We start from the raw sequence: 57671 nt of genomic DNA, 5'->3' as shown, positions 1-57671 counted from the left end.
AACAAGTACCACAAGGTTTACTCCTTTCACTTTAGATAGAGCCACTGAGGGCAATTCTCATAGACCCGATGAGTCCAATATATATTTGACCGAGCCTCGCAGCCGTTCGTTATCCGGAACAATAACCCCCAACCCGTTATTTGATGATAATTCGTAAAAAGACAAAGCGTGCTCCGTCTCCATCAAAAAATCCTCGATCGCCGTTAAGATGCCGTTTTTAGGACCATGCTCCTGAACCGCATTATGAACCGTACTGTTGAAACCTCCAGCTTCCAAAAGCCCTGTGTAGCCGCGCTGTAACCCCTTCTTTTCACATGGCTGCCGGTAAGCTTCAGGGACGGTTTCCGGAGAGTAGTACATATCCCTTCTTCCATAGGGCCAGCCCGTATCGTGAAGCACCGTGACCGGAAAAGGAAGCCCTTCTCTTTGGGCCATCTGCTCTGCAAGCTTTAGCTCATGATAAACGGTGTACCAATTATGATCCCCGTCGATTAATACCATGTCATATGCCCCGATTTGGGGAAGTGCCTCCAGACTCAGGGTTTCGTACAGGCTGACTGTATCACCGTAATAACGCTGCATTAATTGGACGTCATACAAAGGAGCGGGATCAATCACCACGCACTTGGCTCCGGTATAACTGCAATAATCCAGCAGTTTGAACGTATTCATTCCTGTGAAAGAACCTATTTCTACGATCACTTTCGGCTGTACCGATAAAATCAAAGGCTTAATCACCTTTTCCCAAAATCGATGCATCCGCCACCTCCATATCTCCCTTGCGAGCAACACAAAACTCTTCCCCTAGCCCTCGTAAATTAATCGGGAAATATCATATCGTATGTATTCCAAACGACGTCCTATTCCCTTTGAACACAAAAAAGAACCGCAGCAATGCCGCGGTCCTTCTTGTCGGTCCCTTATAAATAAACTCTATTCGCTCGAGTAATTCAATTATTTAGTCTCATTCCGAAACTCTTCAAGCCATTTTATTTCCTGCGGGGATAAATCCAATGTTTCCAATAGATCGGGACGGCGCTGCCAGGTGCGGCGCAGTGCTTCTTTGCGCCTCCAGTCGGCAACATTGGCATGATGGCCGCTCAGCAGGATGTCCGGCACCTTCCAGCCGCGAAATTCGGCCGGACGGGTATAATGCGGGTATTCCAATAATCCTGTGCTGAACGAATCGGTTACCGCGCTCATTTCATTCCCCAGCACACCAGGCAAGAGACGGGTAATGCTGTCGATCATGACCATGGCCGGAAGTTCTCCTCCGGTCAGAACATAGTCACCGATCGATAGCTCATCCGTCACTAAATGCTCCCGAATCCTCTCATCGTAGCCTTCATAGTGCCCGCAAACAAAAATCAGATGATCCTCGCCGGCCAATTCCTCAGCCTTCCGCTGAGAGAACGGCTCCCCTTGGGGACACATCAGAATGACCCGTGGAGGACGCTGGGATTCAGTCGTGGCTACGGCCGAGATTGAGTCATCAGCAGTAGTTTCGAACTGCTCACCCGTTCTTTCGTTGCTCTTGGACAGCAAGTCCTCGACAGCCCGGAATATCGGTTCCGGCTTAAGTACCATACCGCCTCCGCCCCCGTAGGGCGTATCGTCGACGGTTCCATGCTTATTTCCGGAATAATCCCGAAAATTGACCGCATTTAAAGAAACGATCCCCTTTTCCTGGGCTTTTCCAAGAATGCTGCTGTGAAATACCCCGTCAAACATTTCCGGGAACAGGGTTAATACATCCATCCGCATGATTACAGCAGTCCTTCCATCAGGTGGATCTTGACCAGTTTAGCCTTTACATCCACATCCAGCACAACGTCATCGATGACAGGCAGCAGCAGTTCTTTGCGCGACGGGAGTTTAACCACCCATACATCATTGGCGCCGGGACGCAAAATTTCCTCGATAACCCCGATTTCTTCACCTGCTTCATTCACAACGCGGCAACCGATGATTTCATGAAAATAGTATTCATTTTCCGGCAGTTCAACGGAATTGTCCTTGGATACCTTTAACTCGAACCCTTTAAATTTTTCTACTTCATTGATATTGTCGAACTCGTTAAATTTTACGATGTACATCTGCTTATACGGACGGGCAGCAGCCACCGTAACCGAGATTTGCTCGCCCCGTTCCGGGTGTGTCATCATCAGCTTTGCCTTCGGTGCAAAGCGCACCTCAGGAAAATCCGTTTGAAGCAGCACTTTCAGTTCGCCGCGAATTCCATGCGTGTTCACTATTTTTCCAACTGACAATAATGATTCCGACATAATTACCTCCAAAGCATTGATCTGGCTTCCTCACGAAGCGTTATCATTCGCATCGAAGCCGTATTTAATCTTCAGCCGTTCATATAAATCGAGCTGATCTTTACGCAATACGATGTTGCGGACCGTCTCCCGCCATTCCGCTTCCATTCGGGCAGGTCTCCACATGATGACCTCATCCTCAGGAAACTGGCGATGAAGCTCGGTAAGATCCTCTCTCATCATTTCCATAGCCCTCATAATCTTATTACGCCCTTCATCCTTATCCAACGTATGATTATTGATTTCTTCGGCCACATCCTGTTGGACAAAGTTATAATAATCCGTCATTACATTGTACATTAAATAGGTGGAAGAGCCCTGTGCTGCAAAAGCAGGATCCATGGATATAAAAGCGGTCTCCACCGTTTTTAGATTTGCCGACAAAATGCCCAGACGTTGCATAACCGAGGCATCCGATGCACGATCTCTTAAACTTTCAATGACCAGATCGGTTTCCGTCAACGCATTTTTCAATCCATTACCGAACGACTGATTTATCATCGCTGAATAACTTTGGTCCTGTGCCTTTTTGTAGGGCAACCCTTTAAAATTATAATAAAGACTGGCCAGCAAGCATACCAGCAGAATGCAGCTGGTCCACGCCCACAATCCAAATCTCTTTTTCATTCCGTTCCTCCCCAGCTTCAGCATGTACGAAAAAGGGTTAGGACAAACATCCTAACCCTCTTTCGTATAGCTTTAAGACAGAATGTCCACGGTAACCCGCTTATCCATCTTAACGGCTGCCGATGCTACAACCGTGCGGAGTGCCTTGGCGATTCTTCCCTGCTTGCCGATCACTTTACCTACATCATCGGGATGTACGGAAAGTTCATACACAATCAGATGTTCCTTCTCCACGACCTCCACACGGACATCGTCCGGATGATCAACAAGAGCCTTCGCAATAACGCCGACTAATTGTTCCATATGAGACCCTCCGAATCAGCAATTATTTCTGCTGCTTAAGCTCATGAAATTTCTTCATTACGCCCGCTTTGCTGAGCAGGTTGCGAACGGTATCAGATGCTTGTGCACCGTCTTGCAGCCATTTCAAAGCTTTCTCTTCGTCGATGTTAACTACTGCCGGTTCAGCAACCGGGTTGTAGAAACCAATCTCCTCGATAAAACGGCCGTCACGCGGGGAACGGGAATTCGACACCACGATACGATAGAAAGGAGCTTTATGAGCACCCATGCGTTTCAAACGAATACGAACTGCCACGAAATTCACCTCCTTTAAAAAATCAATCCATGCTTATATTTCATCCGGCCAGGTAAGATCCTGTTACCGGAATGGAAATCTCATGCCTTTGCCCGCTTTGCCGAGCTGCTTCATCATCTTCGAACCTTTGCCTTTAGGTCCCATCATATCGGAGAACTGCTTCATCATTCTCCGCATTTCGTCGAACTGCTTGATCAAGCGGTTTACATCCGCGAGCGTAGTCCCGCTGCCTGCGGCAATCCGCTTGCGGCGGCTGTGATTGATCATGTCAGGATTTTGCTTCTCCTGATTGGTCATGGAATGAACGATGGCTTCCACCCGGCCCATTTGCTTCTCATCGACCTTGATGTCTTTCATCTGTTTCATTTTGCCCATGCCCGGAATCATGTCCATGATCTGGTCAAGCGGTCCAAGCTTCTTCACCTGGTCCATCTGCTCCAGGAAATCGTCGAACGTAAATTCCGCATTGCGCATTTTCCGTTCCATTTCCTTAGCTTTCTCGGCATCGATATTGGACTGCGCCTTCTCGATCAGGGACAGCATATCGCCCATGCCCAGAATCCGGGAAGCCATCCGTTCCGGATGGAACGGTTCGAGCGCATCAATCTTCTCGCCGAGGGCGGCAAATTTGATCGGACAACCCGTCACGGCTTTAACCGATAAGGCTGCGCCGCCTCGGGTGTCGCCATCCAGCTTCGTGAGTACGACACCGGTCAGTGTCAGTTGCTGATTGAAGCTCTCGGCTACGTTTACCGCATCCTGACCTGTCATGGCATCCACGACCAGGAGTACTTCATCCGGCTTGGTCACTTCATGGATTTGACGGAGTTCCTCCATCAAAGCCTCGTCGACATGCAGCCGGCCCGCCGTATCGATCAGCAGGTAGTCATTGCCGTTATCCTTTGCATGCTGCAAAGCCTGACGTGCAATTTCAACCGGGCTGTTGCCTTCCGGAAGCGTAAATACAGGTACCTTGATCTGTTCACCCAGCACCTGCAGCTGTTTAATCGCAGCCGGCCGGTAAATATCCCCGGCTACCAGGAGTGGACGATGGTTGCCCTTCAGAAGCAGCTTGGCCAATTTGGCCGAAGTCGTCGTCTTACCGGCACCTTGCAGACCCGCCATCATGACTACGGTCGGCGGACGGTTGCTCTTGGCCAGCTTGGCTTGGCTGCCGCCCATGAGATCGGTCAATTCCTTGTTTACGATGTCGATGATTACCATGCCTGGCGTAAAGCTCTCCATGACCTCGCTGCCAACGGCTTTCTCTTTCACCTTGGCGATAAATTCCTTGACCACTTTAAAGTTGACATCCGCTTCCAGCAAGGCCAGACGCACTTCGCGCATCGCTTCGTTTACATCATCCTCTGAAACTTTACCTTTGCCGCGAAGCTTGCTAAACACGCTTTGCAATCGATTTGTCAATCCTTCAAAAGCCATTCCCCGGTCACCTCCGTTCCATTGTCTAAAATCCAGCCGCCAATGCTACAGCTGTTCAGCTTGCCGCAGGAGCTGTTTGGCCGTTTCTTTATGTAAAGCGGACATCTCGCTGTCCTCTAGCACTTTCCCCAGTCTTGCAAGCAACTCGCTGCGCTCTTCGTCCTTACGGACTAAGCCGAGCTTGTCTTCATAAACTTCCAGCATCTCTTCCGCCCGCTTGATATGCTCATAAACCGCCTGGCGGCTGATTTCAAATTCCGAGGCGATTTCACCCAAGGAAAAATCATCGAGAAAATAATATTTGAGAAATGTCTGCTGCTTCTCAGTCAGCAAAGTTTCGTAAAAATCAAACAACAGGTTGATCCGGTTTGTCTTCTCAAGCCTATTCTCTTGACTCATCTGGGCACCCCCTCCGTCAAGGAAAAACACTTTACAGCGCATCAACGTTTCCTATCATACCCGAATGGAGAACCCGTTGTCAAGTAATTCCCCTTAACATCTGCAATCACTTGAAAAGGTTGCTGTGATGGCATGCTTTCGTTGGAGATTATCCAACTATATTGCTTGTTTTTGTATTTCCATGCCTTTTGATTGTAAATAATCCAACGAGTTAAGCATAAATCCGCCCCCAAGCATTGATTCATGTAATTTCGTTGGAATTTCTCCAATCCTTCCATGAAATCGGCTGTTCTGACGTGTGCTCGTTGGAATTTCTCCAATCAAGTTACAACAGTGCTACAAAAAAGCAACAACCACCGGAGCATAAGCTCCAGTGGTTGTTCACTTCTCTCATCGATGCGGGAGAAGATACAGCAGGATCGCGAAGAAATGCGTCACGCTGCCTGCAAGGACGAACAGATGCCAGATGGCGTGATGATAAGGAAACGCCCGCCACACATAAAACACGGTGCCAAGCGTATATAAAAGCCCCCCGGTAACCAGCAGCACAATGCCCGGATTAGGCACGGCAGCCACTAACGGACCCCAGGCAATCACGATCAGCCATCCCATGATGAGATAGAAGATCGTAGACATGAATAGGAATCTTTTGACGAAGAAGGCTTTAAACACGACACCGAGCAAGGCAATGCCCCAGACGATCCCGAACAAGCTCCAGCCAAGCGGGCCGCGGACCGCTACCAATAAGAACGGAGTGTACGTTCCGGCGATATAAATATAGATCGAGGAATGATCGAAAAATTCGAACAGATCCTTAATCTTGCCCTCTTTGAAGCTGTGTACCAATGTCGAACACGAATACAACAGCAGCATGCTCACCCCGTAAATCGTAAAGCTGACGACATGCCAGGCCGTACCCTTCATACTGGAGAAGACGATCAGCAGCACCAGTCCCGCCAAGCTGAGCAGCGCTCCGATCCCATGAGTTATCGCATTCGCGATCTCCTCCCGGCGTGGATAAGTATGCGTATTGGCCATCATTTCGCCTCCTTTTATTGATCTCATTATTCTATAAACATATGGACATTAGCCCAAAACGGTTACACTTGCTCTTCCTCGGATTCTTCCTCTTCCTTGATCAAACCGGCGAACAAGCCGTGTACGAATTGCTCGGAATCGAACTTCTGCAGATCTTCCATCTTTTCGCCGAGGCCGACAAGCTTCACCGGCAAACTCAGTTCCTGGCGGATTGCAATAACGATCCCGCCCTTGGCCGTACCGTCCAGCTTGGTCAATACAAGGCCCGTGACGCCGCTCTTCTCGCCGAACAGCTTCGCCTGGCTAAGCGCGTTTTGGCCGGTAGTAGCATCAAGCACCATGAGAACCTCATGCGGAGCGCCCGGAATCTCCCGCTGAATGACGCGGAAGATCTTGTTCAGCTCCTCCATAAGGTTGGACTTGTTCTGCAAGCGGCCCGCCGTATCGCATAGCAGAATGTCCGCTCCGCGCTGCTTGGCTGCCTGCACTGCGTCGAACATCACCGCGGCCGGATCGGAACCGGCCTGCTGCTTGATCACATCTACGCCGACCCGATTGCCCCATACTTCCAATTGCTCGATCGCACCGGCACGGAACGTGTCTCCTGCCGCCATAATCACTTTTTTCCCCTGTTGCTTGTAATGGTGCGCAAGCTTCCCGATCGTCGTCGTCTTACCGACTCCATTGACACCTACAAACAGAATGACGGTGATTCCATCGGGATTCAGCTTCAAGTCATTGTTCTCGTCTCCGCGCAGCAGCCCCACGAGCTTTTCGGACAGGATCGGCTGAAGCTCTGCCGCATCTTCGATCCGGCGTTTTTTCACTTCGGAACGCAGCTCATCGATCAGGTCCATTACCGTATTCACGCCGACATCGGCACCGATTAGAATTTCTTCAAGCTCCTCAAAAAATTCCTCGTCTATTTTTTTGCGCCGCGTCACCAGCTCGGTTACTTTTTCCACAAACCCTTTGCGGCTTTTCTCCAGTCCGTCCTTGAACTGTTTCGTTACCGACTCGGTTTTGGAGGCGATGCTCTCTTTTAGTTTTTTAAAGAAACTCATAGGTTCCCTCCTAGTATATTCTCATCAAGCGATTTCCATCGTTTCCTCGTCTTCGAGCTTCACGGATACGAGCTTCGACACGCCGCCCTCTTCCATAGTTACCCCGTAGAGGACGTCCGCTTCTTCCATCGTTCCTTTGCGGTGCGTTACGACGATAAACTGGGTTTGCTCGGAAAACTCACGCAAATATTGGGCAAACCGCACCACGTTCGCTTCATCCAGCGCGGCCTCCACTTCGTCGAGCACGCAGAACGGCACAGGCTTAACCTGCAGAATGGCAAACAGCAGGGCCATGGCGGTCAAGGCACGTTCTCCGCCCGAAAGCAACTGAAGGTTTTGCAGCTTTTTGCCCGGCGGTTGAGCCACGACATCGATCCCGGTTTCGAGCAGATTGTCCGGATCGATCAGGATGAGATCGGCACGTCCTCCTCCGAAAAGCTTCGAGAATACGATGACGAATTCCCGGCGGATCGCGTCAAACGTCGTTTTGAATCGTTTGGACATTTCGTCGTCCATTTCCTTGATGACCTGGTACAGCGTCGTTTTCGCTTCCACCAGATCATTCTTCTGCTCGCTCAGGAACTGGTACCTTTCGCCGACCCGCTGATATTCCTCGATGGCGCCCAAATTCACTTCACCCAGCACAGTAATCTGCCGTTTCAGTTCCTTCACGTCCGCCTGAGTCTGCGGTACATCCTCGGGCACTGTATAAAGCAGCTTGGCCCGCTCATAGCTGAGTTCGTAATCGTCGCCGAGCTTGCGCAAAATATTATCCAGCTCCACATCGAGACGATTGGCTTGGATTTCGGTTTGACGCAGTTGTTCTTCGACCGTTTTCAGCCCAAGGCGCTGCTCTTTTGTTTCGCTCTCGCCTTCCTCCAGCTTCTTCACGAGCACGGAGCGGGAGGCCCGTTCCAATTCCAATTGCTCGCCGGCGCGTTCCTTCTTCAATTTAAAATCGTTCAGATCTTGTCGCTGGGTTACGCTTTGCCGCTCATTCTGTTTTAAATCAGACTCGATCGACTGCAAAATGCTGCGGTTCTGTTCAAGCTCCTGTTTCAGGATGCCGCAATCTTCTTCGGCGCGCCGCAGCTGCTCGCGGAGCGAATAGCCTTCCTGATCCAGTTTGCCTTCGCGAACTTTAAGACCAGTGAGAAGATCCTGCAGTTCTTCTTTGGCCGATTCATTGGCTTTACGCGCAAACTCGGCGGCTTGAATAGACTGCTGAACAGTCTGCTCTTCTTTCTCCAGTTCCGCCAGCTTCGCTTCAGCGTCCGCCTTATTCTTGTCCAGATCCTCCAATTCCTTGAGGTAATGACCCTTTTCCTGGCCATATAGCTGGAATTGTTCCGAAACATGTCTCCATTCATGATCGACCTGCTTCAAGTCGCCGGCTATGGATTGCTCCTCCGTACGCTTGTTGTCGCCAGCTTCACGAAGGCGATCCAATTCAAGTTCCGCCGCCTCCATCTGTTCGCGGACATCTTTAAGGCCTTTGCGGAGTTTATCCAGCATATCTTCGCTCTCTTTGATGTCCCCTGCCAGCTGATCCAGCTGGCGCTTCCGGCCCAGCAGGTTGCTGTTCTTTCTGTGCTGGCTGCCCCCGGTCATCGAGCCGCCGGCGTTGACAACATCACCCTCCAGCGTCACGATGCGGAACCGGTACTGGCAGCGCGCCGCCATCTTGTTCGCCCGCTCCAGATCGCTGGCGAAAACCACATTGCCGAGCAGGCTGCCAATGATATCGGCGTATCTCGGCTCAAAGCCAACAAGCTCCGCACCGATGCCGACAAAGCCGTCGGCATCCTCCATTTGGCGCTTATCAGCGGCCGAAATTTGCCGCGGCCGGATCACGTCGAGCGGCAGGAACGTCGCTCGGCCCAGCTGGCGCTGCTTCAAGAAAGCGATCGCTTGCCGGGACACGGCTTCGTTCTCCATCACGATGTGCTGCATCGCAGCGCCGAGCGCCGTCTCCACGGCGATTTCCAGCTTCTCCGGTACCCGGATCAGCTCGGCAACCGCGCCGTGCACCCCGCTCAAGGCTGATTTACGGGAAGCCTTCAGGACTTCCTTTACCCCCAGAGCAAAGCCGTCGAAATCCTCTTCCATTTCCTTCATCGTATCGCGGCGGGACACTAGTCCTTCCCGCTTCTGTTCCCATTTCCGGATGCCGTTCTGGCTCTCTTCCGCCAGTCTTTGCATCGACTGGTAGCGTTCGCTCTCGGAAATGTACTTGCCTCGCAAGTCGGCGATTTCTTTGCCGAGCTGCTCCAGCACACGCTCAAGCTCGCTCTTCTTGCCCTTCAGCCGGTCAAGCTCATCGCGCCATTTGGCTCCCTCCTCTTCGGAACGGGTCATCCGGCGCTGTACGCTTTCCTTTTGCTGATCGGCGGAACGTATCTCGCCCCTTGCTTGAGCCATCAGGTTCATGATTTCGAGCAGTTGGCCTTTAAGGCCCTCCTCCTGCGCCTGGCTGATACCCCCGGTAACGCCTATAAGCTTTGCTTCCTCGGCCGACAGCTCCGTTCGCAGCTCCGTAAGTTGCTGCTCCGCAGCAGCGAATTTAGTCGCCAGACCGTCCAGTTCCGCAGCCCGCTGAGCATAACGCTCTTCACTGACGGCGAGCGATTGCCGAAGCTGGTCCCTGTTCTGCGTCAGGTTCTTGGCACGCTCTTTAAGCACTTCGCCAAATCCTTCGCTCTTCTCGAAGCTTTCACTGTATTCCAGCAACTGCCCCTGAAGAACCTCGATCTGATCTTCCACCTGCCGAAGCGCTAGCCGGTCGCTTTCCAGCTTTGCATCATGGGCCGACACGATCGTGGACAAGGCGGTCTGCTCTTCCTGCAGCTTGGTCAGCCTGCTGTTAGCCTCGCTCCAGGTCTCATGAATTTGCTCGATTTGATGGACATATAACGAAATTTCTTTATTTTTCAGCTGCTCGCGCAGTTCCTTGTATTTGTGAGCCTTATCCGACTGCTCCTTAAGCGGGCCGATTTGATCCTCAAGTTCACTGACCAGATCGTGAATGCGCAGCAGATTTTGTTCGGTGTCATCGAGCTTGCGCCGGGCATCGCGCTTCCGGCTCTTATATTTGACTATGCCCGAGGCTTCTTCAAAAATACCTCTGCGATCCTCGGAACGGGTGCTCAGAATTTCTTCAATCCGCCCTTGTCCGATAATCGAATAGGCTTCTTTTCCGATTCCCGTGTCCATAAACAGCTCGGTAATATCCTTCAACCGGCAAGACTGCTTGTTAATCAGATACTCGCTGTCTCCGCTGCGGTGAACCCGGCGGGTAACGGTTACCTCGCTGAAGTCGAGCGGCAGAGCATGGTCGGTATTGTCCAGCGTCAGGGAGACTTCCCCGTAATTTACCGCTTTCCTCGCATCGCTCCCGGCGAAAATAATATCCTCCATCTTCCCGCCGCGCAGCGATTTGGCGCTCTGTTCGCCGAGCACCCAGCGAATCCCGTCGGAGATGTTGCTTTTTCCGCTGCCGTTAGGTCCTACTACAGCGGTAATGCCCCGGACGAATTCCATTTCCGTCTTGTCGGCAAAAGATTTAAAACCTGCTAACTCGATCCGTTTCAAAAACATACGTTCACGATCACCTCTAACGACTATTGTATCATACCCGCGGCCCCGTAGGACAGGCGAAGAAATCAGATTCCGCAGCAGGATTTAGCCTGAATTTTAGTTAAACGATTCCCCCGGACTGCCGGATAAATTAACTTGTAATCGGAACTCGTGCTAAATGTAACAAAAAACAGCCTTACCCGGCCAAAAAGACCGACTAAGGCTGCATTTCCTAATCTATGCCTGGCATCATGCGAAGCGCCACCCGTCCGGTTAGGAAGGATTCTGCTCGCTTTGCTTAAGCCGTTCCAATGCAACGGCCGCCGCCTGCTGCTCGGCCTCTTTCTTCGATCTGCCGGTTCCCCGGCCCAGGCCGCGTCCTTCCATAAATACCTCGGACACGAATTCCCGTTCATGCGCAGGTCCGCGTTCCTCGACGATCCGATACTCAAGTACGCCCATATTATGATGTTGGGTCAGCTCCTGCAGCTCCGTCTTGTAGTCCGTCGTCTGCAATTTGCCGTCCAGCATAATTTGGGAGAATACGTGACTATGAAGGAATGTCGTTACCGCCTCCAGGCCTTGGTCAAGATAGAGCGCACCGACAAAGGATTCAAACACATCCGCCAGCAGAGCCGGACGAGTTCTTCCTCCAGTCAACTCTTCTCCTTTGCCAAGAAGAACGTATTTGCCGAATTCCAGACTCTCCGCAAATTTGACCAGGGAAGGCTCGCAAACGATCGCTGCACGCAGCTTGGTGAGCTCGCCTTCAGGCCGATCCGGGAAAATCCGGTATAAATGTTCCGATACCGTCAGTTCAAGAACCGCATCTCCAAGAAACTCCAGCCGTTCATTGTCCTCATGCTGGCTAAACCGATGCTCGTTCACATAGGACGCATGCGTAAAGGCCTGTTTCAGAAGCTGCTTATTTTGGAATGCCAGTTGAAGTTTTTGTTGTAACTGCTTAAGATCTCCACTCAACAGACTGTCCCCTTATGCTTCGAATTTCTTCAGAATAATCGTGGCATTATGCCCGCCAAATCCGAAGGAGTTAGACATGGTCACCCGTACATCCGCTTTTCTGGCTACGTTCGGAACATAGTCCAAATCACATTCCGGGTCCGGATTCTCCAGGTTGATCGTCGGAGCGATGACACCGTTTTGCAGTGTCAGACCGCAGATGACGGCTTCTACGCCGCCGGCTGCACCGAGCAAGTGACCTGTCATCGATTTGGTTGAACTGATCGCGACCTTGGATGCATGTTCGCCAAAAGCACGCTTGATGGCGATCGTTTCCGATTTGTCGCCGACCGGGGTGGATGTTCCATGCGCATTGATGTAATCCACCTCGCTAGGATCGATGCCCGCATCGCGAATCGCCATCTTCATGCAGCGCTCAGGTCCGTTAGGATCCGGCTCTGTCATATGATGTGCGTCGCCGCTGAGACCGTAACCGATGACCTCGGCATAGATCTTTGCTCCGCGTTTTTGCGCATGCTCCAGCGATTCGAGGATAAGAATCCCCGATCCCTCGCCCATGACGAATCCGTCCCGTTCTGTATCAAAAGGACGGCTTGCCTTCTCAGGCTCGTCATTGCGGGTGGACATCGCCCGCATCGCACAAAAGCCCGCGAGCCCCGTAGGACGGATCGTTGCTTCCGCGCCGCCGCAAATCATCACATCGGCATCGCCGCGCTGAATCAGCTTATACGAATCACCAATGGAATGAGTTCCGGTCGCGCACGCAGTCACCGCCGTGCTGTTCGGACCTTTGGCTCCGAACAGGATCGATACATGCCCTGAGGCCATGTTTGCGATCATCATAGGGATAAAGAACGGACTTACACGCTTCGGACCTTTTTGCAGCAAAATATTATGCTGATCCTCCCACGTGCCCAGGCCGCCGATGCCCGAGCCGATCATTACGCCAACCCGTTCAGGATCAGCCTGTTCGGCAATATTCAAACCGCTGTCCTTCAGTGCGCTTGTTGCAGCGGCCACCGCAAACTGGACAAACCGGTCCATCTTTCTTGCTTCTTTGCGTTCAATATAATCTTCGGGATTAAAGTCTTTCACCGAAGCGGCAATTTGCGTCGGATATTCGCTGACATCGAAGGACTCGATCAAAGATACGCCGGATTTACCAGACGTAAGATTGCTCCAGAACGTCTCCAGATCATGTCCGAGGGCCGTTACTGCACCCATGCCGGTTACTACCACTCTATGTTTCAAACACACTCACCTCGTATAGACTTCATGTGTAATATCAAATTCCATATACCATCCAAAAACAACCGGCGGTCAAAGAAATTTCCCTCTTAAGATGAGGAGAAGTCCCGCCTGCTTGATAAGGAGGTACGGGACTTTTAAAGATGACTTTAGGTATGAGATTGTATGTAGTTTACAACTTCACCTACGGTCGTGATCTTCTCTGCATCTTCGTCTGAAATTTCCAGGTCGAATTCATCTTCGAGTTCCATAACTAGTTCTACAACATCGAGCGAATCAGCACCCAAATCATCTTTGAAAGACGCTTCAAGCGTCACTTCGGCTTCATCTGCACCAAGGCGATCCACCACAATGCGTTTTACGCGATCCAATACATCGGACATCCGGTTCACCTCCTCCATGGTATTATACGAGAATTGAGAATAAAATGCCAGAAGCGAGATTGCAAATTACATATACATCCCGCCGTCTACGTGAAGCGTCTGCCCCGTCATATATGACGCGCCGTCCGAGGCCAGGAAAACAGTGACCTTGGCGATCTCTTCAGGCTGGCCGAGCCGGGCAAGCGGGATGCTTCCCAGCATTCCCTGACGCAGCTCCTCGGAGAGCTGCTCCGTCATATCCGTCTCAATAAAGCCCGGAGCAATGCAGTTCACGGTAATTCCCCGCGAAGCAAGCTCGCGCGCCGACGATTTCGTCAAGCCGATTACTCCGGCTTTGGCAGCGACATAATTGGCTTGACCGGCATTGCCCAAGACACCCACGACGGAGGAAATGTTGATAATCCGCCCCGAGCGCTGTTTCATCATCGGACGAGTCACGGCTTTGATACCGTTAAACACACCTTTCAGATTCGTTTCGATCACAGCGTCAAACTCTTCTTCTTTCATTCGCATAATCAAATTATCTCTTGTAATGCCGGCGTTGTTTACCAAAATATCAAGCCGCCCCCACGCTTCGAGAACGCCTTTGACCATACCTTCAAACTCCTCGCTGTTGCCTACATGGGCTTTGACGGCGTAGGCCTTCACGCCAAGCGCCTCGATCTCGGAAACAACGGAGTCAGCCGCCGCTGCATTCCCGGCATAGTTCACAACTACATTCGCTCCTGCCTCGGCAAGCGCCAGAGCGATGCTTCTGCCGATGCCGCGCGATGCGCCGGTGACCAGGGCATTCTGCCCTTCCAGGATTTTTGCCATCATTCATTCATCTCCTTTCCAAGAGCTTACGGAGGTACCTTAAACTATAAAATACCAGAAAAGGATCGGCTTGTCAGTGGGTTTCAAACCGTATCTCGCAAAGCTTCCGCTGTTTGCTCCACACTTTCCAAGCTGCTCACATTAAAGGTACGGACGCTTTTGTCGATTTTCCGGATCAAACCGGTCAGCACGCTTCCCGGCCCGAATTCAATGAACGTATCGACACCCTGGGCGATTAACCAGGAAACACTGTCCTCCCACAATACGGGGCTGTATACCTGCCGGATGAGAAGCTCCGGGATTTCTCCAGCACTCTGGGCGGGCCGTGCCGTCACATTCGCAACGACAGGGACAGAAGCATCGCGAATCGTAACATCCGCCAGCTTCTCACTTAAGCGTTCGGCCGCCGAAGTCATCAAGGAAGAATGAAACGGTCCGCTGACTTCCAGCGGGATTGCCCGCTTAGCTCCGATCTCTTTCACTCGCTCCACAACTTGGGACACGCCCTCTTTGCTTCCGGAGACCACGATTTGCCCGGGGCAATTGATGTTTGCCAGTTCCACGACGTTACCGCCGCTCGTAATGTCCGCGCATAATCCGGCCAGAGCTTCCCGCTCGCCGCCCAGCACGGCCGCCATAGCTCCCTGCCCGCCGGGCACGGCCTGCTCCATGAACTCGCCGCGGGCGCGCACCGTCGCTACGGCATCCTCAAACGACAAAGCTCCCGCAGCCGTCAGGGCGCTGTATTCGCCCAGGCTGTGGCCCGCCATATAGTCGGGTTTGAAGCCTTTGCTCGCAAATGCCTCGTATAAAGCGACACTCGTAGTCAGCAGCGCAGGCTGCGTATTTGCCGTTTGCTTCAAATCCCCTTCCGGGCCTTCGAAGATCAATCGTGTCAGCGGGAATCCGAGCACGGAATCGGCCTGATCAAACATACGCCGAGTCTCCGGCGCGCTGTCATACATATCTTTGCCCATTCCTACGCTTTGGGAACCCTGACCCGGAAAAACATAAGCTATTTTCCCCATACTAGTCTATACACTCCTTGTCACGCTATTATCAAAACCAGATTTGATTACCAGACAAGCACGGATGCTCCCCAGGTTAATCCGCCGCCGAAGCCTACCAGAAGAACGGTATCGCCTTCCTTGATCCGGCCTTCCTCAGCCGCTTCGACGAGCGCTAACGGGATAGAAGCCGCTGACGTATTCGCGTATTTATCCACATTGATTACGCACTTCTCCTCGGGCAAATCAAGCCGCTGCATCGCGGATTGGATAATCCGGATATTGGCCTGATGCGGTACGAAAAGGTCGATATCTTCCTTGGTCTTCCCTGCTTTGCGCAGCACTTCCTCGGTAGCCGTGCCCATTACGCGGACCGCGAATTTAAACACTTCCCGGCCGTTCATATAAATGAAATGCTTGCCGCCTTGCACAGTCTCTTGAGAAGCCGGCAACCGCGAACCGCCGCCTTCCAACTTCAAGAGCGGGCCGCCTGCACCTTCCGCGCCAAGGTCAAATGAGAGGAAACCCCGGCCTTGCGGTACTTCGCCAAGAACGACTGCTCCGGCTCCGTCACCAAACAGGACGCAGGTGTTGCGGTCGGTATAATCCGTAATGCGGGACAAAGTATCGGCCCCGATAATGAGTGCGTTATTGTACATCCCGGTTTGTAAAAAACCGTTAGCCGTCGCCATGCTGTAAACGAAGCCCGAGCAAGCGGCCGACAAATCGAATGCAGCTGCCTTCTTGGCGCCGAGTTTATCCTGCAGAATGCAGGCTGTCGAAGGAAACGTCATGTCAGGCGTTACCGTCGCGACGATAATCAACTCCAGATCTTCCGCCGCCATACCCGCAGATTCAAGCGCCCGTACGGCCGCCTCATACGCCAGATCGGAGGTTGCTTGTTCCGGCGCCGCGATATGACGCTCACGGATACCTGTCCGCGAGACGATCCATTCGTCGTTCGTCTCCACCATTTTTTCCAAATCCGCGTTGGTCAACACCTTTTCAGGTACATATTTCCCGAATCCGACTATACCTATCGAACGTAAACTCATGATTCCGCCCCCTGTTTCCCGCTGATTTCCTCTGATATGCTCTCCGTCAACCGGCTTTGAACCGCGGTTCGCGCTTGGCGGATCGCGTTCTTGATCGCTTCTCCGTCCGACGAGCCGTGTCCTTTGACAACCAAACCGCTAAGTCCAAGCAACGGTGCGCCGCCATGCTCCTTGTAATCAAGCGTCTGCTTGAGGCTCCGCATCGATGGCATGAGCACGGCCGCGGCCAATTTGTTCTTGAGCGATTTCGTGAATTCCGTCTTAAGCAGCGAGAACATGGCCCCAGCAGTGCCCTCCAGCGTCTTCAGCAGAATGTTGCCGGCAAAACCGTCGCATACCAGAACATCACAGGCTCCGGTCAACACATCACGGGCTTCAACATTGCCTACAAACTCGATCGGCAGCTCTTCCAGCAGCGGATAAGCCGCTTTGGTCAGTTCGTTACCCTTCTTGGCCTCGGTACCGACATTAAGCAGTCCGATCCGGGGTTTGGCAATACCGTGCACCTTTTGCCGGTAAACACTTCCCATCAGAGCGTACTGGGCCAAATGTTCGGGCTTCGCGTCCATGTTCGCTCCCAAATCCAGTGCGAGAACGCCGCGCCCGTCGAGCGTCGGAATCATCGGCGCCAATGCAGGCCGTTCAATACCTTCCATCCGGCCTACGACGAGCAAGCCCGTCGTCATCAGGGCGCCCGTATTACCGGCCGAAATCATCGCATCCGCTTGGCCCTCGCGCACCATGCGGCCGGCGACGACCATCGAGGCGTCCTTCTTACGGCGAACCGCTTTTACCGGCTCATCCTCCGCGTCGATCACCTCTTCGGCAGAGTGGATCGTAAGATTGGACGGTGCATTTATCAACAACGGCTCGAGGTCGCTCTTGCGGCCGACAAGAACGATGTCGATATCGCTCCATTCCTTGGCTGCCGCCAAAGCGCCCTCAACCGTACTCTTCGGCGCATGGTCTCCCCCCATCGCGTCAATCGCGATTCGCATGCCTAATTTCCTCCTTCATGAATGGGATTGTCATCGCCTGTTGAACGGTAGATGACGAAGTTCCCCTGGAATACCATTTCTTCACCGACATAGGTGAAGACTTCGACCTTAGCTTTGCCCTTATTCCCGGACATCGGGCGGACATAAGCTTTGGCGATGCATTTTTCCCCTAAATGGACCGACCTGATAAAACGGATATCCGCAGAAAAGGTCAATGCGATCTCATCGTTGATGACCGCGACGGCCAGGGAATTGGCCTGGGCAAATACATGGTGCCCCCGGGCGATGCCTGTCCGCGAAAATACATGCTCCTCACGGATTTCAAAAATAGAGATCCCGCTCTTATCCAACTGCAGATCGACGATATCCCCGATCACCTCGTGCAACGGCAGGGAACGAACCTGATCATAGGAACGTTCAGCCATCAGCTTCATTCGTTCGCGCAGCTCCGGGATACCTAGCTCCAACCGGTCCAGGCGAATCGTCTGGATGCTGACTTTAAGCTGCCGGGTCAGCTCCTGGTCCGTAACAAACGGATTTTCTTCTATAAGCTTCATAAGCTGTTGCTGCCTGGCCCTTTTCGGCAAGCGTTCGATGGATATCCCCCCCTTTTAAAGAACAGGATGAAACATTTATATATTTATATGTTTATTTTAAGAGGTAATTCAAATAGTCATCTTTCCATGACGAAGCATATCATGAAGCTGGTTCGACGTCGAATCTTGAACTCAGCTGGGCCTTCCGTTGCTCACGTACCCCATGTACGCTCCGCTACTCAGTCCCTAGCTTCGTTCAACCTTCTTGGTCCTGATAACCTGACTTTTTGAACACGCACTTTAAACCTTGATTTTAGAACCTGGTACTAAGGAAAAGTATAAAACATCTCCCTAAAAAAAGAAAGGGGCAATGCCTATCTCCCTATTTTGAGAGTCTCGTAAGGCCGTTTCGGCAAAAAAAATAGCATCTCACCGAAATGAGATACTATTTGGTCTCTTGAGGATTATCAACTATTATTGATTGATAATTTCTCTCGATTTGTATGTTCCGCATACTTTGCATACGTGGTGAGCAAGCTTCATTTCTCCGCATTGTTCACATTTTACCATGCCCGGCACAGCCAATTTGAAATGCGTGCGGCGTTTGTCGCGGCGCGTTTTGGACGTTCTCCGTTGAGGTACTGCCATGGTTCCCACCTCCTTATTCAAGTCAACCCGGGTTCCGGTTTGTTTTTGAGGTAATTCAAAAAATCATCTTTTGATCACGAAGTCAACAAGTTAGTTAATTCGGCATCGAATCTTGGATTCATCCGGACCTTCCGCTGCTCACGTAGGCTCACCTACGCTCCGCTGCTCAGTTCCTGGATTTATCCAACCTTCTCGGTGCTGAAAACCTGATTTTTTGAATTTGCATCAATAACGCATTAATTTACTCTTTGAAAAAATCGCTGAGCGAGGCCAGACGTGGATCAATCCGTTCCGTATTGCAGCCGCAATCCCGCTCGTTCCGATCGGTTCCGCAGTTGGGACAAAGTCCCTTGCAGTCTTCCTTGCATAAAGCTGCAAACGGCAGATTCAGAAGAAAAGATTCCTCGATGTATGGCACCAGATCGACTTGATCTTCGGCCACCACGTGAATATCTTCATCTTCACCCTGCGATTCTGCCTCGGGATGATCGCTTTGCTTGAAGCTTTCTTCAAATTTGATATCGACTTTGTGAGTCAAGGGCTTCAGGCAACGGGAACAGGACATGTCCAACTCCCCGGTTAGCTTCCCGGATACGTTCACTATACCGCCCATAGCAGACACCGCCTGCAAATCGGCCTTAAGTGGTCCGGCTCCGGTAATATCCTTGCGTCCCTTGATAACACGGCTCACATCAAGCTCCTGATGGATCTCCAACGGTTTCTCGGATGAAGCCAACTGACGAAAATGAAAAATCATGAATATCACTCCAAACAAACAAAAATTATTATACCGATTTTAAGTAAGTTTTGTCAACCGTCCAGCGGCATTTCCTGTTATATCGCGGTCATTTCGGCCAATTCGTCTTCTTATGGTATATTACTATTTAAACAGAAAAGTAAATTCAATTAAAATACGTGTTCAAAAAGTCGGTTAAAGATCCTGAAATGCTTCGTGATCAAAAGATGACTTTTTGAACAACCTCCAAAAGTAAAAGGTGTGGAACCATGAATACCGTCGGACTAATCGTTGAATATAACCCGCTTCACAACGGACATGCCTTCCATTTTGCGGAGGCCAAGCGGCTGGCCGGAGCCGATGCGGTCGTCGCCGTCATGAGCGGCGACTTCCTGCAACGCGGCGAGCCCGCTATCGTGAACAAGTGGGCGAGAACCGAGATGGCGCTGCATTTGGGCGCCGATCTCGTTCTTGAGTTGCCGGTGGCTTACGCGGTGCAGCCGGCCGAATGGTTTGCGTACGGCGCTGTCGCCCTGCTTGAGGCGACGGGCGTCGTGACGCATCTTTGCTTCGGCAGCGAAGCCGGGGCGCTCGAGGCGCTGCTGCCGCTCAGCCGGCAGCTGGCGGACGAGAGCGCCGCCCTTAAGGCGGCGGTGGCCGAGGAGCTCGCCACGGGGGCGAGCTACCCCGCCGCCTACGCCGCAGCCGCCGCGCGCACCTGCGCCGGCGACGGCGGCGATGCCGCCGCAGCGCGAGCGCTTCTGATGCAGCCCAACAACAGTTTGGGGCTGCACTACCTGATCGCGCTGCGGCGGCTGCAGAGCGGCATCGCGCCGCTCACGGTGCGGCGGCGGGCCGCAGGCTACCACGACGCGGCGCCGACGGACGCCGCGATCGCGAGCGCTACCGCCGTGCGGGCGCTGCTGGCCGAGGGAGGGCTGGAAGCCGCCGCCCCCTACCTGCCGCTATTCACGGCGGATATCCTGGCCCGCGAATTTGCCGCTGGCCGCGGGCCCGTCACATGGAACAGCTTCGAACGACAGCTGTTCCACCGACTGCTCCTCTGCACGCCCGAGGAGCTCGCCGATCACCACGAAATGAACGAAGGGCTACAATTCCGGATCAAAAAACTGCTCCCGGGACTGGAAAGCCCATCGGTAACCGAGCTGCTGAAGCAGCTCAAAACCAAACGATACACCCATACCAAGCTGCAGCGCACCCTGCTGCATGTCCTGCTCCAGCACCACCGGTCAGCCTTAACTCCGGAAGCTTTGAGCGGTGGTCCCGGTTACTTGCGTGTGCTCGGGTTTAGCGACAAAGGACAGGAGCTGCTGAAGCGGATGAAGACCACTTCCTCCCTTCCTGTCGTCACCCGGGCCGCCGGGCTGGACGATCCTCAGCTGGAGCTTGACCTGCGGGCTTCCGCGGCTTACGCTTCCGCCATGCCGAAACGCGAGATGTCCGATCTATTTCGGGATTACCGACAACCGCCAATCCGCCTTTAAGAAGTCTAAGAATCAGCCTTTGGCAGGAAGCTCCTCCAGGTACTTAAGCGCATCGTCGACCTGCTTGACCGGAACGAGCTTCATTCCGCTCTTGATCTCATCTGCTTTTGCCTTGGCCTCTTTATAATTGTCCTCCGGCACAAAAAATATATCCGCATGCTGCCGCTCCGAGGCGACAATTTTAAATTGTACGCCTCCGATCGGTCCGACGCTACCATCTTCCGACATCGTGCCGGTTCCGGCAACCCGGTAGCCCTTACTGAGATCTCCCGGGGTAAGCTGGTTATAGATTTCAAGAGTAAACATCAGGCCCGCCGACGGTCCGCCAATCCGGGTATCTTCAAAATGAACCTCCTTGTCCGGATCGCTCGGCTGTACCTTCCGCACTTCGCCCACGCTGACCCCAAGGCCAGCTTTAGGCTCTCCATTTTCCTCTCCGATTTTCACAAGTTCAACCTGCTGATCGATCTTTTTGCCACCGCGTTCCAGTTCCAAAGGTACCTTATCTCCGCTGGTTTTCCCTTTCAAAGCCGCAGCCAAACCTTCAAAGTTCCCGATTTGCTCTCCGTTTAGCTTCTTAATAATATCTCCCGGATGAAAATCACCTTTGGGCGTAACCGTTTTGGAAAAGCCGACAACGAATACATACTCGGGCACCACTGCATAATCGATCTTGGCCTGCTTATATGCCGCCATGATGGAATTGGACTGCGAGCTGCTCATATAGTACCGCTGCTGAGTCTCATACTCCTCGTCATTCCGGTCGGGCTCCTTGCGAATAATTTCCGCATGCCGCTTAAATTGAGTCGTAATGAGCATTGCGAGGTTCGCATAACTCACCGAAACAGTCGTCAGCATGAACGCACCCTTTTCCTCTTGATCTCCGCCCGCCACGCTGACCATGGGCTTGATCTCATCCGCCGATCCCGGCTGATGAATCATATAGGGCGTCGGCATATACACAACGACATAGACCAATATAGCCAGCGAGATGAAATACAGCCCCGCCTTGATGACTGCAGATCTGGATTTACGCATCCTTAATTCCCCCCTTATGTCAAGAAGCCCATACTCCGAAGTGCCGCAAAACGCACTGGAAGTCTGATATCTTCATTAAGGCATGTACTCCTTGCCCTTCGCATATCTTGTACTATTCATTATTTTCGAAGAAGGTGAAGCCTTTGCATAGCGAGCGCCATGCCGGCGGCAGTCTCCCGTCGACACTCCTGTTCGGACTATCCGCCATCCTGCTCGTGATTTGTATAGTCTACGCACCGGGCGAAGCCTTTCATGCTTCCGGTCAAGGTTTATCGATCTGGTGGAGAGTCGTTTTCCCGGCCCTGCTGCCCTTTCTGGTACTAACCGAAATATTGCTGGCGAGCGGTTTCGCCCACGGCCTTGGCGTACTGCTGGAGCCGTTGACGCGAAAAGGGCTCGGTCTTCCCGGTTCCTATGCCTGGGTGCTGCCGCTTGGGCTGACTGCCGGATTTCCGGCCGCCGCCTCCGCGTCGGCAAGCTTGTATAAACAAGGCAAAATAACCGCCCTTGAGGCGGAAAGAATGGCCAGCACCGCGCACTTTGGCAGTCCGATGCTGCTCGTCGTGGTCATCGGGACCGGGTATATGAGCCGGCCCGAATTAGGCCTTTTTTTGCTGGCCGTTCATTGGTTGTCCGGAATTGCAGCCGGAGTTACGCTCCATTTATTATCCTCGGGGACTCGTTCTCTGCGGAAAACGGGGTCAGTTGCACCTAAAGCCAGCCCCAAACCAACGGTCTCCCGCTTCCGGCTTGCGGCCGTTCAAATGGAGGACGCCCGCAGAGCCGATGGCCGGAGCTTCGGGAAATTGCTGGGCGATGCCGTCAGTGCAGGGGTGCAGACACTAATGACCGTCGGCGGTTATATGATTATTTTTGCCGTCGTGATCCATGTGCTTCTTTCCGCTCTTCCCGACATTATACCGGCCTATTCCGTAGCGGGAGCGCTGGAGATCCACCTTGGCACCCATGCGGTTGCTGAAACGGCGATGCCTCCTGCAATCGTCAGCGCCTTGCTCGGCGCCTTTCTGGGCTGGAGCGGTATTTGTGCGTATCTTCAGGTTAGAGCCGTGCTTAAGCCAGTAGGACTAGGAAGCGCCCTTTTTCTGGTCAACCGCTTGATTCACGGAGCTTATGCCTATGTATTAACGCTTTTGCTGTGGCGCCCACTTACACGGTTGCTGCCGGGGACTCTTCCCGCTAACGCGGAAACCGGTTATGCCGTCATTAGGTCAGGCGAGGGAATGGGCTTTCCTATACCGGAATGGAAACAGATCGCCGGACTCATACAAATGCAATTCTCATTATTTTTTCTGCTGATTACCGGAATTCTGATTCTCTCCCTGATCACCAGAAAACGGTCAAGTTAAAGGTTCAAGAACCCTACTTAACGAACTTGGCTTTCAGCGCTTTTTCCACTTCTGCCGGAACAAGATCCCCGACATCCCCGTGAAAGCTGGCAATCTCTTTGACCACGCTGGAGCTAAGGTAAGAATATTTCGGGTTGGTCATCATAAATATGGTTTCGACTTCGCTGTTCAGCTTATGATTGGTCGAGGCGAGCTGAAGCTCATACTCAAAATCCGTCACGGACCGGATCCCTCTCACGATGACATGCGCCTGCTTGTAATCCATGTAATTCACTAACAAATCGCGAAAGCTGTCAATTTCTACGTTAGGTAAATGCCCCGTCACGGTCGCAAGCAATTCTTTTCTCTCCTCTACGGTAAACAGAGGATTTTTGCTAAGGTTGTTCAGCACCGCCACAATCAGTTTGTCAAACTGGCGGGAAGCGCGCTGAATGATATCCATATGACCTTTGGTCACCGGATCGAAGCTGCCGGGATATACCGCAATGCGCGGCGTTTTGAGCTGGTGTTCCATGTTACTCCTCCTTGCCCGGTTCCTGGACCGGGCTTGATTCTTGTTGTTCATAGTTGTAGACGGAGACGGCCGCTTCACCGTATTTCGCTTTACGGACTTCCTTGAAGGGACCGAAGCTGTCCGGGTATTCAAAGGAAGAATCGTATTCGACCACGATCGTTGCTTCCGGCTTCAGCAACTTCAGGCTATCCATCGTTTCCATCAGCTTGTCCACGTGTTTCAACCGGTACGGCGGGTCGAGAAAGACCAGATCAAACGCCGCTTCCCGCTTAGCCAGTGCTTTCAAAGCTCTTTCGGCGTCATTCTTGTATACCTCGGCTTTATCTTCAAGTCCGGCCGCTTTTAAATTGGAACGGACAACCTCAATACTCTTATATTCCAAGTCGACGAACACAGCCTTGTCCATGCCGCGGCTTAGCGCTTCGATTCCTAAACCGCCTGTGCCCGCAAACAAATCAAGCACAGCTCCTCCGTCAAAATACGGACCGATCATACTGAACAAAGCTTCCTTCACTTTATCCGTCGTCGGCCTAGTTCCCATGCCGGGGACCGCTTTCAGCGTTCGCCCCCGGGCGCTGCCCGATATCACTCTCATGCAAGTTACCATCCTTTATGTCTAAATACCTGTCGATATCGTACCATAATCGCGTAAAGATTGAAAAATCGAATCCGAGAAGATTTTGGTTCGCGGATGTATAAACACGCAAGGAACGGACAACACTTGAATTATCGACATCACAAATGTCGTAGACAACCGCGGAGAAGACTTACGTTTCCCCATAAGCTCTTCGTCCGGTTTCTCCTCTCCCATGATGGGCGCCCCGCGAGGGGTGCCCGGACAAAAGCTCTTGTAGCGTGGTATTCTACGAGGGCTTTTGTCCTTTTTTTGTGCATTGATGACTAAATCCACCAATACTACCTCAAACATATGCGATGATTCTTCACTGAACAATAAAAAAGCCACTCTCGAATGAGTGACTTTGGATCATCTTATTTTTCGATAATTCATAAATAAAACCAGGAATACCATGACTATAATAAACAAAACAATCAATCCTACTATCCAAAGGAAACATCCTAAAACCGGGTGCATTTTTAACCTTGCTCCACAATGTGGACATCTTCTAGCACTTGTAGCAACTATTCCACTACAAACTTTGCACTTAACCAAATTCTTGTTGATCTCGTTCGCCATACGCTAGTCCTTCCATATGTTTTTGTAGTCCCATAGTATCACCCTTTCTGTGTTCTAACTAGCATTGTGTCAGAACTGATTATTAGTGTTGCATTTTACACTACTGGAAAACCCGATTATGGACGTAATGATGGCTTTCGTATAAATAAATCTCCCTTGACATGATCTTACCGCGCTCATTTTTGACCGGGTAACGATGAATTTATCCCAACTGCTCGAGCTCCTTCAATTTGGCCCCGAATGCTGTGCTTAGGCGTTTTTAAAACGAATTCCTACATCTAATCCAATTATTTTCCGCCTCTATTAAAAATAAAACAATAAAATTTTATTTAAAATTTTAAAAAAAACTGCTTAAAAGCAATTGCATTGGGTAATTATTATTTGGAATAAAGGATACGTCGATAAAACGCAAAAAAACCGCCGGGGTAAGATCGGCGATTTTACGATAAAAGAAGCATTATTCAGTTTTCGTGGAGATGTCCACTTACAGTGCTGATACGTGGTTATTGCTTTGCGATGACTTGCCGCCTAGATTAAAATGGGCTGAGCGATCAGTCCCCGCTGGAGGTCCAATTCTTTCTTTACAGTGTTAAATACGTCCTGCAAAGAAGGGCCCCAAACTAAGTTTTCTTGTTTTACGTAGGTTTTGACCTCGGCACAGCTGCGGTCGTAAGTTTCCAGGTAGCCGCTGCCGACCCTTATGAGATGCTGTCTGGATTGCTTGATCAATGATATATATTCGTGATAAAGTTCCGATTGGATATATTTCGATTCAGCGGAAAGCTCGGACCATGCGAAAGCCCCGCCCTCGACGCATTCTGATGACCCATGGACGTATTCAATGTCGGAATGAACGAGAATAAACAGGCGAAGTCGCTCTTCCAGCGATTTGTAGCGTTCTTTCAAATGCTCCATCGACTCCATTAAACACACTCCTTTCTAAAGCAATCATTGAGCAGAAAGAGAGGGTTTTATTTAACCATCACGATACTCTTTCAACCTTGCAATGATGTTTCTCATAGCTTAAGTATAAGCCTTTTCCAAAATAAAGTATACAAACAATTTACAAAAACGTAACTTTTACATTAAAATATCGTCATTTAGCGTCAAAGACCCTGCTGTTTTTCCAGCAGGGTCTTATTGCGTATTCTATGCTTCGCGGCGCTTCCAGCATCAGCCCGCATTCTTTTTGTCGAACAGTCCGCGGCGGTGCATGATCGTGATTAAACGATAAAAATCAAAGCCCCCCGTCTCCGGATTGTTGATCAACGGTTCCTTTTTGTCGTAATTAACAGCGGCTTGAACAGCCTCCCTGGCCCAGTCCGGCAGCTTTGTGTTTGCCTTTTTTTCCAACTCCTCGATCCGATCAGCCTGCTTGCGTACGATATCCTGCAAAGCTTCAAACTGCTTCTTCTCCTCCGCAGTCATCGGTTCATCTCCTTCCCGGGTATCGTATTGATAAAGATTGTACTTATCCATCAAAGAGATCAGCTTGGCTACATAGTCAGGATCCGTTGCATACCCTGCCGCCGATACGGCATATGCCGCTTGCCTGCCTGTCCGGTGCAACACCGCGGCGTACCGCTTGTTTTGCAACAGGCGGGTATGATCCTCAACGGATTCCGCCCAGGAATGATATTTCCGGAACGAGGCATTAATTTTGATATATGATCCGTTTCGATACTCCGTCGTCGGCATAACTATGCTGCCGGCAGGACCGTTTCCTTTTATTCCGAATAAATTGTTTGCTTTCTGGGTAAGTCCGCTGGATCCCCAATTCGACTCCAATGCGGCCTGGGCGATGGTCAAGGAAGCCGGCACGCCGCTCCGAAGCCAGTCTCTTATTGCATCGGGAGCTATTCTAGCAATAAATTCTGTGCTGTTCATCTCATCACCTCCCTTTTAATTTATGAAAAAAGAGCAGGATGCGCTTGGACATCCCGCCCTTTAATCCCGCTACTCCATAATTTTGTCGGGATCAGCTGCTTTTTCGATTTTGTGCTCGACTCTTCTTTCGCTGCCAAGATAATATTTTTCCAGAGGCTTCAATTGATCATCCAGCGTATAAACGAGCGGAGTACCTGTCGGTATGTTAAGGTCGATAATTTCCTCAGCGCTTAAATTGTCCAAATATTTGATCAAGGCCCTTAAACTATTCCCATGCGCCGAAATAATCACCTTTTTGCCGGCAAGAATTTGCGGCTTGATTTCCCGCTCCCAGTAATCCTCCACCCGGACAATCGTTTCTTTCAGGCTTTCCGACAAAGGAATAAACTGATCGGGCACATCCTTGTATTTAACATCATTGCGAGGATACCGCTCATCTTCCTTGGTCAGCGCAGGAGGAAGAACATCATAGCTCCTGCGCCATAACAGCACCTGTTCTTCTCCGTATTTCTGCGCCGTCGTCAACTTACTCAAACCTTGCAGGGCCCCGTAATGCCGCTCATTCAGCTGCCAAGTTTTGTGGGTAGGAATCCACAGCAGGTTCATCGCATCAAGGACGAAATAGAGCGTCTTAATCGCCCGCTTCAAATAGGAAGTAAACGCAACGTCGAAGACAAACTTCTCTTCTTTCAGCAGAATACCCGCTTCTTTAGCCTCTTGAACTCCCTTTTCCGACAAATCGACGTCCGTCCAGCCCGTAAACAGGTTGGATTTGTTCCACTCGCTCTCTCCATGTCTGACAAGCACCAGTTTATACATTCTTTGCTCACCTATCCCTTCCAGTGACTTCTTCCCCGGCATTAGACCTGGCGGAGCTGGTAATGTTAATGCTCTCACGCGCTCAAATCATGCATATCCTCGGTTGGGCCGGGCAACCTAATTTGTGGTTTCGCAACTACAAAACAACTTAATCAGGAGGGTTTCATTTCATGTACAATCAAGCTTCTTCGCAACTTCGGGAAATTGAACAGCACATCAAACAACTGGAGCAGCAAACCCGCCAAGCGACCGCAATGTATCAGCAACTTTTGGAACAGGAACAACAAAATGCTGCACAGCTTGAACAGATTGCGGACAAAGAAAGAAGAGCCGCCCACACGATTCAAATGGCTCTGCAAGGCCATCAAACAGCAATGCAGCAATATCAGCATATCGTTCAACTGGCCGGACAAATCGAACAAAATATAAACTCCGTATCGAATAACTATGGCAACCCGGAGTACAGAACTTCCGCAGGCATCGGCCTCCGTCCCCTGGGCGGACAAAGCTTCGGCCAAGGAAACTCCGGTCAAATTGGCGGGTTTTCAACGGGCTCCATGAACTCCGGTACTCAATTTATGCAGAATCAACCCGGCGTTCATCTGCGGGGCTACCAATAACCCCTAAAATCCAATACAGTATACGCAGCCGCCTTATCTTTAGGGCGGCTTTCCTGTACTCGGTAAATCATCCTTATAATTAATACCCAAAAAGACCATCAGCTATTATAAACTGCCCAAGTTCTCCATCTGTGGTATAATGGGAAATCATTATGACGGGTGGAGGAACCTATGAGCAAGGTAATGCTTTTTATTTTTTTGTCGTGGCTGACCGGAAATCCTTTGATCGCCATTCTTGTTCTGCTTGTCATCATTTACTTCCTGGACCGGCGCTTTGTAGGAGTATTCCCCAGTATTTCCAAACCTTTCAAACGATATCGCAACATCTCGAAGCTCCGGCAGCAGCTCTCTTTGAATAATTTCGATGTATCTTCCAAACGTGAACTTGCCAGATTGTTGCTGGACACAAAGAAATTCAAAGAAGCCTATGACCTGCTGGAAGAAGTGAAGCCTTATTCTGAGACTTCCGCTGAATATTGGGACGATCTTGGCACCGCTTTAATCGGTCTCGGCCGTCTTGAAGAAGGAGAAGCCCAAATTCTGCACGCATTAAGTCTGAACGAGCGAGTAAAATACGGTCAGCCTTATTTGCACCTGGCAGCTGCATTCCGCGAGAAAGAGCCCCAGAAAGCACTGGGCTATGCCGCCAAGTACGGGGAGATCCAATCCTCCTCCAGCGAAGCCTACTACCTGCTCGGAAGTCTTTACCTCTCGCTTGGCCAAAAGGAAGAGGCTAAGAGTGCCCTGAATGAATCGCTTGCCGTTTACCGCAGCTTGCCGAAATACAAAAAACGGCACGAGCGGAAATGGGCCGTTCGCAGTTATTTTAAGTCACTGACATTATAATGACCCCCGGATCACAAACAAAGAACCGCGAGCTCCAATTGCTTTGGCTGGAGCCCGCGGTTCTTTTACTTATTTATTATCCATTTTCGCTTTGCCCGGTGTTCCGGCGGAATGGCCACCAATTGAACTGTCCGAACAGTTTTACCATCACCGGAATCAGGAACGGAAGCACGATCACCGCATACAACGCCAGTCCCGTTAATACGACCGTTGCGATTTGCAGCATGGAGAGCACGCCCGAAGGATACATGGACGCCATCGTTCCTCCCAAAATAACGGCGGCGGATAAAATGACCGTCCCCATATTACGCATCGAATGCAGAATGGCGTCGCTCACGTTCCAATCTTTATTTTCATTAAACCGGTCCATAAGGAAGATGCTATAATCCACACCGAGCGCGACCAGAATAACAAAACCGAAGAATGGCGTAGCCCAGCTGATTCCCGAATAATTGAAAATATCGACGAACACCCATTCCGTAAAACCCATGGATGCGTAGAAGGTCAGTACCAGCGAAGCGATCAGATAGATCGGCATCACGAGCGAACGCAGCAGCAGAACGAGAATAATGAAAATCCCGGCCAACATCAATACTACAGTCCGCGTATAGTCTTCACCGGAAATGGTTTTCAGGTCGTTAAAAGTACTGGATACGCCCCCGACAGCGATTTCCGCCTTCTCCAAGTCCGTTCCTTTGACCGCCTTTTCAACCGCTAAGCGAATCGGTTCTACCTCATTGATCGCTTCGTTCCCGTAAGGATTGCTGGAGAATACGACGTCCAGCTTCATGACTTTGCGATCCGGAGAGAGATACATATCGAACACTTGGGTCATTTGTTCGTTCTCCATTGCCTCTTCCGGTACATACCAGCCGGCAAGATCTCCTTCCGCAGCGCCAACCTCGTTTAAGTATGCTTTGGCTGAATCCAACCCGCCCGATACTTGTGCCAGGCCATCCACACTTTGATCCAATCCATCCGTCAGTTGGGAGATCTGTCCCGAGAACTGACTGAAGCCATTCTGGATTTGCTCCTGCCCGCTTTGGATTTGCGACAGTCCGGTTATCACTTCCGGAATTTTATTGACGATTTGACCCTGTCCTGCAGCCGCTTGATCCAACCCGGTTTCTAATTGGGTCAACCCGCTAATTAACTGATCAAAACCTCCGGCCAGTTGTTTGCTTCCTGCTGCGGCAGCCTCATATCCTTGATTGGCTTGATTCAGACCGGCGGTTACGCGTCCGAATTCAGCTTCCATTTGCCCCAGACCTGCCGACATCTGCGGCAAACCTTTGCCCATCTCCGTTACGGTGCCAACGATCGTCAAGTAGTCCGGATCGGAGGCGAGCTCAAGAAATTTATTTTCCAAACTTGCAAAACGGGCGGATAGACCGGAAAGGCTTTGGGCGGCTGCATCCAACTGTTTACTGATTTGTCCGATGCCTTCGCCAAATTGCCCTAACCCGCTTCCGATCTGCTTATAGGACTGCAACAGTTGATCATGAGCAGCCGCCAAATCCTGGGCGCTCTTTTTCACCTGTCCCAAGCCCTGTTTCAAGCCCCCGGCCCCCGTAGAACCTTCTTTAATCCCTTTTTCTATGGCGGACAGACCGGTTTGCAGCTCAGCGATTCCGTCCTTCAACTTGCCTGTACCTTCAGCCAGCTTGCCCGTGCTTGCCGCCGCTTCCTTCAGCTTCGGCTCATTTTCGGTCAATGAAGCGCTGGCCTCCGCAAGACCACTCTTAATTTTGGACAAGCCCTCATTTCCTTGGCCAAGCCCTTCGCCAACCGTTTTCACCTGACTGTTCAGCGCAAAATCCTTAACCTCGTCACCCGTCGGACGGCTCATGCTGCGTACACTGGCGACGCCGTTTACCCCGGTAACTTCACGGCTGATTTTCTCCGCAAGGGTCATGTAGTCCGCATTGTCCATGGGCTTGTCGTGTTTAATAACGATTTGCGTCGGCAAAGATTCTCCCGGCTCAAAACTGTTCGAAATCAGATTGTACGCCTTAACCGATTCGTACTCATCCCCGATTTCTTCCATGCTGTTAAACGATACATTCCCGCTGTAGCTGATCAGAAACGGTACGGTAACCGCCGCAACGATCAACAGAGCGGCCCATGGCCGCTTCAGAGAGAAGGAACCGATAGCGCCCCAGAAGCGGTTTTCTTTATGCTCCAGAGAACCGCTGAGCGGCCAGAACAGCTTCGTTCCCAGCACGGCCATAAAGAACGGAACGATCGTTACTAGCGCGATCAGCATCACTGCGATTCCGACGGCGACCGCTACCGCAGAGCGATAAAGAACAAATTGCGAAAATCCGATGGCCGAAAAACCGACCAATACCGCAAGACCCGAAAAGAACACCGTTTTCCCGGCTTTCCGGTACGTCTGGATAATCGCTTCCCATTTGTCGTTCCCATGCTGGAGCTCTTCTTTGAACCGGCTGATCAGGAGTATACAGTAATCGGTCCCGATCCCGAACATGACGGCGACCATAAAGATTTGCGTATACGTCGATATCGGAAAATCGAATCCGTCAACCAGAAACGAGACGATCGATTGCGATACCAAATAACTGATCCCTACCGTCAATAACGGTATAAACGGGGCGATTACCGAACGGAACACGACGAAGAGAATTAATAAAATAAAAATAACCGTAAAATATTCCGATTTTTTCAGTCCTTGTTCAGAACTGACGACCATATCCTCGTTGATCTGCTCTTGTCCCGTTAAGTAATGCTCGGCTTTGACCTGATCCAGCGCATTGTGGATATCCTGCTCCACCTCGGTCAGCGGGCGGTCCGAGTGTTTAACGGACAACGAGGTCAAAATCGTTGTTCCGTCTTTCGAAATCATTTTGTCCGCCGCTTCCGGAGTAGTGAACGGATCGGTGATCGACACGATGCCGATTTGATCCATTTGGTTCCGGAGCGTACCCAGAGCTTGCTCAATCTCGTCTTTATCGCCTCCGGTCAACCCTTCATCCGCATGAAACACAAGTGCGATTTGCGTTGACTTCTCTCCTCCGTTCGCATCCGAAATATCACTCAGAATCGCTGATGCGGTGGAAGAGGAATAGCCTTCCGGAACAGCAATATCCCCTTTTTCGCGAACCAGATCCGACATGGACGGGGCCGAGATGAACAGCAAAACCGCGGCGGCGATCCATACCAGTACAATGACCCATCTGGCCTTCAAAATAAACTTCATGATTCCCCACTCCCTTCCTCCAATAAATTAGCCAGCTTTTCAAATACACTGATGAATCCTTCGACTTCATCATGGCCGAAATGAACGAGGTATGTAGACACCGTCTCCATGATTTTGGCTTGCGCTTTTTTATAGTTGTCTAATCCTCGGTCCGTCAGAGACAGATAAACGACTCTCCGGTCGTCTTCGTCCCGGGTGCGCTCAAGAATGCCTTTATCCGCCAGTCTCGTAATGATTGCGGTAATCGAGCTCTTCCCCACGGCAAAAGATTCGGCAAGCTCTGTGGAAGTCACGTTTCCGCGCGTCACAATATAATCGATGATTTGGAACTGGTCCATCGTCAAGTCATCCTGCAGAACTTCACGAATTTCTCCGTGCAGTCGCTTCGTCACTGTAAAATATGCCGCCATATAACGCTCTATCAATTCTTTAGATCCTTGCATCAGTCCGAAGTCTCTCCCTCCTCAGTCTCTCTTGTCCCAATTGTTCTACAATGAAACAATTCGCTAATAGAACTATATGAGGTTCCAAGTGGATTGTCAAATCCACTTTCCTCGCACAACAAAAACCCCCTCGCCACCGGCGAAGGGGTTAAATGGCTACAATTAGCGGTGAAAAGCCTAAACTTCTTTTTAGTCTTCAGCAGGTTCTTCCGACTCATACACGCAGCGGAACTGCTCGGGTTCGTCCGGACCTGGGTTAAACCCGTTTACTGTAAATCCAATGTTTCTGAAAAAGTCAGCCTCTTCCTCATCCGTTACCGCTATAACGACCTCCGGCTGTTTCAGCAGCAGCGCCTCCACGATCAATCCCCGGCCATAGCCCTTAAGCCTGTCCTCAGGACGAACCGCCAGATGAAGAATGTCCATTTGTCCTGAAGAATTGGTAGTGAATCCGATCAGTCCGATGTTTTCCCCTTCTTCTTCAAAGACGTACAATTCAGCGCCCGACTCATACAGTTCCCAAGCCTTCTTCTCTTGCTCGGAATCGAATCGGGTCGCATATTCCATTAATTCGGCAATATCAGACTGAACCGGAAAGGATGTCACTCGAACGAGCACAGCATGTCCTCCTAATGTTTTTTCTCGATCATTTCGGTCCGACCGTCCTCGTATCCGACAATGACCGTATCTGCGATGTCAACGAACAAACCGTGATCAACTACGCCCGTCATCATTTTCAATTCATGGCTCAATTGTGCGGGAGACGGAATCTTCCCGAAGGCCGCGTCCACGATATAATTCCCGTTATCGGTTACATACAATTCCCCGTCACGGGTGCGCATTTCGAACTGGACGTCGTAGTTTCGTTTCAACTGTCCGAGCGTCCACTCATAGCAAAAAGGAACAAGTTCAATCGGCAGCTTAAATTGACCCAATTGAGGAACCATCTTGCCGCTGTCGGCGATCACGATAAACCGGTCGCTATTGATCGCTACCAGCTTTTCGCGGAGCAGCGCACCGCCGCCGCCTTTAATCAGCGCCATTTCAGGATCCACCTCATCCGCACCGTCGATCGCGATATCCAAACGTTCCACTTCCGAAGCCGGAATGAGAGGAATTCCATATTTTAAAGCGAGCTCTTCCGAAGCATTGGATGTTGCAATGGCTCGAATCTGCAAGCCCTGCGCTACCCGTTCACCAATTTTCTCAATGGCATAATAGGCGGTTGACCCGGTACCGAGACCGACAACCATCCCGTCTTGGACCAATTCGGCAGCACGGTAACCCGCCGCTTGTTTTGCGTTCATATAATAGCGCCCCCTGTAAGTAAAATACGATCATGCTATATTCATGGATACAGTTTTCATGATGCTGGAGTGGGTTCTGAACGAACCGACCGACAAGTACCATATGTAACAATCAGTTTGTTGACTGACATAATCAGCTAATATCATACCAAAAAATACAGCAAAAAAGAACTGCGCATTCCCAGGCCCGAAGGACCATCCAGGGAAACGAAGTTCTTTGGTTGCAGGTTACAAGTTATCGATTACCGTTCGGATTCCCTCGAAAGAAATATCCTCCACCGCTTGACCATTGATGAAAATCGTCGGGGTACCACCAACCTGATGGTTTTCCCCAATCATGAAATCTCTTTTCACATTCTCTATATATTTTCGTTCCTCAAGATCCTGTTCAAAGGTCTTCATATCGACATCCGGTATATTCTCCTTTACCAGCTTCATTATAAAGTCCTTGTTTGCCCAGGCCTCATCTTTTGCGCCTTGATGCTCCATCATCAGATCAAAATAAGCCCAGAAAAACTCCTGATTCTGCTGATACAACGACTCCCCCGCAAGTGCCGCAAAATTGGAATCGGGGGCCAGGAACGGAAAGTCCACATAGTAAAACACCGCTGCGCCGGTATCCAGATATTCCTTCTTGAGCTCGGTTAGCACTTCATCCTTCCACCGTTTGCAAGCGGGGCATTTGTAATCTGAAAACTCCACAATTTTGACCTGGGCGTTAGGTTCCCCCATATAAGGCTGATGCTCCAGGTCAAAACCTTCAGGAACCGCATTGGTCTCCACATGCGCCTGTTCCAAATCAGGAGAGCTCGCCGCACGATTACCTTGTTCCATACATCCCCCGACCAGCACAAGAGCAATTCCGCACACCAACCAAAACCCTATTTTCTTCCCATTCATCCTCAAAATCTTCCTCCCCGGCACAAAAAAGTAATAATTTGGACCAGTATAGAGGGCGGTACGTATGACTAGCTAGGAAGAAAATCACTTGGCTGACGGTAAGCTAACTTTGATGAATGGGCCGCGGCGTCTTTGTAACTTTCCTTTTTTCTTTCCCGCCGGTTCCTTTGCTCCCTTTACCTTCTCCCGATTCAGGTTTAACCATAATTAACAACAGCACCACGGCAATAAGGGATACGGCACCAATCACGATAAACATCATCATATGGCCTCCGCCCACCAAAAGGGAAATGACCGGCGGACCAAGCGATACCCCGATGAACCGCATGCTGCTGTATATCGAAGTAATGGTACCGCGCAGTTCCTTATCAATGCCTTCGGTAATCAAGGCATCCGAGCTGGGCAGGACGATGCCGATCCCGACGCCGCAAATGATCAGGCAACCGATCACAAAATAAATATTGTTAAATGTACTGATTCCAAACAGTGCTGCGGTAGCAAGCACAAGACCGATGACTCCGCACCATTTCATCAGGTTTTTATTCTTGCCGATTTTTTTACCCGTTATATAAGAAGCCAGGCAGAGAGCCGCTAACGGAATGGCCAGTACCAATCCCTTCAGTACCCCGTCCAGGCCGTGTTTCTTCTCCAACTGATCGGACAAATAAAACAGTACGCCGAATAACAAAAACATGCATATTCCGCCAATCGCAAAAATGGCGTACAGCCACCGGCCCTTTTCCGCAAAAACTTCCTTGACCGATTTCATAAATTCCCTCAAAGGCTTGGCTTCCTGATTCCGTTCCGGTTCCTTGACCAGAAAGATCACGAGCAGCAGAGAGATCAAGCACAAGACAGGGATAGCCAAAAATGGAACATACCAAATCCACGCTCCCAGCAAAGCGCCCAGTATAGGACTGAGCACTTTCCCGAAGGTGTTCGAGGTTTCGATAATTCCTAGGCTGTGGCTTACTTCATCTTCATCATCGAACATGTCTCCGACAAGCGGCAGAACAATCGGAAAGGCTCCCGCAGCCCCGACACCCTGCAGCAAGCGCCCCGCGATGATAATCCAATAGACGGCCGTGCCGTCGGCAAACCAGGAGGCGGCGCCCGACACCGCTCCTCCGACACCTGCGATGATCAGACTGGGAATGATGATTTTTTTTCGGCCCCATTTGTCCGATAAATATCCGGCGACCGGGATCAGCAATATGGCGACTACCGCATAGACCGTAATCAACATGCTGACCTGGAAAGATGATATACGCAGCTCACGGGAGATCTGCGGCAATATCGGAATCAACATAGAATTTCCAAGGGTCATGATGAGCGGAATGGATGCCAGCGCAGCCAGATCACCTTTTTTGTTATCCATCTTTCGGCCACCCTTCAGATTCGATAAATCATTCCATGAAGAGTAGTTTGGTTGTTAATCAGTAAAATATACTCAGCGGCCGTCCGGTCAAATCTGGATGTACGCTGATTTGTCGGTTTCGCGGATAAACCGGCTCGGTTCGCCGACGGAGTAAACGTGCAGCAAGTGCATAGCCCTTGTACATGCCGTATAGAACAATTTCCGCTCCGTTTCACGCGTATATTTCCGGTCCGATCCGTCATAGATCAGCACGGCATCGAATTCCACTCCCTTGGCCAAATATGCCGGGATAATGTGGATTCCTTTCTCAAAAGACAGCGTAGTCTTCTTGATCAGTTTGACCGGCAGGTCAGCCGACAGCTCTTCGTATGCCTTCAGGCTTTCCGCCGCGGTTTTGCAAATCACCGCGATCATATCGTAACCGTCGCTCCTTAGCGCCTGAATATCGCCCTGGATCCGGCCGTGAAGCTCCGTTTCGTCTCCGACCAAGCGGACCTCCGGTTTCTCGCCTTCCCGGTTGAACGGAACGATAGCTTCTCCTCCGTAAATCATCCCCCGCGTGAACTCGACGATTTCGCGCGTCGACCGGTAGCTCTGCACCAGGGTAATAAGCTCGCTTTCGGCTTCCCCGTAGAGGTCGGTCAAAGCCGTCGACTGCTGAAGCACCGACGCGTGTGCATAAATCGCCTGGTTTAAATCCCCCAGCGCAGTCATGCGGGCACGAGGAAATAACCGTTTCAAGAAGTACAACTGGAATGGGGAGTAATCCTGGGCCTCGTCGATGATCACATGTCGGATGGCCGTATTGGAGCGGAAGCCTAGAATCATTTCTTTTAAGTAAAGGAACGGGGTCGCATCCTCATAATACAGCTCGCCCTGTTTGATCTTGCTGAGGGTTTGACTGCAGATCGCCTCCCACTCCTCCGGCAGTTCGCCTGAACTGAGCTCCCCCATGAGTTCGGGCTGTTGAAAGAGCTGACTGTACAACTTGGTCACATCCACGAAACGAAGGGATTTGACCCATCTGCGAAGCGGTTTAAGCCGTTCGCTTACGACCATTTTGGCTAAAATGGTCTTTTCTTCTTCGTAGTCGCTAAAATGATCTCCTTTTTTTTGCTGGTTTTTCCGCATGCGCTGGTAGGCTCTCTGGTAATCCTCGGTATCAAGCAACTGAATTTGCTCCTCCACCCAAGGTTCCGTGAGCTCTGCTTTGCCGAAAGCCGCCAACTCTTTAAGAAGCCATTCCTTGAGCAATTCACACCGATTCGCCAAAGTGATCGCAGGATCAAAAGCGTAAAACGCCGCCGATATCGCATCCGCACCGATCACTTCCTTGCCTTGAAACCGTAAAGGCCGGAATTTCATCTCCTTGCGCTCCAGAAGCGCTTTATATTTGTTGATCGCATCCAAAAAAGAGGACGAGGATTTATAGCGCAGCCCGCTGATCCTTGCCGAGTAACCCTCATTTTCTTCGCTGGACAGCACATATTCCATTTGCACAAACGGGTCCTCCAGCTGGAATTCCCGGCCCAGCCGATGTTCCAAGTACTCCTGGAACGTTGTTTGCAGCATATTCTCTTCGCCAAGCTCCGGCAAAACCGTGGATACATAACTATTAAACATCGGGTTCGGCGAGAAAAGAATCATTTGATCGGCTTGCAGCGTTTCACGATGCTTATAGAGTAAATAGGCTACACGCTGCAGCGCGGCGGACGTTTTGCCGCTTCCTGCCGCTCCCTGTACGATCAGCATCCTGCTTTTGTCGTTTCGGATAATCCGGTTTTGTTCCCGCTGAATGGTGGCCACGATGCTCTTCATCTGGGCATCCGAGCTGCGGCTCAGAACCTGCTGAAGCAGCTCGTCACCAATGGTAACGCCGGTGTCAAACATCACTTTGATCTCGCGCCCGCGAATCACGAATTGCCGTTTGAGCAGCATCTTGCCTTCGATTTTTCCGGAGGGCGTTTCGTAGGAAGCAGGTCCCGGAACACCGTCGTAATACAGATTCGAAATCGGAGCTCTCCAGTCATAAATAAGAAAAGCTTCGTCCCCTTCCTCCAGAAGGGAAGCAATTCCGAGGTAGATCGGCTCTGCGGGATAACCATCCTCGGCAAAATCGATCCGCCCGAAATACGGCGACTGCTTCAGCCTCTTCATTTTGTCTAATGCAGCAGAAGCATGCTGGTGGCTTTTCTCTCTCTCCGACAACACCTGGGATTGCTGACGCAAGCTTGTCGATGTTTCCCCCACATCATCCGCTTCGCTGAAGTTGACGGTAACCTCATCCCAGAACTCCTTCCGCATGGTTACGACGTCTCCACGGACGGATCCTACCTCCCGTTCCAGCCGGGAAATATTGTCCTCAATCCGGTCTGCCACATATTCCACGCGCTGCTGTTCTTCCTGCCAAGCATTGTCCGTTCCGCTCACAATGATCGCTCCTTCTGGTAAACTACTTCTAGACGGTCTAGATTATTGAGTGAATCACCTATTGACATTCCAAAATATCCATGATATAATTCTATTAGGATATTTTTGTTCGTATCATTATTTCTACAGTCCATGTTTCATTGTATCCATTTTATGCGATAATTTCAACCTCATTATTGATTTTTTTAAACCTTACACCTGAAATAGTAAAGTCCCGCCATTCGGCAGGACTTTTTTTGATGTCAGAAATCACGTTTGTTTCGCAGGCCCGCGATTACTTTTTTAGGATTCCACGGGCACTTGGCTATGATCCGCCAAACGGTTTAGCCGCTCTAACTGATGCCCGTACTCATACATTTCCGCAGATACGATCGACAGCCTCAGGATCCCTTGCCGCTGCGTGGCATAACGATCCAGCATTCCCCTCAAAAACTCATCATTATCATGCTCAAATTGTTCGGCCTCTTTATTGTTCGGCTTCAACTTGTCATCAAATTTTAACATGATATGCTCATGGAATTTTATTAATTTCTCCAACTGCATGTCAAATTCCTTGTTCAATTCCGGAGTTCGCACCGCCTGAAAATAATGCTGTTCCACGGCATCCAGCACCCCGTAGCCTTTGCGCAGCGCCTTGAGCATCTGCTTGTACACTACAAGCTGCCTGCTCTCGCTGAATTTCGGCGTTTTGAGCTTCTTCTGGTCCTCTTCCATCAGCTTGTATTTATCCGACAAAGAGTTGATCGAATCTTCAAGCTTCCGTTTCTCGCCGCGGAATACCGATTCCTTGATTTCGTCGGAAACGGCAGTACGAAGCAACAGGGACAGCTGTTCAAAGGTTTCCTTGATCTGATTCACATATTGTACTCTCGGTTTTGGCGGAAAAACGATGATGTTGATTACAAAAGCGGAGACGATCCCCACCAAACTTAAAGCAAAGCGGTTCAATGCAAACTCCCATTGACCGGAGGCCTCCATGACGGCTACGACCGTAACCAGCGTAATCCCTATCGTTTCGCCCATTTTTAGTTTCAGACAAATCATGATTACAAGAATGCATACCAAGCCCACGGCGATCGGCTCATTGGAGAACAACAAACCGCCGGCCATGGCCAAAATGGCGCCTAAGGTGTTGGTTTGCAATTGGTCCATCAAGTATCTCCATGAGCGGTAAATGGAAGGCTGCATGGCAAATATCGAGGCGACCGCCGCGATTACCGGAGAAGATAAATTAAACCAGCTGACCAAATACAAAGCCAGTGTTACAGCCAATCCGGTCTTTAGCATTCTAGCGCCAAACGTCACAACAAATTCCTCCTGTTACTTCTCTCTCATCTCATTTTTACCCGAATTGAAAGGTTTCCGCTCATTTTGTCAACAATAAGGGTATGTAGGACCCAATTATTCTAAACGAAGAGGTGGAAAAAGTCTATGAAACAACTGAAAGGTCTTGCCGCCGCCAGCAGTCTGGCCCTAATCCTCACTTTGGCCCCCGCTGCGTCGGGCTCCGCGTACGCGAATGCTCAGCAACCCGTACATGCAACGACTCAGCCGGAGTCCAAAGACCCCCATGTCAAGCATCCGCACCCTCCGTTTCGCCATTTCCATGGCGGGCATATCGTCAAGGATACTGCAGAACTGCTAGGGATCGAGAGTAAAGTGGTAATCGAACAGCTCAAGCAAGGCAAATCTCTCCTTCAAGTCGCTCAATCAACCAAAGGCTGGAGCGAGGAGGAGTACCTCAAAAAGCTCAATGAAAAAGCGGTACAAAATATTGACAAAGCTGTCGCGGAAGGCAAGCTCGAAGCTGAGAAAGCATCCAAGCTGAAAGAGGCACTTCCGGAAAAATTAAAGAAGATGATTACTCGCACCTGGAAAAGCAAGGGTTCCGGGCATCCGACGATGGATTACCAGAATAACCAAATTCAATGGGTCCAACCTAAATAAAATCGGCTCCACTGTTATCACAAAAATACGGGAGGCCCCTGTATCCAGGGATCCTCCCGTTATCTTATAATTATGGTTCCAAATTCCCCGGAACGAGTTAGTTCTCTTCAGTTACGGCCGGCGGCACCCTTTTTCCGCCTCCAACCGGTACCTCCAAAATATCAAGCAAGAACATAAAGATCGGAACGCCCACAATTAAACCCCAGACTCCAAAGAAATGCTCCGAAACGAGCAGAATCAAGAAGGTATAGAAGATAGGCAAATGCGTCTTGTTGGACATGAATTTCGGGTTGAGAAAGTATGTTTCCACCGCATGCACCACTGCGATCATGATCAGCACGTAGACAATTTTGATCAATCCGCCAATCTTAAACGCAATCGCACAAAGCGGGATGAGTGATATAATGACGCCCATGACCGGAATGAGCCCGAGAAGGAAGATCATGATGGCCAGCGCGATTAGATTCGGAAACCCGAAGATCCAGAGAAAAATAGTGGAAAGGATCGAATTCACCAGCGCGATCAAAAATTGAACCTCGATCACCTTACCGAAAGAATGGACGAATTTCTTTCCGAAATACTCCAATTCCACAAACAGGCCGGACATCCGGCTTGCTTTGAATTTCGCGGTGAAGTTGGTGACTTTTTCTTTTTCCAGGAGGAAGAACAGACTTAGAACGATCGCTACAAACAGATTCAGGCTCCATTTGCCAATATCGGAAATCGTGCTGAGCAGGAAATTGAAGCCGCTGTCGATATAAGCGGACAGGTCTATGTCCTTAAGTGACTCGACCAGAAAATTCAATATGAGATTGTCAGGCAAATTGCTTGGTGGATTGTCGTAGAACGAGATTACCTGGTTTACCAGATCCGTCAATTCGGCGATGAAAACCGGAAGGTAATAATAAATGGCGGCCACCAGTAGTGTAATCATGATGACATAAATCAGGAGGATCGTAATACTTCGGTTTATTCGTACCACTTTGTCAACATTGCGCGTAATGAAATTGTGCAGACGGTTGATCAGGTACGTAAGAATAAAAGTAATCAGCACCATGTTAAGCATGCTTCGCGAATAGTACAGCACTAACACAACGAATAGCAGTGCGAGCACTCGCCGAAAACCCGGAATTTGAAACAGCTCTTTGAAAAACGTCATTATAAGCAACCTGCTCCCTTATGAGTAAACTTCGAAAAATAACCTATGGATTCATCTTAAGCGAGCACGAGCCTGAAAAGCAAGTCACCAGGCAGCGTCCACTTTATAATACATTGATTTTTTTCTATGGAAAGAAACATCCCTCACCTTTACCGCAACACAGCTTCACAGTTTTCGCGCTTGAGTGTAAGTTATTGCCAATTTGATTGTCTCAGCATATAATCTCGAATAAATTACGTAATGCATGATTCTAAGGACTATGACGGAGAAAAGTAAGCGAATGCGTCCAAACAGGGACGGCGGTGCCGGAGACTGAGAGCACCCCGCTGGAGCCGCGTCGCCGAAGTTCGCTCCCGAGTCGATTCCTGAACGCTGTTTACCGGCAGTAGGGAACTCCGGCCGCACACCGTTATCCGTGTCCAAGCTGAGAAACTGTAAGGTTGTCTAACAAGGGTGGTACCGCGGAGAAATCCGTCCCTTGATAGGCAGCCTTTTCTGTTTTTTCAAGCGCCAAATGATAAGGAGTGAAGCGGATTATGAGTCACACATTGGAAGAATTACGGGAAAAGCTGAACGGTATCAACCACGAATTGCTTATGCTGCTGAATGAACGGGCCGAGATCGTCCGGTCGATCGGTGAAATCAAAGAGAAGCAAGGGGTTCCGAAATTCGATCCTGTACGGGAAAGAGCCATGCTTGAGGAGTTGACCCGGAAAAATCCAGGTCCTTTCAAGGATGCGGAGGTCAAACACATTTTCAAGGAAATCTTCATAGCCTCGCTCAATCTTCAGGAAGAAGACCATAAACGCCAACTGCTCGTAAGCCGCAAAAAACAGCCTGAAAGCACGGTCATCGATGTTCAAGGAACCCTGATTGGCGGCGGCTCCCAAGTTATGATCGCGGGACCTTGTTCCGTGGAATCTTATGAACAATTGAGAACTGTCGCTTCCGCCTTAAAGGATGCTGGCATTAAAGTAATGAGGGGCGGCGCTTTCAAGCCGAGAACCTCCCCTTACGACTTCCAGGGTCTTGGCATAGAAGGTTTGAAAATGCTTAAAGAGGTTGCTGACGAATTCGGGCTGGCGACAATCAGTGAAATTGTCCACCCCGCACATATCGAGCTGGCCGAACAATACATCGACATCATTCAGATCGGCGCCAGAAATATGCAGAACTTCGAGCTGTTAAAAGCCGCGGGCGAAGCAAACATCCCCGTATTACTGAAAAGAGGAATCGCAGCAACGCTGGAGGAGTTCGTTCACGCCGCGGAATATATCGCGGTAGGCGGAAATTCGAAGGTCATGCTCATTGAACGCGGTATCCGCACTTATGAGAAGTGGACACGTAACACACTCGATATTTCCGCGGTTCCGCTACTGAAACAGGAAACCCATCTGCCGGTACTCGTAGATGTGAGCCATTCCACGGGACGCAAAGACATTTTGCTCCCTTGCGCGAAAGCGGCGCTTGCCGCAGGTGCGGACGGAATCATGGCCGAGGTGCATCCGGACCCGCAAACCGCTTTATCCGACGCAGCCCAGCAGCTCGATATTCCGCAATTTCAACAGCTGTGGGAAGGAATCCTACAGTCCGGTCTGTTTGCGAAATAACTGAAACTCTAAGCCAGAGGAATCAATACAGGCTGCACGCAAACCGGCTTGGGGACGGTTTCCGTACGTCCGGTACACTGCAATCGACCGCTTTCCCGGTCCACCTTGAACAGAACAAGGTTGTCGGAATCGCGGTTGGCAGCCACCAGGTAATCGCCAGCCGGTGTCAAAGCGAAATGACGGGGATGCCCGCCTTCGGTAGACACATGCTCCACCAAGGACAACTTGCCGCTCTCCGGGTCGATGCTGAATTGAACGATGCTGTCATGCCCGCGGTTCGAGCCGTAGAGATATCGACCGTCATTAGACACGGCGATTTCCGCGGTCGTATTCTCGCCTTCATAATTTTCCGGCAACGTCGACAGTGTTTCCAAAGGCGTCAATTCTCCGCTCTCCGCGTCAAACTTGTAAGCTGTAATCGAATTTCCGACTTCATTGATGGAATAGACGTACTTTCCGTCGGGATGAAAAGCGAGATGACGCGGACCGGAACCCGGGGGCGTCTGAGCATCGGACACCGGCTTCAGCGTTCCTGCTTCTTGATCGACAGCATAAGTGCGCACCAGATCCAGGCCCAGGTCGGCGACAAGCATAAACCGGCCGTCCGGACTGAAACGCGCGGAATGGGGGTGTGGGCGATCCTGTCTTACAGGGTCCGCTCCATGCCCTTCATGCTGTTGCTCGTCGGACAGCTCTAATAAACGGCCGTCGGCCGCCAGTTTGACCAACCCTACGTTGCCTCCGTGATATCCGGATACGGCAACGAATTTGCCGGCATCATCTTTTTGTATATGTGAGGTCGAAGGCTGGATGGTTCTTATCCGGTTAAGTTCCGACAGCGTTCCCGTTTCAGATGCAACACTAAACGCAATCGCCTCGCCGGTTCTTTCCCCACCCTCCGTTTTGCCTTCCGAAATGGCATAAACTTTACGGTTCTCGGCATTCACACATACGAAGGTGGGATTCTTCATGCCGGATACAGCGTCCAGACGGCGGAACTGTTCCGCTTCCACATCCAATTCATATACATAAACTCCGGGATCTGCCGCCTCGGCATAGGAACCGACGAACAACAGCAGGCGTTCTTTGATTTGTGACAAGATAAACTGCCTCCTTAAATTTATTTCTCCCTTTATTTTTCCGCAATTCTACGCAAAAGTCCAGCTTGTCCTCCCTAAACTTCTTAAAAATTTAAACAGTCCCCCCTACACAAACCCGTAAAAATATGGTATACTGCAAGCGCTTCCACAACATCTTCTAAAGGGGGAATTTGGAATGATGAATGTCGGACCGGAGAAGAAAGATGTATATGAGGACCTTAATCCGCACGATACTTATTTCTTCAAAATCGGGGCTCACGGATTGGTTTGTTTTCACGGTAGAAATTACAGTATAAAACAGAGACTCACTGCCGAGCAAACATCCAAGCTCGTATCGGACTCCTCGTTTTACCGCATCAGCACCAACTGTTATGTCAATCTGTTTAAAATTTCGGAAATCCGGGACAATGTAGTGATGTTCCGCGATGAAACGCACGGTATCAAAACGATTCATGTTCCGAGAAGAAACCTGGAACAGATCAAGCGTCTCCTTCCGGACGCAGGAAGCCAAAGAGCTTCCGAAATCAATCAGGTCGTTTAACCGCCCTGACGCAAGAAAAGCAGCCGATTCCGCGGAATGGAATCGGCTGCTTTTTCTTTACTTAGGATTATTTCAAATAAAAGCGAGCCGTTTCTTCCCAAATTTCGCCGGGAGCCAAACCGAAGAGCCCGATTTCATCCGCAGGCAACTCCACCTTCGGAGCATTTACAAGATTGATTTGCGGCTCCGGACAGAAAAATCCTTTCGTTGCCCCATTGTTCCAAATCATCCACTGTTTATAGGAAGTTCCTACATCATAAACCAAAGTTACGCCAAGTTTCGTATCGGTCAATTCCATCCGGTTTCTTCCGTTTTGCGCAACTGCAGTGTAATGGTTATCCATTGGTGCATAGAACGGATACAACCCTTCTCCCTTCAGCTTCAACTCATCCTCGGTCAAAGGCTGGTACTTACCTGTCGGCAGCATACGGTCGCTAAGCTCCCAGCGCTCCCCGATCGTTAGCTTCACCTTGTAATCTTCCGCCAGGCTGCCTGGCGCAAACGGAGCGTTGACCGCCGTGTGGAAAGCCAGCAGACAAGGCATTTCCTTGTCACCGTCGTTCCGGACAAACAAATGCTGCGAAAGTCCGTTTTCGCTCAGTGCATATTTCAGTCTCACCGTGAATCGGAAAGGCAAATATTGATAAGCGGCATGCTGCTCATCCACCTTAGCTGCAACGGTTACATAGCTCTCTTGCTTCGTTTGCCCGAATTCTTCCACCTTCCACTCCGCCGTATGCAAGAAACCGTGCAAGTGGTTGCCCGTCGCGTCCTCATTTACCGGAAAACGATAAACTTCCCCTTTCCATGGAAACAACCCGTCTTCATACCGGTTGGGCGGAAATAGCACTGGAATCCCGTAAATGCCCGGGTTGCTTTTGAAATCCTCCATTTCCCCGTCCGCCGGCTCACGCAGAAAACGGTAACCGCTTTCGGTGTCACGGAAGGAAAGCAGATTTCCGCCGACCCCTGGGATCATAATCGCCTCATATTTTCCCGCCTGCAGAAAAACCGCGGCTTCTCCCTGAAAGTTTCCTTCGAATGCTTTAAATTGTGTCATGTCTCAAAATCTCCCTTCAGCCTAATCCATTCTCTCAACCTGGTAAGGATTATACAAAATGCAGGTTCAAAAGTCACCCTGCCCGGTCACATATTCTGCGGGCTTCTGACAAACGCAGGTTGCGGGAAGTTCGGGGGAATTTTAATTTCCATACATAAAAATCTCTTACTTTTACATACTCAGAATAAGCGGTCCGGCGGCGATAGACTTTTTATAAGGCCAAGGACCTGTAACCAAATGATTGGGGTGCGATAGATCATGCGCAGTAAGATGTCAAATAGGGCCATGCTTATTATATTGTCAGGCATGATATTGGCCTCCTTAACGGCTTGCTGGGGTAATAATAACGGACCATCCGCGAAATCAGTTCCTTCCTCTGAGAATCCCATCATCCGCTCCGACGGCCGCGAAGATCAGGCAAATACTTCGTGGGTGCCTTTAAGCCAGGTTGCCGAGTCACTTGGTTTGCGTCTGCGGGAAAGCGACAATATGGTCCAGATGGGATATACGGATGTCATGTTTCAAGTCCAGCCCAGTCAAAGGCACGCCGTATCTTTCGGCAAACAAATTTCCCTCTCCCAAGCACCGATTACGCAAAACGGACAAGTCTGTCTGACCGAAGAAGCGCTGGGAGATCTCCTTCAAACCGATGTACGATATGACAAACGGACAGGTAATCTCCACATCGGCCAAATGAAGGATGACGGCGGAGCCTCGGACAGCAACCCGCAGCAAAAGGGTCTGCAGCGCATGGGCATCCTCAGCCTGGCCGGAAACCGGGACGAGCTTATATCCTACGCGAAGCAGTTTATGGGTGTACCTTACGATTTCGGAGCTTCCACCTATGAGCAATCCAAAGCTTTCGACTGCTCCTCTTTTACACGTCATGTATTCAAAAGGTTCGGGATCAGTCTGCCTCGTCTCGCCCGGGATCAGGCCAGGCTGGGGACTCCCGTAGAAAGATCCAACCTGCAGACCGGTGATCTGATCTTCTTTACGGTCCCGGGCCGGTTTAAAAACGATAAAATTCCCGGACATGTCGGCATTTATATCGGAAACGGGAAAATGATCCATACCTGGGGCGACCCCGGCGTGGAAATCAGCTCGATCGACACCGGATACTGGCATGACGCCATTCTATCCATGCGCCGCGTTCAACAATAAGCAAACGTGTGCCAACATCAGCCGTCATGGGACCCGAGTGTCTCCTGGCGGCTTCCCTATTTCGCGTCCCTGCTGTCCTTCCAAATCCTCTATTTTCTTTCCTTCGAATTACAAAGTATAATGAATGATAGAGTACACATAACTAGAGGAGATTAGTGATGGACGATTTGAAACAAGCTTATGAACTGTTGGGACTTCCCGAGAACGCTTCCAGAGAGGAAGTAGAGAAGGCTTTTGAGATTCTGCTTAGAAAATCCCGCTCCCGGCAAGTGAAGAACCCGGCCGATGGAGAATCCGGAGATAGCGAGTATGAACTCAAATTCAAAGCTTATAAAATGATCGTGGAGCATGAAGGTCGCAGCAAAATTAATGAGATGAGCCGGCAGCGTTATGATAAATGGGGAAGTTTTGCCGGTACCGCCGAGAAAATCGATGATTTCTTCAGGTTACATAAAACGAAGGTCATTATCGGAATTATCGCAGTCGCTGCGCTGATATTCGGAATCAACGCCTTTATCGACCACCGGGAAGAGCAAAAGAGGCTGGCTGCCCTGCCTCCGATCGATTTATCGATCATGTTTGTCGGTAATTATATGTCCGATCAGAGTCAAGGCGGCGACGAAGGGCTTGAGAAGGCCATGACTGCACAGTTTCCGGAATGGAAACGGCTGAAAGTCGTTCTTACCTATTTACCGTCGCAAGGAGAAGGCGGCGGAATGACCGATATAGCCTTCCAGCAGAAAGCTATGGCTGTTGTAGCAACCGAGAAGCCGGATGTTTATATTTTGGACGAGAATTCCTTCAACTGGCTGGGCGGAGGCGGCGCTCTGATGAATCTCGACTCCGTAGCAAATGGTGTGCTTAAGCCGCTCTTAAAAGAGGACAACCTCATCAAAGGACGCGAAGAAGAAGAAACCGAGGAACATATCTACGGCATCCGGGTTACCGACAGCCCTCTCGCCAAACAGCTGCCGCTAGCTATGCAGGATATGATCATCACCTTACGATACGAATCGGAGAACCAGGATAAAGCAATTCATTTCATTGAAAAGTATCTGGATCCGAATCATACGGATGCCGCTGAGTAATCGGCAGTACTTTAAATCCCGGCGCCATATAAGGCTCCGGGATTATTTAATTCTTGGTAACTGCGGGTGCAAAATAAGGAATTGATTTACGGAGACACTTCTACTACAATAGGGTTATAAACGCGCGTTTATAAGAAAGAGGGGAGCCTTTATGCGCAGCGAAGATATTGCCAAGTTGGCTGGGGTATCCCGCAGTACCGTATCCCGCGTCATCAACAACTATTCCAACGTTCCCGAAGCGACACGGGCCAAGGTCCTGCGAGTCATTGAGCAGTACCAATACGAACCCAACAGCTTTGCCAGAGCGCTGGCCGGCAAGCGGACCGATACGATCGGGCTGTTCGCTATCAGTATGAACGAGAAGGAAAACGCGAGCCGCATTTACCAAAACAGCTACTTTGCCCCGATCGTCGATCTCGTCGTCGACACGGCGAACGCCCGTGGATTCTATGTACTTATCCATACCGTTTATTCACCGGGCGATTTTCAAAAGATCAAACAGGCTTTCCTGCAAAAGCGGATCGACGGCGGCATTCTCGTAGGAACCCAGAAGGACATTGAGCTCGTAAGCGAATTGGTGAGCCAAGAAGCGCCGCTCGTTCTCATCGACTACGATATCTCGGAAATTATGGCTGAACGCCTGAATAAGAATCATCTGGCGGTCATCAATTCCATGGATTACGAGGGAACGATCGAAGCGATCGAATACCTGATTGAACTCGGCCACCGGGAAATCGGGATTATCAAGGGAAGAATGAATACCTTCTCCGGTCGGGAACGCTATATGGCCTACGAAAACACGCTGAAGAAGCATGGGCTGCCGATTATTGACGAATTCATTCTGGAAGGCGACTTTCTGAAGGAAACCGCCTACAGAGAAGCATCCAGGCTGGCCGAGAGCGGCAGATTACCTTCCGCCCTGTTCAGCTCGAACGACGATATGGCGATATCTGCCATGGAAGCGTTTGCCGAGCATGGGATCAGCGTCCCCGACCATCTTTCCATGATCGGCTTCGATGATGTACAGCTCTCGGCACGGATCACTCCCAAGCTGACTTCGGTGAAGCTGCCGATCGACGATATGGCCAAAGCGGCTGTGGAGAAAGTGATCGGCCTCTGCAATGCTGACGAACCAACCTTCAGCACGGTAAGTTTTCCCGCCCGACTCGTAATCAGGGATTCCTGCAAACCGGCCGGGAATTAGACGCTGCTTCGGCAGCGCAAACGCCTCACCTTATGGGCGAGGCGGTCCTTTTCTTCAAAATAAACGCGCGTTCACAAACGAAGGGAGAGACTTTATTCATGAAATTCGGACATTTTGACGACGTTCGCAAAGAATACGTGATTAACACGCCACAAACCCCTTATCCGTGGATTAACTATCTCGGTAACGAGCAATTTTTCGGACTGATCTCCAATACAGCCGGCGGCTACACTTTTTACCGTGATGCCCGCTTGCGCCGTTTGACTCGCTACCGCTACAACAATATACCGCTGGATACCGGCGGCCGTTACTATTATCTGCGCGATCATGACAACGACGATTTCTGGACACCGGGCTGGATGCCTGTAAAACGCGATCTTGACTTCTACGAGTGCCGTCATGGTCTTGGTTATACTTCGATCACCGGGGAACGCGGCGGCATTTCCGTCAACCAGCTCGCCTTCATTCCGCTGGGCTACAACGGTGAAGTACACCGCTTGACCGTTAAAAATACAAGCTCGGCTACGAAGACGGTTTCCCTCTTCTCCTTTGCCGAATTCTGTCTCTGGAATGCCCAGGACGACATGACCAACTTCCAGCGTAACCTCAGCACCGGTGAAGTGGAAGTTAAGGATTCCGTCATCTACCACAAAACCGAATACCGCGAACGCAGAAACCACTATGCCTTCTATTCCGTCAACCGGAATATCGACGGTTTCGATACGGATCGCGAATCGTTCGTCGGTCTTTATAACGGCCTGCATGAACCGCAAGTTGTCGTAGCTGGTAAAGCAACCAACTCCGTAGCCAGCGGATGGTCCCCGATCGGCTCGCATGAAGTGAAGCTGACCCTCGCACCGGGCGAAGAGCAAAGCCTCGTCTTCATTCTTGGTTATGTTGAAGTTGCCGAAGAAGACAAATGGGAAGCTCCTAGCGTCATCAACAAGAAACCGGCTCAAGCGATGATCGAGAAGTTCGCTACCGACGCCGATGTGGATCGCGCTATGGAAGAGCTTGCTTCCTACTGGGAGAACTTGCTGTCCAAATACCAAATTAACAGCGGTGACGACAAGCTGAACCGGATGGTCAACATCTGGAACCCGTATCAATGTATGGTTACGTTCAACATGTCCCGTTCCGCTTCCTATTTCGAGTCCGGCATCGGCCGCGGTATGGGCTTCCGCGATTCGAACCAGGATTTGCTCGGCTTCGTACATCAAATTCCGGAGCGCGCCAGAGAACGGATTCTCGACATCGCCGCTACGCAATTTGAAGACGGTAGCGCATATCACCAATATCAACCGCTCACCAAAAAGGGCAACAACGAAGTCGGCAGCGGCTTTAATGACGATCCGTTGTGGCTGATTCTCGGAACAGCCGCTTATATTAAAGAAACCGGCGATGTCAGCATTCTGGACGAACAAGTTCCGTTCGACAGCAATCCGGACAACACTGCCACCCTGTTCGAGCATTTGAAGCGCTCTTACTATCATGTTATTCACAACCTCGGACCTCACGGTTTGCCGCTCATCGGCCGTGCGGACTGGAACGACTGCCTCAACCTGAACTGCTTCTCCAAGGAACCGGGCGAATCGTTCCAAACCACCGAGAACATTGCAGGCGGTACGGCTGAATCCGTATTTATCGCAGGCCTGTTCGTCTATGTGAGCCCTGACTTTGCGGAAATCTGCCGGATGCGCGGCCTGGAAGACGAAGCTGCTGAAGCCGTTTCCCAAGCGGAGAAAATGAGCGCGATCACGCTCGAGCACGGTTTTGACGGCGACTGGTTCCTGCGCGCTTACGACCACTACGGCGAAAAAATCGGCAGCAAGGAAAACGAAGAAGGTCAAATCTTCATCGAGCCGCAAGGTATGTGCGTCATGGCCGGTATCGGCGTAGAAGAAGGTCTTGCCGCTAAGGCGATGACTTCCGTCAAGGAAAGACTCGACACGAAATACGGTATCGTGCTGCAGCAGCCTCCGTATTCCAAGTACTATCTGAACTTGGGTGAAATTTCTACGTATCCTCCGGGCTACAAAGAAAATGCCGGTATTTTCTGCCACAACAACCCTTGGATCATGATCGGGGAAACTGTGCTCGGCAATGGCGACAGAGCGTTCGAAGTTTATTCGAAAATCGCTCCGGCCTACCTGGAAGACATCAGTGAAGTTCACCGCATGGAACCATACGTTTATTCGCAAATGATCGCCGGTAAGGATGCGGTCCGTCACGGGGAAGCGAAAAACTCCTGGTTGACCGGTACGGCTGCCTGGAACTATGTAGCGATCACGCAAGCGATCCTCGGTATTCAAGCGGACTTCAACGGTCTGAAGGTTGAACCTTGTATTCCTACAGCTTGGGACGGCTTTGAAATCACCCGCGTATTCCGCGGTGACACTTACGTGATCCAAATCAACAACCCGGATCATGTATCCAAAGGCGTGAAGAGCATGACGGTTGACGGCAATGCCGTAGAAGGCAACATTATTGCACCGTTCGGCGACGGCGGCGTCCATAAAGTTGTCGTAACGCTGGGCTAAATCACTCCACAGCCAATGACGAAACATGGCTTTGCTAGTATCTCGTGATTGGAGTAGCAAATCGCTTTACCATAGGTAGAGCAACTTAAAGGGCCGGAATTATTGGGATTCCCAATGATTCCGGCCCTATCTTTTTTGATCCTGTGAGTTCATTGGAATATATCCAATGAAATTAAGCCTTTTCTTATCGACCCAGCGCTGTCGTTGGATTAAATCCAATGAAAGCCGTGGATGTGGCTGCTTTTGCGGGAAATTTGGACATCTGATTGGAAATTATCCAATCAAGTCTCACGAATTCCCCCTCCTTGGAGCCTCTCATTGGAATTCATCCAATGAAGGTGCCAAGGTGCCTCCTTCGATTGAGATCTCCCCATTGGCCAACCACAATAAAACAAGCTGAAGCTACAGGGTTCCCGCCCTGACCGCATTCAGCTTGTTTTATATATTCTTCAACTATACTTACTTAAGCCTTGGCCGGCTTCACTTCGACTTCCTTGCCCTGCCCTTCCCGGTTGATCTTCACTTTCCGGATGAAGAACGACAGGACAAAAGCGACGGCGGTAATACCCGTGGCAATGATAAATGCATAATCTATGCCGTAAATAGTCGCCTCATTCGTAAATTGAGCCATCAGATCCGCATTCGCGGGATCCTTAGGATTAATGCCCGCCGAGAGGACCAGCTCAGTTACCCTTTCCTTGGTCCGGGAAGACATGATGGATACCAGTAAGGCGGTACCCAGCGCACCGGCTATCGTTCGCAATGTATTGGACATAGCTGTGCCATGAGCATTTAGTCTCGCGGGAAGCTGATTCAACCCGGCGGTTTGAATCGGCATCATCAGCATGGACATGCCGAACATCCGGGCGGTGTACATCAGGATGAGATGGGTGTATGTCGTGCTGTCCGTGAGCCGGCTGAATTCCCAAGTAGTTACGATCGTGATGGCCAACCCGATGACCGCCAGCCAACGTGCGCCGATTCTGTCAAAGATGATCCCGGTAATCGGAGACATGATCCCCATCAAAATAGCCCCAGGCATCAGCAGCAATCCCGACTCAAGCGGAGAAAAGCCGCGGATCGTCTGCAAATAAATCGGAAGCAGAATCATCGCTGCGTACATCGCCATCGTTACCACGACATTAATTACTGTTGTCAGAGAGAACATATTGTACTTGAACACCCGGAACTCCAGCATCGGATGTTTGCTTGCCAACTGGCGCCAGAGGAACAGAACAAGCGCGACTACGCCCACAATCAGACTGACAACAACCTCCGTCGCCCCCCATCCCTCGCTGCCCGCCTCGCTGAAACCGTAAAGCACGCCGCCAAAGCCAAGCGTTGACAATACAATCGATAAGGAATCCAGCTTGGGACGGGATACTTCGGTTACATTCTTCATAAATATAAAGCCTAAAATAATGGACAGCACCGAGAACGGCAGTACGATCCAGAACAGCATATTCCATGGATGATGCTCAATGATCCAGCCTGATAAGGTAGGGCCGACGGCAGGAGCAAAAATCATGGCAATCCCCATCGTCCCCATCGCTTGTCCGCGTTTTTCAATCGGGAAGATGGTTAAGAACACGACAGTCATCAGTGGCATGAGCACCCCCGCGCCTGCTGCCTGGATAAGACGTCCGATCAAAACCATGACAAAGCTGGACCCGATTCCGCACACCAGCGTACCTATCGCAAATAAGGTAGTTGCCGAGATAAATAGGGTGCGTGTTGTGAATCGTTCCATGAGATAGGCACTGACCGGAATCAGCACGCCGTTCACCAGCATAAACCCGGTAACCAGCCATTGAATGGTCGTCTCATTAACTTTTAAATCAATCATCATATGCGGTAATGCCACGTTCATCAAGGTCTGATTCAAGATGGAGACAAACGCGCCAATAAGAAGCGCCATTACAATAGGCCATCGTTTGAATGTGGCCGATCCAGCATTTCCATGATTGTTCATTTTGATCTCCTTCTCTCAATATTTGAATCTTATAAAATTGATTTCATTCTCTAATATTTCAAATTCAAGGCATTAATGTATGTTTTATATAACTATGATCAGATCATGGAGTCAAGCAAGCAACAATCTGCCTAGTAACAGGTAATTTCACCAAATGAGAACATGGATATTCATTTCTTTTTTTTAAGCTCCGTTCAGCCTATTTCTTGATTCTAATTTTTTTTTGGTCCTATCCCCATTGCCCTGTCGATGTTATAATCATGGTAGATATATCCTAATTTACAAGGAGGGCATAATACCTATGTCATGGTTCAACAGACTTCCTCTTTCCAAGAAAATCTCCGCTGCTTGTTATCTTGTGGCCGCGCTTTTTGCCATTCCGGCATTGATCGTATTCACAATCGTCGGTAAGTTGCTTGTGGGGATCATCCTGATCGTAGTTCTGGGAGCGCTTACCTATCCGCTCACTCGTTATTTGCAAAATGCGCTGACAGGCTCTTTCGAGGATATCACCAATGCTTCGGCAAAAATTGCCAAAGGGGATTTCACCAGTCGAATCATGGAATCCGGGGGCATGGAAGACTTGAATCGCGCCTTCAATAGCATGGTGGACAAGCTTCGCAAAATTTTGCAGGAGACATCGGAAATTACGCGCAAGGTTATGGATTCAAGCCGCAGCATCGCGGACCGGAATCAGGAGCTCATCAGCGTCATGACCCAGGTAGGCCACTCCTCCAATGAGCTTGCTCTAGGGGCCAACGAAATCTCCGAAGACGTGAGCGGCATGAAAGATTCCATCGGCGAAATCGAACGCAAAGTGAGCAACTACACGGATTCCACCCGGGAAATGAGCAGCCGGTCCATTGAAATGCTGAAGCTGGTGGAACAAGGCCGGGATTCCGTATCCATGCAGGCGGACGGCATGCGCAGAAATATTGAAGCGACCGAAAAAGTGGCCGATTCGATCGAAGCGCTTGCGAAAAACGCCCGGGGAATCACCAAGATTACGGCTACCATTTCGGAAATTGCCGAACAGACAAACCTTTTGTCGCTTAACGCTTCCATCGAAGCTGCTCGGGCCGGAGAACATGGTGCCGGATTTGCCGTAGTTGCTCAGGAAGTACGTAAATTGGCCGAGGAATCCACTTCCTCCACCAAAGAAGTTTTTAATCTTGTTCGCAGCATTGAACAAGACGTCAAACTTGCGGGACAGAACATCAAGATCAACGAAGAAGTCGTTCGCCAGCAAAATGATATGATTCATGAAGCGGAACGGATTTTCCAAGAAATCGTGCAAAGCGTACAATATATTACGGAACAGATTTCCGCCTTCTCTAAAGAAAGCGAATCGATGCTGGAAAGCGCTCATAACATCTCCGCATCCATCCAGAACATATCGGCAATTACTCAGCAGTCCGCTGCCGGTACGGAACAAGTATCCGCATCCATGAACGAGCAAATTACGTCGATCCAGGCCATGGCCGATGAAACCGAAGCGATGAAAAATGCGGTATTCCAGCTTCAAAAAACGATACATATCTTCAAGTTTTAAGTTTGTGTCACCGAAAGAGCCTCGTCCTGATTCCGCAGGACAAGGCTTTTTTTATTTGATATAGTAAAAAAAACAGACTCGATGTTACTTGTGAAGTGTATAGGGGGCCCGTCAAAGTGACCACTGATTTGGAACAATATTATCATGAGAACAAGTCGAACCTGACCGCCTTGTCTTATCGGTTGACGGGATCCTGGGTCGAAGCCGAGGATATCGTTCAGGAGACATTTTTGGCAATGTTCGAAAATGCCGCCGGACTCGAACATATTCGCGCCCCGGGGCCTTATTTTAGGCGAGCGGTCGTAAACCGCAGTTTAAACGCTATACAATCCCCTAGATTGTCGCGTGAAACTTACTTTGGCACTTGGCTTCCGGAGCCCGTTTTTCTGCAGACATCTCATGCGGCGGATGAACCCATACTTAGAGAGGAACAAATTTCGTATGCGTTTATGACCATGCTGGAACACCTTTCTCCCCAAGAGAGGGCCGTTTTTGTGCTGAGGGAGTCGTTTGGCATAGAATATGATGAAATCGCATCGATACTGGGGAAGAATGAAGCGGCATGCCGGAAGCTGTTAAGCCGGGCTCGAAAGAAACTGGGACCGGTACCGCCTGAATCGCCACCGAGCGATCAAATTGTCCCCGGCTGGGTTAGCGCCTTCCTAAAGGCAGCTCGCACTGGTGAGTTTGCTCCCCTGCTGGAGATGTTCAACGAAGATGCCGTGATGTGGAGCGATGGCGGAGGCAAAGTCCGCTCGGCTATTCATCCGATCACCTCGAGAAAACGGATCATTGCGTTCTGGGCCGGGATTACGAAAAAAGGCTCTATGGAGGGCGATTTGGTGCCGACCTTGATCAATGGTCAAGAAGGACTTGTCTTATATAGGAACGGGGTCGCTGTGAAAGTCATTCTTATTGAAGGGGATCACACAGGTCATATTGTGAATATCTACCTGATAACCAACCCGGACAAGCTAATTCACGTACCGGCAAAGAAATGACTCTGAGCTTCGGTCACAAAATCCTCTCTCCACCTGTCTATCTATTTGAAGACAAAAAATATATCCAAGGTGGAGGAATGAATCATGAAAATGAGACTGAACCATTACACTGCAAATCCGGAAGTATACCGGGCGATGAGCCAACTGGAGCGCCATGTCCGAGAAAGCGGACTGGACCGGATTGTATACGAGTTGATCAAAATTCGGGCTTCGCAAATCAATGGCTGTTCCTTTTGTCTCGATATGCATACGAACGAGCTGCGCAAGCTGGGCGAAACGGAGCAAAGGATCGCCCTGGTAAGCGTCTGGAGAGAATCGCCGTGCTATACGGACAAAGAAAAGGCCGTTCTGGAACTAGCAGAAGCCGTTACCTTGATTTCAAAGGGCGGAGTGTCGGAAGAACTGTTTAACCGGATTTTGACGTTTTACAGTGAAAAAGAAACGGTGGATCTGATTTTTGCGATCAATTTGATCAACAGTTGGAACCGAATCGCGATCACGACCGGCATGTTCCCAGGTTGCCTGGACAATGCCTGATAAGTCCAATCTATCATTCCAACAAAAAGAGCCCGGGGTAATTAAACTGGTACCCATAGTTTGGACACTTTGAAAAAAGGTGTTCAGGCTGTGGGTACCTTTTTGTATACTGGAATAAGCATCGGGGGGGGGGGATTGCATGAGCAAGAAGAGATTTACCGAAGAGGACCGTGAGGTCCTATCACAAAACAAGTACGTGGTGAATGTAAGTGCGAAGGCCATAACTTATTCAGATGAATTTAAGCAGCTTTTC

The 57671-nt window shown here is 50.3% G+C and carries 57 protein-coding genes (1 of these 57 running past the window's edge); 15 read left to right on the top strand and 42 right to left on the bottom strand.

Features of this window, described 5'->3' with window-relative positions; all coding sequences use genetic code 11:
- The 22 genes from KJS57_RS06035 to KJS57_RS05930 all read right to left on the bottom strand — a co-directional run.
- On the bottom strand, positions 1-12 hold the start of the coding sequence (locus KJS57_RS06035) for a glycosyltransferase family 2 protein (protein WP_244861421.1). It extends 819 nt beyond the left edge of the window; only the first 12 of its 831 coding nucleotides appear in the window; the start codon lies at positions 10-12; the stop codon falls past the left edge of the window.
- 45 nt (positions 13-57) lie between these two features.
- The gene (locus tag KJS57_RS06030) at positions 58-759 is read right to left on the bottom strand and encodes a class I SAM-dependent methyltransferase (RefSeq protein ID WP_211021328.1); all 702 of its coding nucleotides are present in this window, start codon (positions 757-759) and stop codon (positions 58-60) included.
- Positions 760-954: 195 nt separating this feature from the next.
- A complete protein-coding gene (trmD, locus tag KJS57_RS06025; RefSeq protein WP_213654101.1) occupies positions 955-1764 on the bottom strand; it encodes a tRNA (guanosine(37)-N1)-methyltransferase TrmD in 810 nt (269 codons plus the stop codon).
- 2 nt (positions 1765-1766) lie between these two features.
- A complete protein-coding gene (gene rimM / locus KJS57_RS06020) occupies positions 1767-2285 on the bottom strand; it encodes a ribosome maturation factor RimM (protein WP_211021326.1) in 519 nt (172 codons plus the stop codon).
- A 30-nt stretch (positions 2286-2315) separates the two neighbouring features.
- Entirely contained in the window at positions 2316-2951 is a 636-nt protein-coding gene (locus KJS57_RS06015; RefSeq protein WP_213654100.1) for a hypothetical protein, read from the bottom strand.
- Positions 2952-3023: 72 nt separating this feature from the next.
- On the bottom strand, positions 3024-3254 hold the full coding sequence (locus KJS57_RS06010; protein WP_059053652.1) for a KH domain-containing protein: 231 nt from the start codon (positions 3252-3254) through the stop codon (positions 3024-3026).
- Positions 3255-3276: 22 nt separating this feature from the next.
- Complete coding sequence (gene rpsP / locus KJS57_RS06005) at positions 3277-3549, bottom strand: 30S ribosomal protein S16 (protein ID WP_114495920.1); 273 nt, start codon at positions 3547-3549, stop codon at positions 3277-3279.
- 63 nt (positions 3550-3612) lie between these two features.
- Positions 3613-4989 (bottom strand): signal recognition particle protein, encoded by a 1377-nt coding sequence (ffh, locus tag KJS57_RS06000; protein WP_213654099.1) that lies wholly within the window; start codon positions 4987-4989, stop codon positions 3613-3615.
- Between the two features lie 45 nt (positions 4990-5034).
- Positions 5035-5388 (bottom strand): putative DNA-binding protein, encoded by a 354-nt coding sequence (locus KJS57_RS05995; RefSeq protein WP_211021322.1) that lies wholly within the window; start codon positions 5386-5388, stop codon positions 5035-5037.
- A 390-nt stretch (positions 5389-5778) separates the two neighbouring features.
- Positions 5779-6426, bottom strand: coding sequence for a PAQR family membrane homeostasis protein TrhA (gene trhA, locus KJS57_RS05990; RefSeq protein ID WP_213654098.1), 648 nt, complete (start codon positions 6424-6426; stop codon positions 5779-5781).
- Between the two features lie 62 nt (positions 6427-6488).
- Positions 6489-7490 (bottom strand): signal recognition particle-docking protein FtsY, encoded by a 1002-nt coding sequence (gene ftsY / locus KJS57_RS05985; RefSeq protein ID WP_211021320.1) that lies wholly within the window; start codon positions 7488-7490, stop codon positions 6489-6491.
- A gap of 24 nt (positions 7491-7514) precedes the next feature.
- A complete protein-coding gene (gene smc, locus KJS57_RS05980) occupies positions 7515-11087 on the bottom strand; it encodes a chromosome segregation protein SMC (protein ID WP_213654097.1) in 3573 nt (1190 codons plus the stop codon).
- A gap of 252 nt (positions 11088-11339) precedes the next feature.
- The gene (gene rnc / locus KJS57_RS05975) at positions 11340-12047 is read right to left on the bottom strand and encodes a ribonuclease III (RefSeq protein WP_211021318.1); all 708 of its coding nucleotides are present in this window, start codon (positions 12045-12047) and stop codon (positions 11340-11342) included.
- 12 nt (positions 12048-12059) lie between these two features.
- On the bottom strand, positions 12060-13298 hold the full coding sequence (gene fabF / locus KJS57_RS05970; RefSeq protein ID WP_213654096.1) for a beta-ketoacyl-ACP synthase II: 1239 nt from the start codon (positions 13296-13298) through the stop codon (positions 12060-12062).
- 146 nt (positions 13299-13444) lie between these two features.
- Positions 13445-13678 (bottom strand): acyl carrier protein, encoded by a 234-nt coding sequence (gene acpP / locus KJS57_RS05965; protein WP_018750834.1) that lies wholly within the window; start codon positions 13676-13678, stop codon positions 13445-13447.
- A gap of 66 nt (positions 13679-13744) precedes the next feature.
- Positions 13745-14494 carry a 3-oxoacyl-[acyl-carrier-protein] reductase gene (gene fabG, locus KJS57_RS05960; RefSeq protein ID WP_211021518.1) on the bottom strand — a complete coding sequence of 250 codons (750 nt, stop codon included), beginning with the start codon at positions 14492-14494 and terminating at the stop codon, positions 13745-13747.
- An 83-nt stretch (positions 14495-14577) separates the two neighbouring features.
- Positions 14578-15522 carry an ACP S-malonyltransferase gene (fabD, locus tag KJS57_RS05955; protein ID WP_211021316.1) on the bottom strand — a complete coding sequence of 315 codons (945 nt, stop codon included), beginning with the start codon at positions 15520-15522 and terminating at the stop codon, positions 14578-14580.
- A gap of 47 nt (positions 15523-15569) precedes the next feature.
- Positions 15570-16556 carry a beta-ketoacyl-ACP synthase III gene (locus KJS57_RS05950; protein ID WP_211021315.1) on the bottom strand — a complete coding sequence of 329 codons (987 nt, stop codon included), beginning with the start codon at positions 16554-16556 and terminating at the stop codon, positions 15570-15572.
- Entirely contained in the window at positions 16553-17554 is a 1002-nt protein-coding gene (gene plsX / locus KJS57_RS05945; RefSeq protein WP_211021314.1) for a phosphate acyltransferase PlsX, read from the bottom strand. Before plsX ends, KJS57_RS05950 begins: the two co-directional genes overlap by 4 nt.
- A gap of 2 nt (positions 17555-17556) precedes the next feature.
- Positions 17557-18141, bottom strand: a complete 585-nt coding sequence (fapR, locus tag KJS57_RS05940) for a transcription factor FapR (RefSeq protein WP_211021313.1) — start codon at positions 18139-18141, stop codon at positions 17557-17559.
- A gap of 423 nt (positions 18142-18564) precedes the next feature.
- Positions 18565-18738 (bottom strand): 50S ribosomal protein L32, encoded by a 174-nt coding sequence (gene rpmF, locus KJS57_RS05935; protein WP_211021312.1) that lies wholly within the window; start codon positions 18736-18738, stop codon positions 18565-18567.
- Positions 18739-18979: 241 nt separating this feature from the next.
- Positions 18980-19495 (bottom strand): YceD family protein, encoded by a 516-nt coding sequence (locus KJS57_RS05930; protein ID WP_213654095.1) that lies wholly within the window; start codon positions 19493-19495, stop codon positions 18980-18982.
- A 248-nt stretch (positions 19496-19743) separates the two neighbouring features.
- Here KJS57_RS05930 and KJS57_RS05925 point away from each other — a divergent pair, with 248 nt between their 5' ends.
- Entirely contained in the window at positions 19744-20979 is a 1236-nt protein-coding gene (locus KJS57_RS05925) for a nucleotidyltransferase (RefSeq protein ID WP_213654094.1), read from the top strand.
- A 12-nt stretch (positions 20980-20991) separates the two neighbouring features.
- On the opposite strand, the gene KJS57_RS05920 is transcribed toward KJS57_RS05925, so the two are convergent.
- A complete protein-coding gene (locus tag KJS57_RS05920; RefSeq protein WP_213654093.1) occupies positions 20992-22017 on the bottom strand; it encodes a SepM family pheromone-processing serine protease in 1026 nt (341 codons plus the stop codon).
- Positions 22018-22151: 134 nt separating this feature from the next.
- Here KJS57_RS05920 and KJS57_RS05915 point away from each other — a divergent pair, with 134 nt between their 5' ends.
- Positions 22152-23384 (top strand): nucleoside recognition domain-containing protein, encoded by a 1233-nt coding sequence (locus KJS57_RS05915; protein ID WP_373316803.1) that lies wholly within the window; start codon positions 22152-22154, stop codon positions 23382-23384.
- Between the two features lie 13 nt (positions 23385-23397).
- On the opposite strand, the gene coaD is transcribed toward KJS57_RS05915, so the two are convergent.
- The 7 genes from coaD to gpmA all read right to left on the bottom strand — a co-directional run bounded on the left by coaD (position 23398) and on the right by gpmA (position 27799).
- Positions 23398-23898, bottom strand: coding sequence for a pantetheine-phosphate adenylyltransferase (coaD, locus tag KJS57_RS05910; RefSeq protein ID WP_211021307.1), 501 nt, complete (start codon positions 23896-23898; stop codon positions 23398-23400).
- 1 nt (position 23899) lies between these two features.
- Complete coding sequence (gene rsmD, locus KJS57_RS05905) at positions 23900-24493, bottom strand: 16S rRNA (guanine(966)-N(2))-methyltransferase RsmD (protein WP_211021306.1); 594 nt, start codon at positions 24491-24493, stop codon at positions 23900-23902.
- Positions 24494-24514: 21 nt separating this feature from the next.
- The gene (locus KJS57_RS05900) at positions 24515-24709 is read right to left on the bottom strand and encodes a single-stranded DNA-binding protein (protein ID WP_211021535.1); all 195 of its coding nucleotides are present in this window, start codon (positions 24707-24709) and stop codon (positions 24515-24517) included.
- A gap of 174 nt (positions 24710-24883) precedes the next feature.
- A complete protein-coding gene (locus KJS57_RS26600; protein ID WP_211021305.1) occupies positions 24884-25093 on the bottom strand; it encodes a DUF983 domain-containing protein in 210 nt (69 codons plus the stop codon).
- 528 nt (positions 25094-25621) lie between these two features.
- Positions 25622-26017, bottom strand: a complete 396-nt coding sequence (locus KJS57_RS05890; protein ID WP_211021304.1) for a hypothetical protein — start codon at positions 26015-26017, stop codon at positions 25622-25624.
- 249 nt (positions 26018-26266) lie between these two features.
- Positions 26267-26980: a glycoside hydrolase family 73 protein gene (locus KJS57_RS05885; RefSeq protein WP_213654091.1), complete on the bottom strand. Its 714-nt coding sequence runs from the start codon at positions 26978-26980 to the stop codon at positions 26267-26269.
- Between the two features lie 69 nt (positions 26981-27049).
- Positions 27050-27799, bottom strand: coding sequence for a 2,3-diphosphoglycerate-dependent phosphoglycerate mutase (gpmA, locus tag KJS57_RS05880; RefSeq protein ID WP_211021302.1), 750 nt, complete (start codon positions 27797-27799; stop codon positions 27050-27052).
- Positions 27800-27969: 170 nt separating this feature from the next.
- Here gpmA and KJS57_RS05875 point away from each other — a divergent pair, with 170 nt between their 5' ends.
- Positions 27970-28419, top strand: a complete 450-nt coding sequence (locus tag KJS57_RS05875) for a hypothetical protein (RefSeq protein ID WP_211021301.1) — start codon at positions 27970-27972, stop codon at positions 28417-28419.
- Between the two features lie 171 nt (positions 28420-28590).
- A complete protein-coding gene (locus KJS57_RS05870; RefSeq protein ID WP_211021300.1) occupies positions 28591-29265 on the top strand; it encodes a tetratricopeptide repeat protein in 675 nt (224 codons plus the stop codon).
- Positions 29266-29341: 76 nt separating this feature from the next.
- Here KJS57_RS05870 and KJS57_RS05865 read toward each other — a convergent pair whose 3' ends face one another.
- The 8 genes from KJS57_RS05865 to KJS57_RS05830 all read right to left on the bottom strand — a co-directional run bounded on the left by KJS57_RS05865 (position 29342) and on the right by KJS57_RS05830 (position 40248).
- Entirely contained in the window at positions 29342-32485 is a 3144-nt protein-coding gene (locus KJS57_RS05865; protein WP_213654090.1) for an MMPL/RND family transporter, read from the bottom strand.
- A complete protein-coding gene (locus KJS57_RS05860; protein ID WP_213654089.1) occupies positions 32482-32928 on the bottom strand; it encodes a MarR family winged helix-turn-helix transcriptional regulator in 447 nt (148 codons plus the stop codon). The genes KJS57_RS05865 and KJS57_RS05860 overlap by 4 nt, the downstream gene beginning before the upstream one ends.
- A gap of 189 nt (positions 32929-33117) precedes the next feature.
- The gene (locus tag KJS57_RS05855; protein WP_244861420.1) at positions 33118-33546 is read right to left on the bottom strand and encodes a GNAT family N-acetyltransferase; all 429 of its coding nucleotides are present in this window, start codon (positions 33544-33546) and stop codon (positions 33118-33120) included.
- Between the two features lie 11 nt (positions 33547-33557).
- Positions 33558-34235, bottom strand: a complete 678-nt coding sequence (gene rpiA / locus KJS57_RS05850) for a ribose 5-phosphate isomerase A (RefSeq protein WP_211021296.1) — start codon at positions 34233-34235, stop codon at positions 33558-33560.
- A 228-nt stretch (positions 34236-34463) separates the two neighbouring features.
- Complete coding sequence (locus tag KJS57_RS05845) at positions 34464-35135, bottom strand: DsbA family protein (protein WP_213654088.1); 672 nt, start codon at positions 35133-35135, stop codon at positions 34464-34466.
- A gap of 103 nt (positions 35136-35238) precedes the next feature.
- On the bottom strand, positions 35239-36513 hold the full coding sequence (gene bcbE / locus KJS57_RS05840) for a bacillibactin exporter BcbE (RefSeq protein ID WP_211021294.1): 1275 nt from the start codon (positions 36511-36513) through the stop codon (positions 35239-35241).
- An 87-nt stretch (positions 36514-36600) separates the two neighbouring features.
- Complete coding sequence (gene helD, locus KJS57_RS05835; protein WP_213654087.1) at positions 36601-38943, bottom strand: RNA polymerase recycling motor HelD; 2343 nt, start codon at positions 38941-38943, stop codon at positions 36601-36603.
- 282 nt (positions 38944-39225) lie between these two features.
- Positions 39226-40248 (bottom strand): FUSC family protein, encoded by a 1023-nt coding sequence (locus KJS57_RS05830; RefSeq protein WP_211021292.1) that lies wholly within the window; start codon positions 40246-40248, stop codon positions 39226-39228.
- A 126-nt stretch (positions 40249-40374) separates the two neighbouring features.
- Here KJS57_RS05830 and KJS57_RS05825 point away from each other — a divergent pair, with 126 nt between their 5' ends.
- Positions 40375-40890: a hypothetical protein gene (locus tag KJS57_RS05825; RefSeq protein WP_213654086.1), complete on the top strand. Its 516-nt coding sequence runs from the start codon at positions 40375-40377 to the stop codon at positions 40888-40890.
- Positions 40891-40987: 97 nt separating this feature from the next.
- On the opposite strand, the gene KJS57_RS05820 is transcribed toward KJS57_RS05825, so the two are convergent.
- Positions 40988-42049, bottom strand: a complete 1062-nt coding sequence (locus KJS57_RS05820) for an AI-2E family transporter (protein WP_211021290.1) — start codon at positions 42047-42049, stop codon at positions 40988-40990.
- Between the two features lie 536 nt (positions 42050-42585).
- On the opposite strand from KJS57_RS05820, the gene KJS57_RS05815 reads away from it, so the two are divergent.
- Positions 42586-43659 carry a bifunctional 3-deoxy-7-phosphoheptulonate synthase/chorismate mutase gene (locus tag KJS57_RS05815; RefSeq protein WP_213654085.1) on the top strand — a complete coding sequence of 358 codons (1074 nt, stop codon included), beginning with the start codon at positions 42586-42588 and terminating at the stop codon, positions 43657-43659.
- Positions 43660-43667: 8 nt separating this feature from the next.
- On the opposite strand, the gene KJS57_RS05810 is transcribed toward KJS57_RS05815, so the two are convergent.
- Positions 43668-44759, bottom strand: a complete 1092-nt coding sequence (locus KJS57_RS05810; protein WP_213654084.1) for a lactonase family protein — start codon at positions 44757-44759, stop codon at positions 43668-43670.
- 175 nt (positions 44760-44934) lie between these two features.
- Between KJS57_RS05810 and KJS57_RS05805 the strand changes: the two genes are divergently transcribed.
- Positions 44935-45300, top strand: a complete 366-nt coding sequence (locus KJS57_RS05805; RefSeq protein ID WP_211021287.1) for a LytTR family transcriptional regulator DNA-binding domain-containing protein — start codon at positions 44935-44937, stop codon at positions 45298-45300.
- Positions 45301-45367: 67 nt separating this feature from the next.
- On the opposite strand, the gene KJS57_RS05800 is transcribed toward KJS57_RS05805, so the two are convergent.
- Complete coding sequence (locus tag KJS57_RS05800; protein ID WP_213654083.1) at positions 45368-46360, bottom strand: aldose 1-epimerase; 993 nt, start codon at positions 46358-46360, stop codon at positions 45368-45370.
- A gap of 258 nt (positions 46361-46618) precedes the next feature.
- On the opposite strand from KJS57_RS05800, the gene KJS57_RS05795 reads away from it, so the two are divergent.
- From KJS57_RS05795 to KJS57_RS05780, 4 genes are all read left to right on the top strand, one after another.
- Positions 46619-47524, top strand: a complete 906-nt coding sequence (locus KJS57_RS05795; RefSeq protein ID WP_213654082.1) for a C40 family peptidase — start codon at positions 46619-46621, stop codon at positions 47522-47524.
- A gap of 158 nt (positions 47525-47682) precedes the next feature.
- On the top strand, positions 47683-48612 hold the full coding sequence (locus tag KJS57_RS05790; protein ID WP_211021284.1) for a molecular chaperone DnaJ: 930 nt from the start codon (positions 47683-47685) through the stop codon (positions 48610-48612).
- A 151-nt stretch (positions 48613-48763) separates the two neighbouring features.
- Positions 48764-49816, top strand: coding sequence for a LacI family DNA-binding transcriptional regulator (locus KJS57_RS05785; RefSeq protein ID WP_213654081.1), 1053 nt, complete (start codon positions 48764-48766; stop codon positions 49814-49816).
- A 98-nt stretch (positions 49817-49914) separates the two neighbouring features.
- Complete coding sequence (locus KJS57_RS05780) at positions 49915-52356, top strand: glycoside hydrolase family 94 protein (protein ID WP_213654080.1); 2442 nt, start codon at positions 49915-49917, stop codon at positions 52354-52356.
- Between the two features lie 463 nt (positions 52357-52819).
- Here KJS57_RS05780 and KJS57_RS05775 read toward each other — a convergent pair whose 3' ends face one another.
- Entirely contained in the window at positions 52820-54328 is a 1509-nt protein-coding gene (locus KJS57_RS05775) for a DHA2 family efflux MFS transporter permease subunit (protein ID WP_213654079.1), read from the bottom strand.
- Positions 54329-54629: 301 nt separating this feature from the next.
- Between KJS57_RS05775 and KJS57_RS05770 the strand changes: the two genes are divergently transcribed.
- From KJS57_RS05770 to KJS57_RS26675, 4 genes are all read left to right on the top strand, one after another.
- A complete protein-coding gene (locus tag KJS57_RS05770) occupies positions 54630-55880 on the top strand; it encodes a methyl-accepting chemotaxis protein (RefSeq protein ID WP_211021281.1) in 1251 nt (416 codons plus the stop codon).
- 116 nt (positions 55881-55996) lie between these two features.
- Entirely contained in the window at positions 55997-56881 is an 885-nt protein-coding gene (locus KJS57_RS05765; protein WP_213654078.1) for a sigma-70 family RNA polymerase sigma factor, read from the top strand.
- An 84-nt stretch (positions 56882-56965) separates the two neighbouring features.
- The gene (locus tag KJS57_RS05760; protein WP_213654077.1) at positions 56966-57418 is read left to right on the top strand and encodes a carboxymuconolactone decarboxylase family protein; all 453 of its coding nucleotides are present in this window, start codon (positions 56966-56968) and stop codon (positions 57416-57418) included.
- A 139-nt stretch (positions 57419-57557) separates the two neighbouring features.
- A partial coding sequence (locus KJS57_RS26675; RefSeq protein ID WP_306434205.1) for an HTH domain-containing protein occupies positions 57558-57671 on the top strand: 114 nt, incomplete at its 3' end.

Origin of the sequence: Paenibacillus vini (genome assembly GCF_018403325.1) — a bacterium.
In the GTDB taxonomy this organism is placed as follows: domain Bacteria; phylum Bacillota; class Bacilli; order Paenibacillales; family Paenibacillaceae; genus Fontibacillus; species Fontibacillus vini.
Note: the sequence above shows the minus strand (reverse complement) of the source record. Positions and strands in the feature narration are given on the sequence as shown.

What these genes read in the sequence shown, in the direction of transcription:
- KJS57_RS05930 (WP_213654095.1), bottom strand. Translation starts at nt 19,495, where the DNA reads ATGATTTTTCATTTTCGTCAGTTGGCTTCATCCGAGAAACCGTTGGAG.
- trmD (WP_213654101.1), bottom strand. Translation starts at nt 1,764, where the DNA reads ATGCGGATGGATGTATTAACCCTGTTCCCGGAAATGTTTGACGGGGTA.
- plsX (WP_211021314.1), bottom strand. Translation starts at nt 17,554, where the DNA reads ATGCGAATCGCGATTGACGCGATGGGGGGAGACCATGCGCCGAAGAGT.
- KJS57_RS05860 (WP_213654089.1), bottom strand. Translation starts at nt 32,928, where the DNA reads ATGCAAGGATCTAAAGAATTGATAGAGCGTTATATGGCGGCATATTTT.
- rimM (WP_211021326.1), bottom strand. Translation starts at nt 2,285, where the DNA reads ATGTCGGAATCATTATTGTCAGTTGGAAAAATAGTGAACACGCATGGA.
- KJS57_RS26600 (WP_211021305.1), bottom strand. Translation starts at nt 25,093, where the DNA reads ATGGCGAACGAGATCAACAAGAATTTGGTTAAGTGCAAAGTTTGTAGT.
- bcbE (WP_211021294.1), bottom strand. Translation starts at nt 36,513, where the DNA reads ATGGATAACAAAAAAGGTGATCTGGCTGCGCTGGCATCCATTCCGCTC.
- KJS57_RS05995 (WP_211021322.1), bottom strand. Translation starts at nt 5,388, where the DNA reads ATGAGTCAAGAGAATAGGCTTGAGAAGACAAACCGGATCAACCTGTTG.
- fabD (WP_211021316.1), bottom strand. Translation starts at nt 15,522, where the DNA reads ATGGGGAAAATAGCTTATGTTTTTCCGGGTCAGGGTTCCCAAAGCGTA.
- KJS57_RS05890 (WP_211021304.1), bottom strand. Translation starts at nt 26,017, where the DNA reads ATGGAGTCGATGGAGCATTTGAAAGAACGCTACAAATCGCTGGAAGAG.
- KJS57_RS05950 (WP_211021315.1), bottom strand. Translation starts at nt 16,556, where the DNA reads ATGAGTTTACGTTCGATAGGTATAGTCGGATTCGGGAAATATGTACCT.
- KJS57_RS05790 (WP_211021284.1), top strand. Translation starts at nt 47,683, where the DNA reads ATGGACGATTTGAAACAAGCTTATGAACTGTTGGGACTTCCCGAGAAC.
- KJS57_RS05875 (WP_211021301.1), top strand. Translation starts at nt 27,970, where the DNA reads ATGTACAATCAAGCTTCTTCGCAACTTCGGGAAATTGAACAGCACATC.
- KJS57_RS05885 (WP_213654091.1), bottom strand. Translation starts at nt 26,980, where the DNA reads ATGAACAGCACAGAATTTATTGCTAGAATAGCTCCCGATGCAATAAGA.
- rpiA (WP_211021296.1), bottom strand. Translation starts at nt 34,235, where the DNA reads ATGAACGCAAAACAAGCGGCGGGTTACCGTGCTGCCGAATTGGTCCAA.
- trhA (WP_213654098.1), bottom strand. Translation starts at nt 6,426, where the DNA reads ATGGCCAATACGCATACTTATCCACGCCGGGAGGAGATCGCGAATGCG.
- ftsY (WP_211021320.1), bottom strand. Translation starts at nt 7,490, where the DNA reads ATGAGTTTCTTTAAAAAACTAAAAGAGAGCATCGCCTCCAAAACCGAG.
- acpP (WP_018750834.1), bottom strand. Translation starts at nt 13,678, where the DNA reads ATGTCCGATGTATTGGATCGCGTAAAACGCATTGTGGTGGATCGCCTT.
- KJS57_RS05815 (WP_213654085.1), top strand. Translation starts at nt 42,586, where the DNA reads ATGAGTCACACATTGGAAGAATTACGGGAAAAGCTGAACGGTATCAAC.
- coaD (WP_211021307.1), bottom strand. Translation starts at nt 23,898, where the DNA reads ATGGAACACCAGCTCAAAACGCCGCGCATTGCGGTATATCCCGGCAGC.
- rsmD (WP_211021306.1), bottom strand. Translation starts at nt 24,493, where the DNA reads ATGAGAGTGATATCGGGCAGCGCCCGGGGGCGAACGCTGAAAGCGGTC.
- KJS57_RS05865 (WP_213654090.1), bottom strand. Translation starts at nt 32,485, where the DNA reads ATGAAGTTTATTTTGAAGGCCAGATGGGTCATTGTACTGGTATGGATC.
- KJS57_RS05775 (WP_213654079.1), bottom strand. Translation starts at nt 54,328, where the DNA reads ATGAACAATCATGGAAATGCTGGATCGGCCACATTCAAACGATGGCCT.
- rpmF (WP_211021312.1), bottom strand. Translation starts at nt 18,738, where the DNA reads ATGGCAGTACCTCAACGGAGAACGTCCAAAACGCGCCGCGACAAACGC.
- KJS57_RS05870 (WP_211021300.1), top strand. Translation starts at nt 28,591, where the DNA reads ATGAGCAAGGTAATGCTTTTTATTTTTTTGTCGTGGCTGACCGGAAAT.
- KJS57_RS05770 (WP_211021281.1), top strand. Translation starts at nt 54,630, where the DNA reads ATGTCATGGTTCAACAGACTTCCTCTTTCCAAGAAAATCTCCGCTGCT.
- KJS57_RS05900 (WP_211021535.1), bottom strand. Translation starts at nt 24,709, where the DNA reads ATGGGAGAGGAGAAACCGGACGAAGAGCTTATGGGGAAACGTAAGTCT.
- KJS57_RS05780 (WP_213654080.1), top strand. Translation starts at nt 49,915, where the DNA reads ATGAAATTCGGACATTTTGACGACGTTCGCAAAGAATACGTGATTAAC.
- smc (WP_213654097.1), bottom strand. Translation starts at nt 11,087, where the DNA reads ATGTTTTTGAAACGGATCGAGTTAGCAGGTTTTAAATCTTTTGCCGAC.
- KJS57_RS05825 (WP_213654086.1), top strand. Translation starts at nt 40,375, where the DNA reads ATGAAACAACTGAAAGGTCTTGCCGCCGCCAGCAGTCTGGCCCTAATC.
- KJS57_RS05925 (WP_213654094.1), top strand. Translation starts at nt 19,744, where the DNA reads ATGAATACCGTCGGACTAATCGTTGAATATAACCCGCTTCACAACGGA.
- KJS57_RS05800 (WP_213654083.1), bottom strand. Translation starts at nt 46,360, where the DNA reads ATGACACAATTTAAAGCATTCGAAGGAAACTTTCAGGGAGAAGCCGCG.
- gpmA (WP_211021302.1), bottom strand. Translation starts at nt 27,799, where the DNA reads ATGTATAAACTGGTGCTTGTCAGACATGGAGAGAGCGAGTGGAACAAA.
- KJS57_RS05820 (WP_211021290.1), bottom strand. Translation starts at nt 42,049, where the DNA reads ATGACGTTTTTCAAAGAGCTGTTTCAAATTCCGGGTTTTCGGCGAGTG.
- KJS57_RS05785 (WP_213654081.1), top strand. Translation starts at nt 48,764, where the DNA reads ATGCGCAGCGAAGATATTGCCAAGTTGGCTGGGGTATCCCGCAGTACC.
- KJS57_RS06015 (WP_213654100.1), bottom strand. Translation starts at nt 2,951, where the DNA reads ATGAAAAAGAGATTTGGATTGTGGGCGTGGACCAGCTGCATTCTGCTG.
- ffh (WP_213654099.1), bottom strand. Translation starts at nt 4,989, where the DNA reads ATGGCTTTTGAAGGATTGACAAATCGATTGCAAAGCGTGTTTAGCAAG.
- KJS57_RS05795 (WP_213654082.1), top strand. Translation starts at nt 46,619, where the DNA reads ATGCGCAGTAAGATGTCAAATAGGGCCATGCTTATTATATTGTCAGGC.
- KJS57_RS06010 (WP_059053652.1), bottom strand. Translation starts at nt 3,254, where the DNA reads ATGGAACAATTAGTCGGCGTTATTGCGAAGGCTCTTGTTGATCATCCG.
- KJS57_RS06030 (WP_211021328.1), bottom strand. Translation starts at nt 759, where the DNA reads ATGCATCGATTTTGGGAAAAGGTGATTAAGCCTTTGATTTTATCGGTA.
- KJS57_RS05845 (WP_213654088.1), bottom strand. Translation starts at nt 35,135, where the DNA reads ATGAATGGGAAGAAAATAGGGTTTTGGTTGGTGTGCGGAATTGCTCTT.
- KJS57_RS05920 (WP_213654093.1), bottom strand. Translation starts at nt 22,017, where the DNA reads ATGCGTAAATCCAGATCTGCAGTCATCAAGGCGGGGCTGTATTTCATC.
- KJS57_RS05760 (WP_213654077.1), top strand. Translation starts at nt 56,966, where the DNA reads ATGAAAATGAGACTGAACCATTACACTGCAAATCCGGAAGTATACCGG.
- fabG (WP_211021518.1), bottom strand. Translation starts at nt 14,494, where the DNA reads ATGGCAAAAATCCTGGAAGGGCAGAATGCCCTGGTCACCGGCGCATCG.
- KJS57_RS05805 (WP_211021287.1), top strand. Translation starts at nt 44,935, where the DNA reads ATGATGAATGTCGGACCGGAGAAGAAAGATGTATATGAGGACCTTAAT.